The organism is Burkholderia sp. L-4 (genome assembly GCF_056856535.1).
On sequence record NZ_JBXEOX010000003.1, the window covers coordinates 113,854 to 169,605 of the forward strand.

Below are 55,752 nucleotides of genomic sequence, written 5' to 3' on the forward strand. Positions count from 1 at the left end.
GCCAGAAGTAGCCCTGCGCATCGCGCCGCGCGAGATCCCCGGTGTTGAGCCACTGCCGGCCGTCGTCGAGATCGAGCCACAAGCTCTTGTTCTGATCTTCCTGAAGATAGCCCGCGAAAACGTTCGGCCCGGAAATCGTCAGCACACCGACTTCGTTCTCGACGCAATCGCGCACGTAGCGGCCGGCGTCGTCGAGTATCACCGCCTTCATCATCTGGCCAGGGATGCGCAAACCGATCGAACCGAGACGCCGTTCGCCGCCTGGCGGATTGACGCTGCTTACGCATGCGCCCTCGGTGAGCCCGTAACCTTCGAGGATCCGGACCCCGGTGCGATCCTGGAACGTGCGGAATACTTCCACGGGCATCGGCGCGGCACCGCAGAGCCCATACTCGAGCGAGTCGATATTCCAGCCGTCGACGGGCACGTCGAGCAATGCCGAATACAAGGTCGGTACCGCGCTGAAGAAATTGATCCGGTGTTGCTCGACGATTTCCCAGAATCGTTTGACGACTCCGTCGCCGCGATAGCCCTGTGGCGTACCGAGCACCACATGTGCGCCGCGCGAGAACGGCACCAGGCCGGTTGCCAGCACGGCATTGACATGGAACAGCGGTAGTCCGCAGAAAACGGTTTTCCCCGGGCCCATCCCGGTACCGACGACCTGCCCGACGCTCCAGGCATTGGCCACCTCGTTGCCGTGCCGGCGAATCGCGATTTTCGGCAATCCCGTCGTGCCTCCCGTGCAGAAGTAGGACGATATGTCGTCGGCTTCGAAACGCCGTGAGGCCAGCAGCGCATCACCGGATTCGCGCGCCATCGCAGCGTCGAAATCGTGGATCGCGATGTGGCGCGGAACGGCGCCGCGCAGACCCGCGCGCCCGTGCAGCCGTTTGCATTCGCGGCGCCCCATCACGCGCGCCGCCATTCGGCGCCAACCCTGCACGCGCTCGGCCAGATCGATCAGGACGAGGCTTTGCAGCGACGGCACCTGGCTGAGGATGGGCTGGATCTTCGACCAGATATCCGTTCCCGGAAAGGGCGTCAGCGTCACCAGCACTTTTGCGTGTGCGGCCTTGAGCAGCGATGCGATTGCCGGCCCCTCCAGCAAAGGATTGATGGCGCATACGATCCCGGCCGCTTCGCCTCCCCAGATGACGAAATGCGTCTGCGGCAAGTTCGGCAGCACGTAGGCAACCACCGAGTGGCGATCGATGCCCAGGCGCGAAAACATGTTCGCGGTCCGGGTGATATCCCGCATAAGCTCCGAATAAGTCCAGCGCGATGGCTTGCGATGATCGTCGGCGCGCAGGAAAAACGACAAGGCCGGCGCGGTCGGGTCGATCGCCGCACCACGGCCGATCATCTCGTAGGTGCTGGCCGGGAGGTCGGCGGGCGGCCCCTGGTTTTCGATCCGCAGCACGTCCGCTTCGGTTGCGATGGCGTTCATGCGAGCTGGTCCACGATTCGGTTGCGTTGCACACCGAGGTCAATCGCCCCGTCCCTGCTCCGGATCCGTGATTCGACCAGATCCCCGGCCTTCAGATACTGCGGACGCGCGGCCTGAACCTTCGTGAAAATCCGCCACTTCACGTGCTCGGGCAGCAACGCGGCAATTCGTTGCTTCGCCGGCGACGGAATGCTGAGCGCGCATCCGGAAGGCGTGCCCGTTGCAAGCAAGTCACCGGCGTTCAGATCCTGAACACCCGAAAGCTCGGTGAGTGTTTCGGCTGGACCGTATACGAGGTTCCCGGTCGAATCGCTCTGCCGGACTTCCCCGTTCACGGTCAGTGTCAGCGTCAGCGTGCGCAGCCGTGCGATATCGCTTGCCTCCAGCAGGCACAGATACGGCCCCACCGGCCCGAACGTTCGATAGCTTTTCCCTTTGTAAAACTGCATCTGGGGAATCTGGATATCGCGTGCGGAATAGTCGTTGACGATCACGAGGCCGGCCACGTACTCGTGCAGGTTCTGTTCCGTGATGGCTTGCCGGGACGTGATATCGCGGCGAAGCACGAGCCCCAGTTCGATCTCGTAATCCAGAAACTGCACATGTTGCGGCCGGATGACGTCGGAATCGGCGGCGACGATGCAGCCGGTCGCCTTCGTGAAGATCATGTTGAATGACTTCGCGTCCGGATTCATGCCAGACTCGATCATGTGCTGGCGATAGTTGGCGCCCTGACAAACGAACTGTTGATTGTGCGTGACCGGCGACAGCCACTCCACGTCCGACTCGGGAATCGTTTCTCCGCCGAGCGCGGCGAGTTCATCGATCCGATGTGCCCGCACGAATTCGCCGGTCGTCGGGTAGTCGCCCGGTATCGGTGTGATCCGGTGATTCGTCACCACGCCCCATTGGGCGCGCCCCTGATGCCGATAGTGCAAGACGTGCAATGCCATGAAGATGCCTCGAACAGGTCTGAGTGAAGATGAAAGTCACGCAAACAGTTTCGCGAGCGTGCGCAGCTTCGCGAAGGTGACGTCCGGACTGGTCCGGAGGTTTCGGATGAGCGATGCGATGCTTGCGGCAGTGATCTTCGGTTTGGTGAAGCTGCGCGGCATCCGGGGGCCCCACTGCGACATCGCTTCGCGGCTGACTTCGTGGATGCCCGTGGCCACGTCCGCCGTGAACATGTCCCCATCGCAATAGTGTTCGTGCTTGTCGCCCCACGGATCCTGCCAATAGTCGAAGACCTGACTACCGAGAATGTGGCGCCCCATCCCCCATGCGTGCGTCCATCCTTTTTCGCTCAGCAGACGCTGCCCGATCCCCACCGCGTCCGCGTCAACCAGCTCGAATGCCGAGTGGCTGTAGAGCGCTGCGAATCCCTGTGCCAACGCGAGGGTATGGTGATCCGCGGGTATCGCCCCGCGATCGAGTCGCAGGAACGCGACGGCGGGCGATCCATCAGGCAACACCTGAACGTCGCTCGGGATGAAGCCGAAGTGAGACGTGTACCACGCACAGGTCGCCTGGAAGTCGGCGAGTTCGAGCACGACATGACCGAGGCGAATCACTTCCGGCACCTCCGGCGGCGGACGCTGGGTATCGTTCACACGAACGATGGAATCGGGCGAGTTGAACGGTAACGCCGACCGGTGCGGCAGGGCGCCGGCCCGCGCTTGTCCCGCGACTGCGTCAACACGAAAACCCGATGGATCGACGAGCGTGACTCGATGCCCGCCGCCGGGCCACGGTGACGGCTCCACGTCCGATGCGCCCGGCACGTGGGCAAGCTTTCGCAGTGCGTCGATGTCGTCAACTTCAAGCCCGAAGCCGACGAAGCGGTTTTTTTCAGTGCGCCGGACGACGTAGCAGAACGGCGTGGCGGCGGTGCCCCGGAGGAACAGATATTCGCCGTCACGGGATACGGTCCGCAGGCCGAAATCGTTGAGAAATCGTTCGGCCCGTTCGAGATCGGGACGCTCGAACATCAAATAGGACAGTGCCCGAGCCTTCGTCGTTGGTCGGGGGTTCCGTGCGGGTTGTGCAGTCGTGAGCTTCATGGGGGCCTCAGGAAGTCGGCTGGGCAATGTGACCGGATAGCGACGACAAGGAGGTGCGCGCACCCAGCAATTGCAGGGATTCGAGAACGAGGCGGGTCGAGTCGGCCACCGGGCCTTCGTGCAGGACCGTTTTGTCCGGCCGAATCACGGCCGCCCAGCCAAACCGCACGACACCCGGCAAGAACGTACCGTCCAGGTCCTCCCAGCCGTCGTTCTCGATGCGATGAAGGCGCTGCCCGCGGTGCACGACTTGCACCACGACACCACCCGCCGCAATCAACGCGGCTCGCGCGCCGGCGTCGAGTTCGACGTCTGGATCCCGTCCGAATCCGATCAACGCAAGACCGCTGCCGAACACGTCGTCGCTCAGGCGGATCGCCCCATCGTGCTTGCGCAGCCATCCCTGCGGAAGCACGGCGCCGCGCACGAGCCGCGTGGTCGAGCAGCCGGGGACGAACAAGCCTCTGCGGAACGCATTCTTCGGCTTGATCCCGAGCTCGTCGAAGTGATTCCGTAGCGGCGGAACGAGCCGCGTCAATCGCATCAGACCGTGCGTGAACAACGCGATCCCGGCATTTCGCGGCATCACGAGCTTCCCCATGAATTTCGCGACGCCGATCATTGCCTTGGCGTGAGGTCGGCGTTCCTGATCATAGGAGTCCAGAATTTTAGGGGTTGCGTGGCCTTTGACGACCCACGCCAGTTTCCAGCCGAGATTCGCGGCATCGCGCAGGCCGGCGACGAGCCCCTGGCCGACGAACGGCGGAGTGATGTGGGCGGCGTCGCCCGCTAGGAAAACGCGTCCTTTGCTGAAGGTCCTGACGGTTCGGGCATGAAAACGGTACACGGCCTTGCGTTCGATCACCATGTCCTGGATGCCGCCCCACGGTGCGAGCAGTTCGCGGATGCGTTCGTCGGATTCCATCTCCTCTCGCGTCTCGTCGGGATGGAGCATGAACTCCCAACGCTCGCGCCCGCCGGGAGCGGTCATATGTGGCGTCGGCCGCCGGTGGTCGCAGAGGAACTCGACATGGTCGATCGGTCGGCGCACGTTTCGCGCGTCGACGATCAACCAGTCTTCCGCGAACGTCTTGCCCTTGAACTCCTGTCCGATCAACTGGCGCACGATCGAGCTGGCACCGTCGGCACCGACGACGTAGCGGGCGCGCACGACGTGCCGCACGCCCTGCGCGCTGTCGAGCGTGGCGGCGACGTGATCGGCGTTCTCGTCGAGCGAGACGAGCGTCACACCGAGCGCCATTCGGGCGGTGCGGTGTGCGGTCAGTCGGGCACGCAAGCATCGCTCGAGGTCCGGTTGATAGAACGTCACAAGCTTCGGATGGCCATCGATGCTCCCGAGCGTATTGATGCGCCCGAACTCGCCGAACCACGGCGAGCGCATCCGGACGTACGGAATCGCCACCGTATCGAGGTCGGCTTCGTTCACCCCGACGTACTGCAGGATGCGAAGCGCATCGTTGTCGAGCGCGATCGCACGCGGCGCCATGAAGATCTCCGCCGCCCTGTCGACGACAAGCACGCGCACGTCGTCCCGGCCAAGCAACGCGCCGATCGTCGCGCCGACGGGACCGCAGCCCACGACCAGCACGTCGACGTCCGACGGCAAGTCGCGCCCGCCGGCACGGCTCGCGGTGTCGTTGCCTTCATGGACGCCCGACTCGCACGTCAGTTTTGTCTCCGCCACCGTTCTGTCTCCCATTCTTCAGGCAGGCCGCTGCAGGCTGCCTTGATGACATTAAAATCATAACTGATGATTTTGTCAATTTTGATGTTCGAACGTATACTCGAAACATCGAACCTACGCGCACGCCGATGCCCAGCACTTCTTCCCGTCGCACCAAAACACCGTCGCCGGCCGTCTCGAACGGGCAAGCGCCGTCAGGCCCCGAGGTTCGCGAGCCTCGAGGCGCGCGTCGAAAGCGCGAGACGCGGGCGCGCCTGCTGGATGCCGCCTTCGTACTCATGGCGCAAAAGGGGATGGAAGGCGTCGCGATCAATGAAATTACGGAAGCCGCGGACGTGGGGTTCGGCTCGTTCTATAACCACTTCGAATCGAAAGAAGCGATTCATGCCGCGGTTCTGGAAATCGTGTTCGAGGAGTTCGCGGATACCCTGGACCGCATCGCCGCCAACCTCACCGACCCTGCCGAGATCATTTCGGTGTCGTTGCGTCATACTTTGCTGCGAGCCAGAGGTGAACCGGTTTGGGGACAATTTCTCCTCCGCGAAGGGCTGTCGATGCGAGCACTCAGCCGCGGCCTCGGACCTCGGTTGTTGAGGGATATCCAGAAAGGGATCCTCGCCGGGAGATTCTCGGCAAATGACCCGTTGATGAGCGTTGTCACGGTCGGCGGCGCGGTACTGACCGCCATTGCAATCGAATTACGATTCGATGCAGACGAGAAGCCCGTCACCGACATGTTGAACATGATCGGGTACAGTCAGAACGGCTTTGCCGAGCGCGCAGCGTCATCCCTTTTGCAGACGCTCGGTGTGCCGCGAACTGAAGCGATGGAGATTGCGAATCGTCCCTTGCCGCCCGCTGTGACGTCAGCGCCCCAGGCATCGCCAGCGCGTGAGCTGTGAGCGTGAAGGGGGTGTTTCTCGACGCAGGAGGTCTGGCCGTCGGCACAACGCTGCCGATGGGGGCGAGTGATTTCGTGAAGTTGGTGGAGCGGGTTGGGGAGCGGTAGGGACGCGGTGCTGACTTTTCGGGGCCGATCGCGATGAACGAGCGCCACCGGGGTGATCCCGGTATCGGTGGCGCTCATTGAATAAGCCTCGTCAACCGAAGACCCCGCCGGTTGAGCTACCGGCCATTCCCGCTGAACTGCCCGAGCAATTCGGCAGCGACCCGATGACGGCCGAAGCCCTCCATGCCGCGACGCTGGCGCTGAAGAACGCGGCGGCTGTGCACCGCCGCCTCAATCGGCGCCGATCTTGTCTTCGGCGTACACGAGTTGCTGCAGGCGCGCGGCGGCTTCATCGCGCATCTCGATCGAAACCTGCGGCGGCACGCCGGAAACATCCGCTGGCGCGTAAAGCGCGCCGATCAGCGGCGGCTGGGCGGCGATGAACGCGCGCCATTTCTGCGACGACGCGCGCATCGCTTCGCGCGATGCACGCGGCAGGCGGCGTTCGATCGCGGCCGTCACGTCGTCGATATCCTGCAGGTACAGCGGCGCGGCCTGCGCCGCGCAGCGGCCCTTTGCGTCGAGATCGGCGAGCGCCGCGCAGTGCGCCCGTTCGAAGCGTGCGCCGCGTCGCGGTACGGCGTCGACGCGTTCGGGACGGTCGTCCGTCGCGGGCGGCAGGCGTGTGGCCAGGCTGAAGCCGTGCGCCGCGCGATCCGCTTCGAACCGTTGCAGCGACAGCGCGCGCTGCCGTGTCAGTTCCATCACGTCGTTTGCATTCATCGGCGCGTAGATCGTGCCGCGTGTCGTCGCGTAGACGGCGCCGATCAGCTTCAGGTCGGCATCCCGGCGCGCGAGCCACGCGCGTTGGGCGCGCAGCAGCGCGGGTCGGTCCGCCGCCGGCAGCGATGCCTGCAGCGCGCGATAGCTCGCGTTGAGCCGTGCGTCCCATGCGCGACCCGCATCGACGACGCATTCGTCCTGGCCTGCCGTCGACGCATGTTCGGGATCGTTCAGGCACTGCGTCATCGTCCGGTCGATCGGATTGATGCCGGTCGCGGCGTCGGGTTGCGCGGCAATGGCGGCAGGCGCGGTGACGACCGCGCAAAGCGCGAGGGCCGCGAGACGTTCGAGCATGGGCAGCGTCCTTTGTCGTGGTGAGCGTGATGACGCCCTTCAGCGTGAATCGGGTGCGTCGAACGTCAGCTGCCGGCGGGCCCCGGCCGGCTGAACCGTTGCTCGACGACCTCGGTGCCCCAGTGCGTGCCCGCGGACTCGTGGGTCAGCGTGAAGCCGAACGCGTCGTACAGGTGGCGTGCCGAATCCAGTCCCTTGAAGGTCCACAGGTAGGTCTCGCGAAACCGGTGCTCGTCGACGAAGCGCATCGCCAGCGTCATCATCTGGCGCCCGATGCCGGACCCGCGCAGCGCGTCGTTCACGATGAACCAGCGCAGGTGCGCGACGCCGGTCGCCGGATCGCCGTCGATCGCGAGCGACGCGAGCGTCCGCCCGTCTTCCTGGCAGAGCCACAGCGCCTTGCCGTCGGCCGGCAACGTGCCCGCGAACTCGGCCAGCTCGGTCGCCACCCGCTTTTCGAAAAAGACGCCGAACCCCCAGTGCTCCGCATAGAAGCGTGCATGCAGGCTCGCGATGTCGCCGATACAACCCGGTTGGTAGCCTTCGCGGATCGGCGGCGCATCGAGGGTCGTCGCGGGCGCCCTGGCGGCGTTGTCTTGCGCGAGGGCATCGGCATACAGCGCGAGGGCGCGCAGCAACGCCTGCTGGTCGGCGGGAATCATGCGACGCAACGCATTCGACACCTGGTCGGTCGCGAACGTGTCGATTCGTTTCTGCAGCTTTTTCCCCTCGGCGGTCAGGTACAGCTCGATCGCCCGCGCATCCTCGCTCGATACGCGGCGCTCCACGACACCGGCCGCCTCGAGCCGCGCGAGTTGCCGGCTCGTGTTCGATTTGTCGAGCCGCAGGATGTTGCCGAGATCCTTCGCGTTGATGCCGGGCGCCATCCCGATCTCGAGGATCGCGTGAACGGCCGACGGCGCCCAGTCGCTGTCGGCGAGCGTCGCGCGCATGAAGCCGAGCTCGCGCACCAGCTTGCGGGAGAAGTCGCGCAATTCGAGGATGGTCGCGTCGCGAGGCTTCGCGGGCGCGTCGATGAGGTCCATGGTTTGCCCCAAATGGTTGCGTATCGCAATCGATAATAGTTGCGGATCGCAACTTGTCAAGGCGAATGTGTGGCGCGCAGAAGTGGTATTGGCGCGGATGGCGGTGTGCCGGCACGTGGACGCATACTGCGCGTATCGAGCGACGGGCGAGCGCGTGCCCGGGCATCGATCCAGGTTCGCGGACCACGGAGGCCACCATGAACAAGCTGTTGCCGATGACGATCGGGTTGCTTGCCGGATGCGGCATCAGTACCGGGCCGCTCCATGCCGCCGGCGGCATGGATGCGCCGCCGTGCAGTGCCGCGCATGCGGCGGACCCGGGCGGGAACGCGGCGATGCCGGGCGCGTCGGTCCGCAGCTTCTCCACCGCCGGGTGTTCGGGCGCGGTGCTGCAGGGCGACCGCGCCACCGCGACGGTCAACGGCGACCGGATCGAACTGCGCGACGGCATCGTCTATGTGAACGGACGGTCGTACGGCGCCGTCACGCCCGCGCAGACGGTCGAATACGAGGCCGCGCGCGACAGGCGCACGTTGAAGGTCGACGGCAAGGTCCGTACGCCGCTGCGCTGAGTGCTGCTTCCAGCGCGCCGCAGCGGCGACGCGTCAAGTCACGTCGCTTTCGGGTAACTGACTTCCATGCCCGCGCGCACGTCCTGCTGGATGCCGTACTGCGCGAACGGATAGCGCAGCCCGTTGCGCGACAGCGCCTCCATTCCGGCAACGGCCTGTTCCAGCGCGTCGGGCGCCAGCGCCATCAGCATCTCGTCGTCGAGCACGCCGCCGTAGCGGCGTTCCGCGTAGCACGGAATCGACAGGCTCGGCTGCCCGGTCGACAGCGCGCGGCCCCACGAATCCGCGCATGCCGATTCGCCGACCACGCTCCAGTCGAAGCGCTTGTATCCGGACCATTGCAGCCCGTTGATGAAGTACATCATCGCGCCCGGCGTCGCGTAGAACAGCGCGATGTCGGGCGCGATGCGGCCGGCCGCGAGCGGCGACACGACGAGCGCTTCGTACTGGCCGTCGGCCACGCAGTGCATCGCGGCCTGGTGCGCGCGCGAATCTTCCTGCGTCGCGTACCAGACGCCGGCCATCTGCTGGCCGGATGCCCACTCCGCGTCCTTCGCGTGACCGAGCCCGACGACCGACCGGCACTGCGCGCCGACGAGGTCGTCGGCCGTGATGCCGACCGTGAAGCCGAGCCGCGCCGTCTGCCCGACGATCTGGTCCAGCGAGTGAATCGCCTTCGGGCGGCGAATGCGCGGGACGGCTTCCATGTCCTCGCGCCGTTCGAACAGCTTCATCCCGAACGGGATGCTGCGCAGCTTGAGCAGCCGCTCGAGGTCCGCCGACAGTCCGGCAAGCGTTTCTTTCATGTGAGGTCTCCGGGATTCGCCGGACCAGTGTAGCGATCCGGGGTACCCCCTTCAACACGCCGCCGGCCGCTCAGTCGGCCAGCGTCAGCCGGCCGTCGCTGAGCCGCACTTCGCGTCCGATCCACGCCGCATCGACGCGCGGCAGCACGGCCGACGGCTTGCGCAGTTCGCGCAGCAGCGTTGCGCCGTGCGACAGCCGGCCGCCCATGCGTGCGATCACCGCGCGGGCGGCCTGGTACTGCGCATGCCGGCCCGGGTCGAGCGCGTCTTCGAGCAGGATGTCGCGGCCGAGCACGCCCTGCGCGTGGCCCGGATAGATCATGAAGCCGGCTGCCTCGTCGGTGCCTTCGCCGCCGTCCTGCCAGAAGCTGCCGTTGCGGTCGCGGCGTTCGGGATGCGGCGCGAACCAGGTGTCGCGGTCGGCGGCCGGCATCGCGTGATGCAGGCGGAAGAACACGCGCATCAGGTTGTCGCGATACCACTCGCGTACCTGCAGATACCAGCCGCGCATGCCGGGCGCGCCGAGCGCATGCAGCACGCGGACCGGCAGCGGCCAGGCGGGGAAGGGCTGCAGCGGCAGGTCGGCGGCCGCGGGCCGCGCGGTGCCCGGATCGGTTTCCCACGGCAAGCGGTGCGGGCTGTCGTCGAGCTGGCCATAGGCGGTCGGCGGACGTCCCCACAGTGTGCCGCCGCTGCTGGCGAGCGATGACGCGATGCACAGGTTGCCCTGCACGACGAATACGTAGAAGCGCGTGAACCAGTCGGCCAGTTGCTGGCCGTCCGCGCGCCGTTCGACGAGCGTCGCGAGTTCCCGGTCGAAGCGCTGCAAGCCGCGCGCGAGCGTCGGCAGGTGCCCGCGCGCGACGCGCAGCATGCGCCAGAACACCGGCAGTGCGCGCAGCAGGCGCAGCGGACGCCAGCGCAGCGGCGGCGTCGCGCCGCCGATCTCGCCGCTGTAGTTCGCGGCGGACACGCCCCAGTCCGCGAGACGCGCGAGGAACAGGTCGTTGTTGATGTACGACGCGCCGCCGTACAGCGCGGTGAACGGCTCGTTGTCGCGCAGCACGCGCGCATCCCAGCGCGCCATGATGGCCGGGATGCTGCCGGCCGCGCGCCGTTGCGCATATTCGACGAGCCGGCTCGGCTGCGGCGGCAGGATCTCGGCGATGTTGGCCGAGGTCAGGTGCCGGTGCCAGCCGTAGCTGCTGATCGGGCGGTATTGCAGGAGCCACAGCTGCGTGCCGTCCCATGCCCATTCGACATCGCCGGGTACGTAGTGGAACGCGCGCAGCACGCGTTGCAGGAACGCCCACAGCCGTTGCGAAGTCAGGCCGTGCGCGGCCGCGAACGTGCCGCGCCGCCACGGCTCGCCAAGCCGCGACAGGATCGCGCGCCGCGGGCTTGCCTGTCCGTCGGCGAGCGATTCGAGGTGGCCTTCCACCCATTCGACTTCCACCGACAGATGGCGCACGAACGCGATGCCGGACAGCACGGGCGCGACGAAGCGCTGCACGACCGCTTCCTCGAGGCCGCCGTCGAGCAGTTCAGCCACGCGTGTGGCGGCATCCGATGCCGGCACGCGCAGGAACGTCGTGTGCAGGCCGGCGTTGGCTGCGTCGGCCTGGTCCTCGCCGTGGCTCGACGAGCGGACCGCCCACTCGGCGCCGGGCTGGCTCGCGAGAAAGGCGGGCAGGCGCGGATCGTCGGCGCGGGTCAGTGACAAGGCGGGCGGTACCGGCAGGCCGGCCATCGCGGCGAGTGCCAGACGTCCGCCCTTCGTGTGCGCGACGAAACCCGTGTCGCCGGCTTCGAGCCACTGCGCGAACGCGGCCGGCGCATCGATCCACGGATAGTGTCCCCAGCCGCGCTGCAGCGTGACGGTGAGGTCGGCGCGCGCGAGGATCGCCGACCACGCGGCGGCCTGGCGCACGCCGAGCACGGCATCCTGGTCGCCCCATACGAGCTCGATGCGGTCGGTGACCCACTCGAGCAGCGGCAGCGCGGTATCGGCGCGCACGAGATCCCAGTGCGGCAGGAACGCACGGCAGCGCGCGTAGCCGGCGCCCATGCGGCGATATTGCGCGGGCGTCCAGGTCTGGTTCGAGAACTGGCGGGCGAACAGCGTCGGATGGTGCGCGAGCAGCCAGTGGATCGTCTTGCGCAGCGGTTTCGGCGCCATCAGTTTCGGCAGCCGACGTTCCCACAGGAATGCGCCGACGGGCGCGAGCAGCACGCTGCGGCCGAAGTGGCCGGGGCGCCGTTGCAACGCGTGCAGCACCAGCAGCGCGTTCACGCCGACCGCCATGATCGCGTGGCCCGGTTCGGTGACGTCCAGCAGCGCCTGCGCGTACGCGGCGAGATCCTCGCACGGCGGCGCGGGATGATCGCCGAAGCCCGGCAGTTCCAGCGGCACCGGCCGGTAGCGCCGGAAGTGGGGCAGCGCATCGTCCCACCAGTCGGCAGCGCTGCCGTTGCCGGCGAGAAGGTACAGGATCGGTTTGCTCATCGATGCTTCGCCGGTCGACGATCGTCGCGGTCGCGGTCGCCCCGATCGGGGCGGCGACGTCGGCGGATGCCACGGCTCTCGTTGGTATGGGTGTTATGCCGATGCGAGTGGAGTGGAAGGGCGGCCCGCTCGGATGGATGGTTGCGGGCATTTTACGCGAGTCGATTCCGTGCGATTCGCGCTTGATTGCCGGGGCCGGATTTTTCGCTGCGCGTTTGTCGGGCGAGCACGGAACGCAGGATCAAGCCACTGGAATCCGCCAGGCAGGATTCAACGGAAGACAGTGACAGGGAGCCGGGGTGCGGCGGGATCGATTGCGCTCGTCGCCCACGGTGTGTTGGTCAAGAACGGCGTCACGCCGATCGCGCACCGGCGTGACGAGGACGACGCATCAATGCGGCGCGGCCGCCTCAACCCGATCGACCGGGCTGCCCGGCGGCTGCCCCGTTTGCCGGCGCGATCGGCCCGAACTCAGGTACGCGGCGATCGAGTCCTGCGTGACCTCGCCGAGCCACACGCCGTCCGGGTCGAGCACGGGCATCCACGACACGCTGTACTGGTACATCTTCGACAGCACGATGCGCAGGTTGTCGTCGGCCGAGACACCGGCCGGGAACGGCGTCACGCGTTCGCCGCATGTGCCGCCGTCGCCGCGCGCCGCGCGGCGCGTCACGTAGCCGAGCGCGCGGCCCGCGTCGTCGAGCACGGTCAGGTAGCGGCAGTCGGCTTCGTCCATCACCGCGAGTGCGTGCGCGAGCGGCGTATCGACGCGCGCGGTGTCGGGTTGCGTGGCCGCGTCGCCGGCCTTCACGAGCAGCAGGCGCTTGAGCGTGCTGTCCTGGCCGACGAACTGCGCGACGAATTCGTCGCGCGGGCGTGCGAGCAGCGTGTCGGGGTGATCGTACTGAACGAGCTGGCCGCGCCGGAACACCGCGATGCGGTCACCCAGCTTGATCGCTTCGTCGATATCGTGGCTCACCATGATCACGGTCTTGTTCAGTTGCCGCTGCATCTGGAAGAACTCGTTCTGGATCGACTCGCGATTGATCGGATCGACCGCGCCGAACGGTTCGTCCATCAGCAGCACGGGCGGATCGGCGGCCAGCGCGCGAATCACGCCGATACGCTGCTGCTGCCCGCCCGACAGCTCGCGCGGATAGCGTTTCAGGTACAGCTTCGGGTCGAGCGCGACCATCGACATCAGCTCGCGTGCGCGTTCGGCGCAGCGCTTCTTGTCCCAGCCGAGCAGGCGCGGCACGACGGTGATGTTCTCTTCGATCGTCATGTTCGGGAACAGCCCGATCTGCTGGATCACGTAGCCGATGTGGCGCCGCAGGTCGACTTCGTCGAGCTGCGCCGTATCTTCACCGTTGATGAGCACGCGGCCCGATGTCGCGGCGATCAGCCGGTTGATCATCTTGAGCGTGGTCGTCTTGCCGCAGCCCGACGGGCCGAGGAACACGCAGATTTCCCCCTCGGGCACCGACAGGCTCACGGAGTCGACCGCGCGTACGGTCTGGCCGTCCTTGCGCGTGAAGGTCTTGGTCAGTTGGTCGAGTTCGATCATGTCTTCTGCACTCCCTTCGGTGTCAATGCCCGCTGCAGCCTCTGCAGCAGCCGGTCGGCGACGATCGCGAGCAGGCTCACGAGCACCGCGCCCCCCAGCAGTTTCATCATGCTGCTCTGTCCGATGGCGCGCAGGATCAGCGTGCCGAGCCCGCCCGCGCCCACCACGGCGGCGATCGTCATCACGCCGATGTTCATCACGACCGCGGTGCGCACGCCCGCGAGAATCACGGGCACCGCCAGCGGCAGCTCGACGAGACGCAGGCGCTGCCACGCGGTCATGCCGATGCCGGTGCCGGCTTCCTTGATGCCCGCATCCACGTTGCGCAGCGCGAGGTAGGTGTTGCGCATGATCGGCAGCAGCGAATAGAGGAACACGGCCGTGATCGCGGGCGCGGCGCCGATGCCCTGGCCGAAGCGCGAGAAGAACGGGATCATCAGGCCGAACAGCGCGATGGACGGCAGCGTGAGCACGATCGTGGCGATGCCGAGCAGCGGCCCGGCGAGCCATTCGTGGCGATTGATGAGGATGCCGAGCGGTACGCCCGCGACGATCGCGCAGCCCACGGCGATCGCGACGAGCCACATGTGTTGCAGCGTGAGCTGCAACAGCTCGGGCCAGCTCGAAGCGAGATAGTCGAATACGCTCATCGGGTCTCCTTCAAGGTAGCGGATGCGTGCGCAGGAACGCGTCGGCGACGTCGCGCGGCGATTTGCCGTCGAGGTCGACGGCCTTGGCCATGGCCTGCATCGCGTCGTTGTCGAGCGCGGCGGACAGCGCGTTGAGCTGCGTCGCGAGTCCCGGATTGCGCTCGAGCGTGTCCTTGCGCACCACGGGCGTCGCGTTGTACGGCGGGAAGAAATGCCTGTCGTCCTCGAGCGGCACGATGCCGAAGCCCTTCACGCGGCCGTCGGTCGTGTAGACGAGGCCGATCTTCAGCTGGTTGTTGTGCAGCGCCGTGTAGACGAGCCCCGGATCCATCTGCTTCAACTGCGCGCGGCTGAACTGCATGCCGTACGCGGCGAGCAGCGGCTTCAGGCCGTCCGGACGGTTCGCGAATTCCGCATCCATGCCGAACACGTAGTGCTTCGCGGCCGGATCGGTCTTCAGGTGCTCGGCGAGCTGCGACACGGTGCGGATGCCGGTGGCCTGCGCGAGCTGGCTCGGCAGGCCGATCGCGTAGGTGTCGTTGAGCGGCGACGCGTCGAGCCACACGAGCCCGCGCGGTACGTCGAGCGCCTTGACCCGCCGGTACATCTCCTCGGGCGACAGCTTGTCCTGGATCTTGTTGTAGACGAGCGCGGCGGTGCCCGTGTAATCCCACATCAGGTCGAACTGGCCGTTTTCCAGCGCGCTGCGCGTGAGCGTGCTGCCGAGCCCCGCGCGGACTTCCACGTCGTAGCCGCGCGAGCGCAGGTATTGCGACGTGATTTCCGCGAGGACATATTGCTCGGTGAAGTTCTTCGCGCCGAGCACGAGCTTGGCGGCGAATGCCGGTGTGCCGGCGGCCATGCACACGGCCAGGGCGGCGCACAGGCGGGCGATCGATCGAAGCGGGCGCATCATGCGGCACCTCCGTGGCGCGCGAGCCAGCGGCGGCTGCCGGTTGCGACGATGCCGTCCAGCACGAGCGCGAGGATCGCGGTGAGCGACGCGCCGAGCAGCAGCAGCGGCTGGTTGTCGAGATAGATGCCGGGGAAGATCAGCGAGCCGAGGCTGTCCGCGCCGATCAGGTACGCGAGCGGCGCCGTGCCGACGTTGATCGCGAGCGCGGTGCGCACGCCGCCGACGATGATCGGCACCGCATGGGGCAGTTCGACGCGGGCGAGCGATTGCCAGCCCGTCATGCCGATGCCCTTGGCCGCTTCGCGCAGCGCGGCCGGCACGTTCTTCATGCCTTCATAGGCATTGCGCGTGATGGGCAGCAGCGATGCGAGGAATAGCGCGATGATCGCAGGTACGTCGCCGATGCCGAAGATGCCGAGCGCGATGGCCAGCACCGCGAGCGACGGGACCGTGTTGCCGATGTTGAAGACCTGCATGAAGCGCTCGGCCCGGTGCTGAAACCGCGGCCGGCTCAGCAGCACGCCGGCCGGTACGCCGACGACGATCGCGAGCGTCATCGAGTAGACGACCAGCAGCATGTGCTGGCCCGCGTAGTACGCGAGATCGTCCGCGCGCTGGCGGAACGTGTCGGCGCCGATGCCGCGCGCCAGCGCCCATCCGACCGCGATGATGGCTACCAGGCTGCCCACCAGCTGGACAGTGCGTCGAGTCATGAAGATACCCCTCCTCGATCCCGATGCGGCACGCGCGCAGGCACGCGCCGCGATGACGCCGGATGGCGTCGCGATGGAAGTTCGTGATCCCGGCATGGCCGCGATTGAACTGACGGAAACAGTGCTGCCGGCTGCACCGAAGTGCGGCTGGCGGTCGGGTGAACGCGATGTTGCGTTCGTCTGATTGTCAGGTTCAGCCCGGCGGCGCCGTAACGGCAAGGCGCGTTCGAGCAGGGCACCGTCCTGCGAAGACGGCATGGATGCGGGCGGCTTGGCGCCGACCGCTGGGGCCGGTGGCCCCTTTGACGTGGCGAAACGGATGCATGCGCAACAAAGTGCGAAATGGCATCACGTTGCGCACGAGATCATGCGTTTTGTGATGAAGTTGGAGCGAGTATAGAGCAATCGAATGAGCGCGTCCAGCTTGGGCACGGCACGCGGTCGTGCGGCGGCGTCGAGCCGGACGCCGCCGGCGGCTTTCGTGGAAATGATTCGAATTCCAAACTAACAGGCGGGGGCGCCGTTCGGAATCGGCATGCGCGATCGACGTTACATGTCGATACCGACGTCCGCGCGCGGCGTCTTGCCGGTCCAGCGCCGGTACGCGTGACGGAAGCTGCGCGGCTCGCTGTAGCCGAGCCGTTCGGCGATCACCGCGACCGTCAGCGTGTGGTCGTCGAGCATCCGCACGGCTTCGTCGTGACGGACTTCATCGAGCAGCGACTGGAACGTGATGCCGTCCTTGTCGAGCCGCCGGCGCAGCGTGCGCTCCGTCAGGTGCAGCGCATTCGCGAGCGCCGTCATCGACTTGAAACGCACGAGGTCGCGCGCCATCAGCTCCTTCGCCCGATCGGCGAAGCGCGTGCCGACCGACGCGGCCCACTGCCGTTCGAGCACCTCGCACTGGCCGTGCAGCGCATTGAAGCTGACTTCGTTCGCGAGACGCGGCGTTTCCGTGCCGTTCACCGACGTGAACACGAGACGGTTGTCGGCCGCATTGAACGCGACCGGGCAGCCGAAGTGGCGTGCGTAGTCGGCTGCATTGCGCGGCGTGCGGCGCGCGAGCTGCAACTGTTCCGGCCATACCGGCTTGCCGACGAGATCGGACACGATCAGCCGCAGGCTCGACAGGCACATGTCGACCTGGAATACCTCGAGATCGGATTCGCCGTTGTAGCGGCTGATGGTCACGCTCATGCCGCCGGCGTGCGCGTCGACGCGCACGTCGAAATACAGCCCCATGAACAGCGGGAACTGGCCCATGCAGCGGAACGCCTGCGTCACGGAGCCGCTGATCAGCATCGCGTAGCCGGCGAGACCGAGCGTCGACACGTGCAGCCGCGCGCCGATCGACAGCCCGATCGACGGTACGCCGCTGCAGCGCAGCAGGTTGCGGAAGCAGCGCTGCTCCTGGCCGCGATTCACGTGCAGGTTCGGCGACGCGACCTCGTCCGCGCCGAGCCCCGTGCCTTCGAGCAGCGCGGCGCCGTCGATGTGCCGCACGCGGCACTCGTCCAGCGCGACCGCGATCGCGTGAACGGTGGCCGGAATATCTTCCTGGCGTCCGGCCGGGCGGGCGAGGCCGAGCGATGTGCGCAGGCTGCGCTCGGCCCGGCTCTGGTTGCGTTGGGAGCGGCTGTCCATGGTGCCGATACGGTGACGGGCGTGCACGGAACATAGCCGGAATGTCCGAAAAATGCCAGTGCGGCACAGCAGCATGCATGGCCGGACGATGCGATGCGTGACGCCGTGTCCTGAAATATCCCCCTATTACGTCCGTATTTCTCATTCGTCCGGGATTTTTTGGCGCACCACACTTTCTTCCGATCGCGCGCCGCCGGCGGCGCCGGGCGATCGAGAGTTGAAGTCATGAACGCCACCCACCCACGTGAGGACAGCATGGACAACGACAGGCCAGGCCGAACCGTATCGGCCGCCGCGACGCACGACGTCGGCGCGAGCGCGCATCGAGGCGACCCGGACGAGCGCCGCACGCCGCGTCTGCTCGGCCTCTCGACGCTGGTGATCTTCGGCCTCGCGTACATGCTGCCGATGACGGTGTTCACGACCTACGGCCTCGTCACGAGCGAGACGAACGGGCATCTGACGGCCGCCTATGCGGTCACGCTGGTCGCGATGCTGTTCACCGCGCGCAGCTACGGCCACATGGCGCGGCTGATGCCGAGCGCCGGTTCCGCGTACACGTTCGCGAGCCGCAACTTCGGCACCTCGGCCGGCTTCATGGTCGGCTGGGCGTTGCTGATGGACTACCTGTTCATCCCGATGATCAGCTACCTCGCGATCGGCATCTACATGAAGCAGATTTTCCCCGGCGTGCCGGCCAGCGTATGGATCGTCGGCAGCATCGCGCTGGTCACCGGGCTGAATATCGTCGGGATCCGGCTCGTCAACCGCGTGAACCTGATCCTGATCGCGAGCCAGTTCGTGTTCATCGCGATCTTCGTCGTCGCATCGGCGCGCGTCGCGGCCGGCGAAGGGCTGTCGATGACCGTCGCGTTGCCGTCGTCGGGCGATGCGCGCGCGATCTTCGCGGGCGCCGCGATCCTGTGCCTGTCGTTTCTCGGTTTCGATGCGGTCACCACGCTGTCGGAAGAGACGCGCGAGCCGCGGCGCACGGTGCCGCGCGCGATCCTGCTCTGCACGCTCGCGAGCGGCCTGCTGTTCATGCTGATCGCGTATGCCGGGCAAGTGGTGTTTCCCGACTGGCACGCGTTCAAGGATCTCGATTCGGCCAGCTTCGAATTGATGCGGCGCATTGGCGGCGGCACGCTGTCGGCGTTCTTCGTCGCGGTGTACGTGGCGGGCTGCTTCGCGAGCGCGATGGCCGGGCAGGCGAGCGTGACGCGCGTGCTGTTCGCGATGGGCCGCGATCGCGTGCTGCCCGAATGCGTGTTCGGCCACCTGCATGCGCGGCTGCGTACGCCGGTGCGCGCGACGCTCGCGGTCGGCGTCGTGTCGCTGTCCGCGCTGTTCGTCACGCTCGACCTCGCGTCGACGATGATCAGTTTCGGTGCGCTCGTCGCGTTCGCGGTCGTGAACCTGTGCGTGATGCGCAGCTACCTGGGCCAGCCCCGGCACCGTCATGTCGCGGGCTGGATCACGTTCGGCGCGATGCCGGCGATCGGCTTCGCGATGAACGTGTGGCTCTGGTCGGGACTGTCGCGCCAGACGTTCTACGTCGGCTTCGGCTGGCTCGTGCTCGGCCTCTGCCAGCTCGTGTGGCTCACGCGCGGCTTCACGCGCCCGGCGCCGACGCTGTCGATGCATTGAATGACCGGCGGCATGTCGCCGGTTCTGAAATCCTGAAGGAGGAGTGACCCATGAACGCTGTTGACGTCAATCCCGGTGCGGACCTGCAGGCGCTCGGCAAGCGCCACCTGCTGATGCATTTCACGCATGCCGATGCGTACCGCGAGAACGCGCTCACCGTGTTCGACCGCGGCGAAGGCTGCTGGCTCGTCGATCGCCACGGCAAGCGTTATTTCGACGGGCTGGCCGGGCTGTACTGCGTGCAGGTCGGCTACAGCCACGGTGCGGAGATCGGCGATGCGATCCGCGAGCAGATGGTCCGGCTGCCGTTCGCGACCAACTGGGGTTATGGCCACGAACCGGCGATCCGGCTCGCGCACCAGCTCGCGGCGCTCGCGCCCGAGGGCCTGAACCGCGTGTTCTTCACGTCGAGCGGCTCGGAGTCGAACGAATCGGCGATCAAGCTGGTGCGCCAGTATCACCAGTCGCGCGGCGAGCCGCAGCGGCGCAAGTTCATCGCGCGGCGCGTCGCGTATCACGGCACGTCGTTCGGCGCGCTCGCGCTGAACGGGATGACGAATTTCCGCAAGCACTTCGAACCGTTGATGTCGGGCGTGCGGCACGTGAGCAACACGAAGCGCTACGGCCGCCCGGCGGGCGAGACGGAAGCGCAGTTCACACGCCATCTGCTCGACGAGATCGAATCGCTGATCGTGCAGGAGGGGCCGGATACCGTCGCCGCGCTCGTCGTCGAGCCGCTGCAGAACGCGGGCGGCAGCCTGACGCCGCCGGCCGGCTATGCGGCCGGGCTGCGCGACATCTGCGACCGGCACGGCGTGCTGCTCGTCGCGGACGAGGTGATCTGCGGGTTCGGCCGGCTCGGCGAATACTTCGGGTCGGCGCGCTACGGGCTGAAGCCGGACATCATCACGTTCGCGAAAGGCATCGCGTCGGGCTACGTGCCGCTCGGCGGCGTGATCGCGAGCGACGCCGTGGTCGACACGGTGCTCGACGGGCCGCAGCAGATGTTCCTGCACGGCGCGACGTACGGCGGCCATCCGGTCGCCTGCACGGCCGCGCTCGCGAACCTCGCGATCATGGCGCGTGAAGGGGTGCTCGAGAACGTCCGCGACAACGAAGCCGTATTCCGCCAGACGCTCGACGGGCTGCTCGAACTGCCGTGCGTCGGCGACGTGCGCGGCGACGGCTACCACTACTCGCTCGAACTCGTGACGGACAAGGCCGCGCGCCGCTGGGCGGCCGGTATCAGCGCGCAGGCGTTCGTGTCGACGATGCTCGCGCCCGCGATCTTCGACGCGGGGCTGCTGTGCCGCGCGGGCGTCGATCACGAAGGCACGCCGATCGTGCAGTTCTCGCCGCCGCTCGTGATGTCGCGCGACGAGATCGTGTGGTTCGTCGCGCAGATCCGCGACATCCTCGCCGACACCCATGCCCGGGCGATGCGCTGAGCGCGGCGTCGTTCATTTCAGAAGGAGCAACCGATGCGAACGTCACAACAGTCCTATATCGACGGCCAGTGGCTCGATCCGGCCGACGCCCGGTCGATCGACGTGATCGATCCGGCCACCGCGCGGCCCTATGCGCAGCTCAGGATCGGCGCCGCGGCCGACGTCGATCGCGCGGTCGGCGCGGCGAAACGGGCCTTCGACACGTATTCGCGCTGGCCGGTGGACGAGCGTGTCGCGCTGTTGCGGCGCGTGCTCGAGATCTACCAGCGCCGCTACGAAGAGGTCGCACGGACGATCAGCCGGGAAATGGGCGCGCCGATCGCGTTTGCGCGCGCAGCGCAGGCCGCGGTCGGCACCGCGCACCTGGAACAGACGATCCGCGCGCTGCAGTCGTTCCGCTTCAGCACGCAGACCGGTTCGCTGCTGGTGTCGCACGAGCCGATCGGCGTGTGCGCGCTGATCACGCCGTGGAACTGGCCGATCAACCAGATCGTGTGCAAGGTCGCACCGGCGCTCGCCGCCGGCTGCACGATGGTGCTCAAGCCGAGCGAGGTCGCGCCGTTCAGCGCGATCCTGTTCGCGGAAATCCTGCACGAGGCAGGCGTGCCGCCCGGCGTGTTCAACCTCGTGCACGGCTACGGGCATGAAGTGGGCGATGCGTTGTCGCGACACCCGGATGTCGACATGGTGTCGTTCACGGGCTCGACGCGCGCGGGTGTCGAGGTCGCGAAGGCGGCCGCCGATACCGTGAAGCGCGTGCACCAGGAGCTCGGCAGCAAGAGCCCGAACCTGATCCTGCCGGATGCCGACATCGAGGATGCCGTCACGCGCGGCGCGCGCAGCTGCTTCAGCAACAGCGGCCAGTCGTGCAATGCGCCGACGCGCATGCTCGTGCATGCGGATCACCTGGCGCTGGCCGAGCAGGCGGCGCGGCGCGAAGCGGAGCGTACCATCGTCGGCGATCCGCGTTCGACGGAAACGGGCATCGGGCCGGTCGTCAGCCGCACGCAGTTCGACCGCATCCAGCACTTCATCCGGCTCGGGATCGACGAAGGCGCGACGCTCGTCGCCGGTGGTCCCGGCCGGCCGGAAGGGTTAGGCGACGGCTTCTACGTGCGGCCGACGGTATTCTCGAACGTCACGCCGGACATGACGATCGCGACCGAGGAAATCTTCGGGCCGGTGCTGTCGATCATGACCTACCGGACCGAGGAAGAAGCGATCGCGCTTGCGAACGATTCGGTGTACGGGCTCGCGGCCTACGTGCAGTCGAAGGATCTCGATCGCGCACGTCGCGTCGCGGCGAGGTTGCGGGTCGGCAACGTTCACATCAACTATCCGGCGTGGAACCCGGCCGCGCCGTTCGGCGGTTACAAGCGTTCGGGCAACGGGCGCGAGTATGCGGAGTTCGGCCTCGTCGAGTATCTGGAAACGAAGGGGACGACGGGGTACACGGACGGCAGCGCGTGATGATGCCCTGATCGCCCTGGGGACCGGGGCGGCGAACCGGTTCCCGCCGATGGCGGCGCCTCGCGTGGCGTTCGATCGGAACGGCACGTGGCCGCCCGCCGCGGGTGCGGCAGCAGTCCCCGGGCCGCCACGAAGCGGTCGGCCTTGATTCCACGCCGCGTGTGCCGCCGCTCAGCGGTCTTCGGGATCGGCCACGGCCGCATCGGCGCCCGCAACGGGAGCGGCGGCGCGCCGGCGAATCTCGGAATCGAGGATCAACCGCCCGCGCAGCTTGCCCTTCATCCGCTTCACATGCTTGGGCGCCTCGGTCATGTGCTCGACCATCAGCGCGCGGACGCGCTCGACGTCGCGCTCGCGCGCGGCCTGCAGGATCGCCTTGTGAATCGACACGTTCGCCTCGCCGAAGCGCTTGTGCTCGACGAGCGGCGTATCGTTCCGGAACTCGATCAACTGCCGGATCATCTCGTTGATCAGTTCGCAGCTGAAGCGCAGGAACGGATTCGGATTCGCGGCCGCAAGGATGTCGTGGAACGTCGTGTCCTCTTGCCGCTGGCGCAGCATGTGGCCGCGATCGTGCACGCCCGAGCCGCCGTCGCAGCACGCGATGTTCGCTTCCAGCGCCGCGAAGTCGCGCTCCGTCAGGTGCGGTACGGCGCCGGCGGCCAGCTCGGGTTCGAGCAGCTTGCGCACCGTATAGATGTCGTCGATCGACACGTCCTTGAAGAACAGGTAGTTCTGCAGGAGCTGCAGCGTGCGGTCGAGCGGCACCTCGACGACCATCCCGCCGCCCGACGGCCCCGTCGTGACCTTGATGAGCCCCTGCACCTCGAGCGACTTCAGCGCCTCGCGGATCGTGCTCTTGCTCACCGCATAGAGCTGCTGCAGCTCGGCCTCGCGCGGCAGGCGGTCACCGGGCTTCAGGTCCTTCTCGGTGATCAGCCGCTTGATCTCCTCGGCGACGAGATCGGCCCGCTTCGGCTGCTTGATTTCGACCGCGAGGCCCGCCCTGGCTCGGTCCATGACCATCTTCACGACTCCTTTGTCTGACTGCGCGCCGCGTCATCGTCGACGATCGGTCCCGGCGCGGGTACGGAATTTTGCCTGATTGACACCAATTTTGATCAACTCTAGCATCAGGTTCATTCTATTTATCATGATAAATAGGATCAACCGGCGACGCGCATCCTGCAGGGCGTGGGTACGGTTTGGCAGTCGGTCGCATCGTGTGTCCCCCTTTATCAGGAGCGTCAACTTGAATCGCCGAGAACTGTTGAAACTGGCCGCGCTGTCGGCCGTGCCGGGCGCGCTCGGCAGCATGTCGTCCCGTGTCGCGTTCGCGCAGGGCTCGCCCATCCAGCTTGCGTGCCCGGTGCCGATGTCCGGCCCGTTCGCGGCCAACGGCAAGTACGCCGATCTCGGCATGCAACTGGCCGTCAAGCAATACGGCAAGGTGCTCGGCGCGCCGCTCGCCTATACGTCGCTCGACACCGAGGGCAAGCCCGCGACCGCCGTGCGGCGCGTGCAGGAGATCGCGCAGCAGAAGGGCGTGCGTTTCTTCGCGGGCGGCATCCTGTCGTCCGAATCGCTGGCGATGGGCAAGGAAGTCCAGAAGGCGGGCGGCGTGTTCATCACGACGGCCGGCGCGGACGAGATCACCGGCAAGGATTGCAACGCGGCGACCTTCCGCTGGTCGGTGCCGACCTTCGGCGCGATCGAGCAGACGGTGCGCCCGCTGGTCCAGATGCTGCCGAAGGCGAAGCGCTGGTACACGATCACGCCGCAATACGTGTTCGGCGACGGCCTGCTGTCGGCCGCGAAGGCGATCTTCAAGGAGAAAGGCATCGAGCACGTCGGCAACAGCTACCACTCGCTCGCCGAAAAGGAGTTCAGCGGTTATCTGACGAATGCGGCGGCCGCGCAGCCCGACGTGCTGCTGATCCTGAACTTCGGCTCGCAATCGTCGGACACGCTGCGCCAGGCCGTCAGCTTCGGGATGAAGCGCAACTGCACGATCCTGCTTGCGTGGGCATCGGGCCTCGAGCAGTTCGAGGCGCTCGGTCCGGACATCTGCGACGGCGTGTATTTCGGCGCGCAGTACTGGCACGGCATCGATGCGCCGCTGAACCGCGATCTCGTGAAGCGCGCGAATGACGCGTTCAAGGCGAACCCGAACTACAGCCTCGCGGGTTCGTACATTTGCACGAAGATCCTGATCGACGCGATGGTGAAGGCCGGCAGCGCCGATCCGAAGAAGGTCGTCGCGGCGATGGAAGGGATGAAGTACGACGGCCTCACGGGGCCGGAGGAAATCCGCAAAGGCGATCACCAGGTCCTGAAGAACTACTACCTGCTGAAAGGCAAGCCGAAGAGCCGGATGAAGAACGCGGACGACTATGCCGACATCGTCAGCTCGGGCCAGTCGTTCCTACCGGTCGACAAGACGGGCTGCAAGCTCGCGTGACGCAGTGCATGCGTTCGCGGCGCCTCGTGTGCCGCGGGCGTCCGTTACCTTCCTTTCCGACACGGAAGCCATGAACGTCTATCTGCTGCAGATCGTCAACGGCATCGGCGTGGGCATGCTGTATTTCCTGCTCGCCGTCGGCCTGTCGATCGTGTTCGGCCTGCTGCGCTTCGTGAATTTCGCTCACGGCGCGTTCTACCTGCTCGGTGCGTATCTCTGCTACCAGGCGCTGCAATGGTCGGCGAATTTCTGGGTCGCGCTCGCGATCGTGCCGCTCGTCGTCGGCGCGTTCGCGTGGGGCGTCGAAAAACTCGTGCTGCGCCATGTGTACGCGCAGCAGCACGAATTCCACATCCTCGCGACCGTCGGGCTCGCGCTCGTGCTGCAGGAGTGCGCGATCCTCGCGTGGGGGCCGCTCGGCGACAACGTGCCGCCGCCCGACGCGCTGAACGGCGTCGTGATCTGGGGCGGCTTCGTCTACCCGAAGTACCGGCTGTTCGTGATCGGGTTCACGGCCGTGCTCGCCGCGTTGCTGTGGTGGGTGCTCGAAGGCACGCGGCTCGGCAGCACGGTGCGCGCGGGCAGCGAGTCGACGGAGATGGTGTCGCTGCTCGGCATCAACGTGACGCGCGTGTTCAGCCTCGTGTTCGCGCTCGGTGCGGCGACGGCCGCGCTGGCCGGCGTGCTCGCCGCACCGATCCGCGGCGTCGATCCGTTCATGGGTATCGAGGCGCTCGGCGTCGCGTTCGTCGTGGTCGTCGTCGGCGGGATGGGGAATTTTATCGGCGCGCTGGTCGGCGGGCTGCTGGTCGGCATCGTGCAGAGCCTGATGAGCACGCTGTGGCCGGAAGGCGCGCGGTTGATGATTTATGTCGCGATGGCGGCCGTGCTGCTGTTGCGTCCGAACGGTTTGCTGGGGAGGGCCGCATGATCCAGTCGTCGAAACCGCTGCCGCCGGGCGCGGCGGCGTCGCAACGCCCGCAGCCGTGGCGCGGCATGCTGCAGCGGCCGGAAGGCTGGCTGGCGGTGATCGCCGCGTGCGTGCTGCCGCTCGTGTTGAGTTCGGGGTCGCTCGCGACCGAAGTGCTGGTGTTCGCGCTTGCCGCGCTCGGCTGCAACCTGCTGCTCGGCTATACGGGGCTGTTGTCGTTCGGGCAGGGCATCTTCTTCGGGCTCGGCAGTTACACGGCGGGGCTGGTGCTGACGCGCGGCGTCGAGTCGGTGACGGCCGCGCTGGCCGCGGCCGCGGTGCTCGGCGCCGTCGCGGCCGCGCTGGTCGGCTGGTTCTCGATCCGGCAGCGCGGCACCTATTTCGTGATGCTGACGCTTGCGTTCGGACAGTTGTTCTACTTCCTCGCGTATACGACGCCGGATGTGACGGGCGGCGACAACGGGCTGCTCGACATCCCGCGCCCCGCGCTGTCGGCGTTCGGGCATCCGCTCGTCGTGCTCGATTCGCCGTGGCGCTACTACGGTTTCGTCGCGGTGCTGTTCGTCGCGGTGTTCTGGCTGCTGCTGCGCGTGTCGCGCTCGGTGTTCGGCCGGACGCTGCTCGCGATTCGCGACAACGAGGCGCGCGCGGCGGCGGCCGGCTACGACGTGAAGCGCTTCAAGCTCGCGGCGTTCGTGATCTCGGGCGCGGTCACGGGCCTCGCGGGGGCGCTGCATGCATTGATGACGGGCATCGCGCCGCTGTCGAACATCGACTACCACACGAGCGAGGTGATCCTCGTGATGACGGTGATCGGCGGCACGGGCAACCTGTTCGCGTCGGTGCTCGGCGCGGCGTTCTACGTGTTGTTCGCGGACTGGCTGTCGACGTTGTGGCCGCGCTGGCTGCTGCTGCTCGGCCTCGTGCTGATCGCGGTCAGCCTGTTCATGCAGCGCGGGTTGTGGGGGCTCGGCGAACGCGTCATCGCATCGCTGCGGCGTAACGATCGCACTGCGGCCACGGTCAAGGAGCAGCCATGAGCGAAGCGATTCTCGAAGCGCGCGGCGTCGTCAAGCGCTACGGCAAGTTCACCGCGCTGGGCGGGGTCGACCTGCGGATCATGCCGCGCACCGTGCATTCGGTGATCGGCCCGAACGGGGCAGGCAAGACGACGCTGTTCCATACGCTGACGGGCACGCTGCCGATCACGTCGGGCTCGATCCTGTTCGACGGTCACGACGTGTCGCGCGAACCCGATCACAAGCGCGTGCGGCGCGGGATTGCACGCTCGTTCCAGGTGACGAGCCTGTTTCCGAACCTGAGCGTGCGCGAGAACCTGCGGGTTGCCGCGCAGGGCGTCGATTCGCGTCGCGCGCTGAATCCGTGGGCGCCGCCGCGCGGTGCGCTCGCGCACGAAGGCATCGTCGACGAGGTGCTCGAGCGGCTCGGCCTGCAGCGGTTCGCCGACACCGCGTCCGGCGTGCTGTCGCATGGCCAGCAGCGCAGGCTCGAGGTCGGCATGGCGCTGGCGGCGCGGCCGCGTGCGATTTTCCTCGACGAGCCGACGTCGGGCATGGGGATCGACGATCTCGACGACATGAAGGCACTGATCCGCGGCCTGCGCGACGACTACACGGTCGTGCTGATCGAACACAACATGGGCATCGTGATGGACATCTCGGACACGATCACGGTGATGCAGCAGGGGCGCGTCCTGGTCGAAGGCAAGCCCGATGCGATTCGCGGCGACGCGCGCGTGCGCAGCGCCTATCTCGGCAACATGATCACGGGAGGCCGCGCATGATGCTCGACGTGAAGGACGTGCACGCCTGCTACGGCAAGAGCCACGTGCTGCAGGGTATTTCGCTGAACGTCAATGAAGGCGAGACGGTGACGCTGCTCGGCCGCAACGGCGCGGGCAAGTCGACGACGCTCAAGACGATCGCGGGCGTCGTCGTGCCGACCGCCGGCACGGTGACGTTCGACGGCCGGCCGGTGTCCGGGCAGCCGGCGCACCGGATCGCCGCGCGCGGCCTGTGCTTCGTGCCCGAGCATCGCGGCATTTTCCGGCTGCTGTCGGTCGAGGAAAACCTGCGGCTCGGCGCGCGCCGCGATTCGCCGTGGCAGCTCGACGACATCTACCGGATCTTTCCGCGCCTGAAGGAGCGCCGCCGCAACGGCGGCGGGCAGTTGTCGGGCGGCGAGCAGCAGATGCTCGCGATCGGCCGCGCGCTGATGAATCATCCGCGGCTGCTGATGCTCGACGAGCCGGTCGAGGGGCTCGCCCCGGTGATCGTCGAGGAGATCGTCGAGCAGTTGAAGCAGATCAAGGCCGCCGGCGTCGCGATCCTGCTCGTCGAGCAGAACCTCGAAGTGTGCACGCAGCTCGCGGACCGCCACTTCGTGATCGAGCAGGGCGTGATCGTTTACGAAGGCAGCAATGCCGCGTTCGCGGCCGATCATGACGTGAAGGACCGGTACCTGGGCGTCGGCGTCGCATGAACGCCGTACCCTTTCAATGCGAGGAATGGCAACGATGCAAGTAGAGCATTTGACTCCGGGCGTCGCGGCGTCCGGCTTGCGCGTCGATGGCGCACGGCTGTGGGACAGCCTGATGCGGCTCGCGCGGATCGGCGCGACCGACAAGGGCGGCGTGTGCCGTCTCGCGCTCACCGAACTCGATCGCGACGCACGCGACCTGTTCGTCGCGTGGGCGAAGGAAATCGGCTGCACGGTGCGTGTCGACGCGATCGGCAATATCTTTGCGCGGCGGGCGGGCGAACGCGACGACCTGCCGCCCGTGGCCACGGGCAGTCATATCGACACGCAGCCGACGGGCGGCAAGTTCGACGGCAACTACGGCGTGCTTGCCGGCCTCGAGGTGCTGCGTACGCTCGATGACGCCGGCGTGCGTACGCGCGCGCCGCTCGAGGTGGCCGTCTGGACCAACGAGGAAGGTTCCCGTTTCGTTCCGGTGATGATGGGATCCGGCGTGTTCTCGGGCGCATTCACGCTCGATCATGCACTCGTGCAATGCGACCGCGATGGCGTGTCGGTGCGCGACGCGCTGGCCGCGATCGGCTATGCGGGCGATGCGACCGGCGCGCATCCGGTCGGCGCGTATTTCGAAGCGCATATCGAGCAGGGGCCGGTGCTGGAGGCGCACGACACGACGATCGGCGTGGTCGAGGGCGCGCTCGGACAGCGCTGGTACGACGTGACCGTACACGGCATGGAAGCGCATGCGGGCCCGACGCCGATGGAGCTGCGGCGCGACGCGCTGCTGGTGGCGGCCGATCTCGTGCGTGCGGTGAACGGCATCGCGCGCGCACATCCGCCGCACGGCCGCGGCACGGTCGGCTGGGTCGACGTGCATCCGAATTCGCGCAACGTGATTCCCGGCCGGGTGACGCTGACCGTCGACCTGCGCGCGGCCGACGACGCGACGCTGGCGGCGATGGATGCGGAACTGCGTGCGACATGCGCGGACCTGTACGCATCAACCGGCATGCGGATCGACGTCGAGCAGGTCGTGTACTTTCCGCCGCAGCCGTTCGATGCGGCGCTGGTCGAGCAGGTTCGCGCCGGTGCGAGCGCGCTCGGGCTGTCGTCGATGAACGTGATCAGCGGCGCGGGCCACGACGCCGTGTATCTCGCGCGTGTTGCGCCGACCGCGATGATCTTCGTGCCGTGCAAGGACGGGATCAGCCACAACGAGATCGAGGACGCCGATCCGGCGCATCTGGAAGCCGGCTGCAACGTGCTGCTGCAGGCGATGCTGGGCGCTGCCGGGATCGCGGAGGGCGCTGCGCGATGAAGATCCTGATCGCCCGGATGAACCACGAGACCAACACGTTCTCGCCGGTGCCGACGCCGCTCGCCGCATTCGGCCGCAACGGCCCCGACTGGGGCGACGACGCGTATCGTGCGAACCGCGGGATGCGCACCGCGATGGCCGCGTTCATCGACGCGGCCGCGCGCGAAGGCGCCGACATCGTGACGCCCGTGTCGGCGGCCGCGAACCCGAGCGGGCCGGTCGCGGCCGACGCGTATGCGGCGATCTGCGATGCGATCGTCGCGGCCGCGCCCGGTTGCGACGCGGTGATGCTCGACCTGCACGGTGCGATGGTCGCCGAGCAGAGCGCGGACGGCGAGGGCCACCTGCTCGCGCGCGTGCGCGCGGCGCTGCCCGATGCGCCGATCGCGGTCGCGCTCGACCTGCATGCGAACGTCACGCAGAAGATGGTCGATCACGCGGACGTGATCGTCAGTTTCAAGACCTATCCGCACGTCGACATGTACGAGACCGGCGAGCATGCGGCACGGTTGCTGTTCGACCGGCTTCACGGCCGCGCGCGGCCCGTGCTCGCATGGCGGCAGCCGCCGCTGATGACGTCGACGCTGCGCAGCGCGAGCGCGGACGGCGCGATGCGGCGCGCGGTGGAGGCCGCGCGTGCGGCCGAAGCCGACGGGATGCTGGCGGTATCGGTGCTGCCCGGCTTTTCGCTCGCGGATATTCCCGCACCGTGCATCAGCGTCGTGGTGGTGGCCGACGGCGACCGTGCCGCGGCCGACGCGGTTGCCGAGCGCATCGCGCGGCAGATCTGGGACGCGCGCGACGAATTCGTCTATCGCAGCGCACCGCTTGCCGACTCGGTCGCGCAGGCCGCGGCGCTCGCGCGCGGCGCGGACCGCCCCGTGCTGTTGCTCGATCACGGCGACAACTGCATGTCGGGCGGCCCGTGCGACACGATGGACCTGCTCGAGGCCGCGCTCGCGCAGGGGCTCGACGGCATCGTCAGCGGGCCGTTGTGCGACCCCGAAGCCGTGGCGGCGCTGATCGACGCGGGCGTCGGCGCGACCGTCACGGTGCCGGTCGGCAACCGGCTGCCGTCGCACGGCGGCGTGCGGCGCGAGCCGTTCCGTGCGACGGGTGTCGTGCGCGCGATCACCGACGGCGAATACGTGATCACGGGGCCGACGTACACGGGGCAGCGCGCATACATGGGGCGGGCTGCCGTGCTCGACATCGGCGCGGCCACGCTCGTCGTCACCGAGCGTACGCAGGAGCCGTGGGATCTCGGCGTGTTCGAGAGCGTCGGCGTCGATCCGCGCCGGGCCCGCTTCCTGCTGCTGAAGTCGCGGATGTATTGCCGGCCGGTATTCGTGCCGATCGCGGCCGCGCTGGTCGAATGCGACAGCCGCGGCGTGACGGGCTCGGACTACGGGCTGTTCCGCTACGAGCGGCTCGCGCGGCCGGTGTATCCGCTCGACGACGTGGCACGGTGGGAGTCGGGCGCGCGATCGGCTGCGTGACGGGCCGGCGCGCGAGACGCCGGATTCGCGCGCTTTCGGGCATCATGCGATGGCTCCGGCCCGTCGAGCAGCAGGGCCGGGCAATCCATTGCGTCCGCAACCGATCCGGAGAACCGACCGCCATGCATTCGAATCCCTTCCGCCTGCGCAGCGCGCGCCTGCTCGCCGCGCTGACCTTCGCCACGACGGCCGTTGCCGCGCACGCCGCCGACTGGATCGTGTCCGGCAACGACGGCAAGTACCAGCGTGTCGAGGGCCGCGACACCTATCTGCCGTCTCCGCCGGCCGACACGCTGACGCTGCTCGATGCGAGCACGTTCCCGCCGAAGGTCGCGCTGCAGGTCGACGTCGAGAACGGCATCCAGGGGCCGCCGCAGGCCGTCGCGATCACGCCCGACGCGAAGCTCGCGCTCGTCGGCGCACCGACGCGCTACGACACGGCCGCGAAGCAGCTCGTGTTCGACACGTTCCTGCAGGTCGTGAATCTCGGCGCCGCACCGCCCGCGATCACGCGCATCGAGCTCGGCACGCATCCGCAAGGGATCGCGATCGACCGCTCGGGCCGGCTCGCGCTCGTCGCCAATGTCGACGGCAGCGTGTCGATCCTGCGCATCGACGGCACGCAGGTGACGCTCGACGGCAGCCTGAAGATCGGCAAGAAGCGGCTGGCCGGGATCAGCTTCACGCACGACGGCAAGCATGCACTCGTGTCGCTGCGCGACGAGCAGGGCGTCGCGGTGCTGAACGTCGACGACGGCAAGGTGACCGACAGCGGCACGCGTTTGAGCACGGGCGTCGCGCCTTACACGATCGACGTGTCGAGCGACAATCGCTGGGCCGTCGTCAGCAACGTGGGGCTGGCGGGGCTGCCGGGTTATACGGGCACGCTCGCGGGCGACGCCGATTCGGTCGCACTGGTCGACGTGTCGCGCGTGCCGTTCCGCACGGTCCAGTACCTGACGGTGCCGTCGCTGCCGGAAGGCGTCGCGATCTCGCCGGACGGCAAATGGATCGCCGTGCAGGCGATGGACGGCTCGAACCTGACACCGGACAACCCGGGCCGCCACGCGCACGGCAAGGTGCTGCTGTTCGCGATCCGCGACGGCCAGGCCGTGAAGGTGAACGAGGTGCCCGGCGGCGAAGCCGCGCAGGGCATCGTGTTTACCGCCGACAGCCGGCACGTGATCGTGCAGTTCAACGTCGAACGGCAGCTTGCGCTGTATGCGGTCGAAGGCGGCAAGCTGCGCGACACGGGCAAGCGGATCGCGCTGACGGGCGGGCCGTCGTCGTTGAGGACGCTGCCGCGCTGACGCGCGCGGCATGCCCGCTCGTTCTTCTCCGCGAGTTCATGCGGCGCCCGGCTTCGCCGGGCGCCCGTCGCCCACACTCGTTCACGCCGCCGTCGCAATGCAACAAATGGCGGAAATTCATGCCCGAAGCACTTGGCTTCAGATTGTTTAGTTAAACAAACTGAAAATTCGGGAAACTTCCTGTAGTGCATAAACAGTCGTTGCGGCACTGTAAGCCCTCGGGAAGCGGGTGGCATTCCCGGAAATTGGAGGGCGAGACGGTTGCGACAGCAACGATCTCCATCGCCGGATTAATCGTTTTAATCAACGGTACTAATCAAAAAAATGAAAAATTCGCGACTCATGCTTGTCGCTGCACTGGCCTGTGCAGCGCTTGCCGCATGTGGCGGCGACGACGTGAACGGTGTTTCGACGGCCACGAACACTGCCGGCGATACGCTGTCGATGGTGCCGCCGGCGACTTCGGTGCCGTCCCCGCAGCCGCAGCCCGGTCGATCGACCGCGCCCAAGCGTACCGACATGCAGCTGACCGGGTTCGTCAACCCGCTCATCGGCACGCAGGTCAACCCGGATTCGGGTTATGCGGGCAACGTGAGCCCGGGCGCGATGGTGCCGTTCGGCATGGTGAACTTCGGGCCGAACACGCCGCGCCGCGACTTCAACGGCTCGGGCGGCTATCTGTCGTCGGGCGGCTCGGGCGGCACGATCGACTTCTTCAGCGTGACGCATCTGAGCGGCGTCGGCTGCCCGGGGCAGGGCGCGGTCGCGATGCTGCCGACCGATGCGGCGACGGCGGTGGCATCGGGCGGCCGGCCGATCGGTATCGGGTACAGGTATGCCGATGAAACGGCCCAGCCCGGCTACTACAAGGTGCGCCTCGCGAACGGCATCGTGACGGAGCTGAGCGCGACGGCGCGCGCCGGCATCGCGCGTTTCACGTACACGAACAAGGACAAGGGCTTTTTCTCGATCGATGCGAAGCTGAACGGCAACAGCGATTCGGGCAGCACGAAGGTCACCGCGAACAACGTCGCGCTGGCGCTCGCGAGCGACGGCAAGTCGCTGAGCGGACAGGCCGTGGCGCCGGCATTCTGCACGCCGTACGGTACGGTCTGGAATGCGCCCGTGTATTTCTACGCGACCTTCGACAAGCCGCTGCGCAGGCAGACCGGCACGTCGTCGGTGAACACGGCCAGCAACGGCGCGGCGACGCTGCAGTTCGACCTGACCGACGCGGACCGGACGGTGACCGTGAAGATCGGGATCTCGTCCGTCAGCCTCCGGAATGCGCGGGCGAACCTGAAAGGCGAGGGTGACAAGCTCACGTTCGACGACGCGCGGGCGAACGCGTCCGGCCTGTGGAACGACCGGCTCAACACGATCCAGATCGACCAGGCCGCGAATCCGTCCTCGCTCGATGCGACACAGAAGGCCAACCTCACGAAGTTCTACACCGCGCTCTACCGCGTGTTCGGCACACCGACGCTCTACAGCGACGCGAACGGCGAATTCCGCAGCATGCGTCAGCCGAGGAACGCGGACGGCAGCTATCCGAAATCGGTCGACCAGACCGGCACGATTCCGCCGCGCGCGACGGCGAAGGTCGGCGACTACGCGTTCCGGCGCGCCGACGGCTCACAGGGCGGCGCAGGCGCACACTACACCGGCTTCTCGCTGTGGGATACCTACCGGTCGCAGGTGCAGCTGCTGGCGATGCTCGCGCCGAAGGAATCGAGCGACATGATGCAGTCGCTCGTCGTCGACGCATTGCAGTGCGGCGCCTTTCCGCACTGGGTCGACGGCAGCGACGACTCGACGCCGATGGCCGGCGACAACGCACTGAACGTGATTGCCGGCGCGTACAAGTTCGGCGCGACCGATTTCGACCTGGTGTCGGCCGCGCGGCTGACGAAGCAGTCGGTATTCGATCCTTCGAGCGCATGCAACGACCGCACGAGCGCGGTGGGGCTCGCCAATTTCCTGGCCGCCCATTACCTGTCGCAAAGCGACGACGGCCATTCGTCGTCCGCGACCATCGAGCGCGTGCTGAGCGATCGTTCGGCCGCCGCGTTCCTGCAGGCGCTACCGGCGAGCGTGCTGAACGCGCCGTCGGTCGGCGTGACGCCCGACAACATCGGCGCGCTGTACACGCGAGCCGGATGGTGGCGCAACCTCTTCGACTACACGGACAAGGTGATCGCCGCGCGCAACGCACCGCCGTCCGGTTCGGCGCCCGGCACGCTGGGCACGCTCGTGCCGGGCGCGTTCCATGAGTCGACGGAGCCGAACTACTTCTGGACCTTCGCGCAGGACTGGACCGCGCTGATCAACGCGATCGGCGGCAAGCAGGCGGCCGTCGCGCGCCTGAACAACCTGTTTGCGATCACGACGCCGTTCTCGACCGTGCCGGGCTCCGCCGACCTGAACGGCGGCGAAGCGTCCACCCGCCTGTACATCGGCAACGAACCGTCGTTCCAGTCGCCGTGGGGATACAACTGGGCCGGCCAGCCGAGCGGCGCGCAGTACATCCTGCCGATCATCATGTCGAAGGCGTTCACGACCGCGCGCGACGGCCTGCCGGGCAACGACGACATGGGCGCGACGTCGAGCTGGTACGTGTGGGCGGCGCTCGGCATGTTCCCGGTCATTCCGTCGGAAGCCGGGCTCGCGTTGTCCACGCCGCAATTCAGCGGGATCACCGTCTGGCTCGGCAACGGCAAGACGCTGCGGCTCGACAGCGACAAGCAGGTCGCGATGGACGCGTCGGGTCGTCCGTCGTTCGCGTACATCCAGTCGCTGAAGGTCAACGGTGCGGACTATGCCGGGTCGTGGCTGCCGCTCGGCACGATCGCCAACGGCGGGACGATGCGCTACACGCTGTCCGCGACGCCGACGCAATGGGCGACTGCCGACAACCTGACGCCGCCGTCCGGGCCGAACGCGGACTACACGCGCATGACGGCTGGCGCGCACTGACGGCGGCGCCATCACGGAGGGCGCGTGGCGGCTCGACCGTCCCGACCGCGGATCGGGGCTCGGCGGTGTGCCGCCGGCATGCCGACGGGCGTTACGGACGCAGCAGATCGAACCCGCCGAACACGACGACACCGCTGAGCGCGATCATCGCGACGGAGTGCTGGCCGAAGTAGAGAATCGCGGCGGCAAGCCACGTCGTGATGCAGAAGGCGCCGATGCGGGCCATCGTGTGTTCCTCGAATACATGATGAATGAAGCGCGCGCCGCACGGCGCTCGCCGCTCGAACCGGCGAGCGGGTCACGGAGGCAGGCGGAACAGGCGACCCGCTGCGCCGCGATGGCGGCGTCGGCACGCGTGGCATGCCGCGCCCGACAGGGCGGGAGTCGATACCGGCGCGGTAGCACGCGAACGCCCGAAGGCGGTCGCCGCGCGGTTCCGGCCGGCGAAGCCGCGATTTTACCAGCGCCGCGGTGGTGCCATTCTGGCCCTTTCGCGACTGAAACGGCGATCGGTCGGCGCATCCGTCCGACCCCGATACTCAAGTTTCGTGTGACGAATGCCGTAAACGAGTTGGAAGGCATTTCCCGCCCCGTCACGATTCGTTTACCGACACAGGGACCGACACGATGCAGATCGATTTCTCCACGACCGCGCGCGCCTCGCTGACGGACAGCGGCGTGAGCGCGAACCCATCGGCCGCCGCGGCCGCGACCTCGTCCGCCGACGGCACGACGGCTGCCCCGGGCAGCACCGGCACGACGGGGACGAGCAGTACCACCGGCGCGAAGGCGGCCGGCGATACCGGCGAAACGCTCGGCGCATCGGGTGCGTCGTCGGCGGAGGACCCGGCCGTCACGCAGTTGAAGGCATTGATCGAGCGGCTGCAGAAGCAGCTCGCGACGCTGGAACGGCAGATGGCGGACGCGGCCCGGCGCGCGAAGGACGATCCGTCCGCCGTCATCGAGCAGCAGACGCTGGGCGCGCAAGCCAGCTCGATCTCGGCGGCGCTGTCGACGGCGATCTCGCAGCTCGCGGCGGCGCTCCAGAAGTCGGGCAACGCGTCGTCGGGCGGCCTGGTGTCGACCCAAGCCTGACGGCTTCGGCCCGCGCGGCCCGCACGCATTACAATCGCAAGCGCGTCTCCCTCGAAAGGACGGCAAAACGATGCATGCGGAACCCGACGACGACGAACTCGTCCGCTTCGACGCCCACGGCGGCACGCCGCTGCCGGCGGCCGAGGTCGAAGGCTGGCTGGAACACGACGGCGCGCGCATCTGGCACGCGTCGTTCGGCCATGGGCCGCCGGTCGTGCTGCTGCACGGCGGCCTCGGTCACGGCGGCAACTGGGGCAACCAGGTGCCGGCGCTGCTCGCGGCCGGCTACCGCGCGATCCTGATCGACAGCCGCGGCCACGGCCGCAGCACGCGCGACGCGCAACCCTATTCCTACGAACGCATGGCGTCGGACGTGCTGGCGGTGCTCGACGCGCTGCATGTCGACCGCGCGCGCTTCGTCGGCTGGAGCGACGGTGCGTGCGTCGCGCTCGTGCTGGCGGCCCGTGCACCGGCCCGCGCGGCCGGCGTGTTCTTCTTCGCGTGCAACATGGACCCGAGCGGCACGAAGGAGGTGGTGCCGGGCCCGCTGATCGACCGCTGTTTCGCGCGGCACCGCAAGGACTACGCGCAACTGTCCGCGACACCCGATCAGTTCGACGCATTCGTCGCGGCCGTCAGTGAAATGATGCGCACGCAACCGAATTACACGGCGGGGGATCTCGCGGCGATTGCCGTGCCGGTCGCGATCGTGCAGGGCGAGCACGACGAATTCATCCGCCCCGAGCATGCCGCGTATCTGGCGGACACGATTCCGGGCGCGACGCTGACGATCCTGCCCGGCGTCAGCCATTTCGCGCCGCTGCAGCGCCCCGCGCGATTCAACGCGGCGATGCTGGCGTTTCTCGACCGGCTGCCGCGGTGATCGTACGCGCCCGCCGGGCCGCGTGCGTCGTCCGGCCGATGCGGATTCTTCTCGCCGGCCGTCGTACTCCGTCGTTCCAGAAAAACAATCGTTCGGGACTCAGATCATGCGCGTCATCCTGATTTGCCTAGCATTCCTGATTGGCGATGCCCACGCCGGGCCGTTTGCATCCGACCTGCACGAATCGGTGGATACGGTCGACGTCAAGGTGAAGGATTTTTACGGCAAGGAAGATACCGGCACGGTCGCGATCACGCGGTTCATGCCGAGCGGGAGCGGCCCATTCCCGATCCTGCTTCTCAATCACGGGCGCAATGCGCAGGATCGTGTCTCACCGGCGCGATTTCGTTATACGCAACAGGCCAGGTTCTTCGTCAGCAAAGGATTTGCCGTATTCGAACCGACGCGGATCGGATACGGGCGATTCGGCACGCAGTTCGATCCGGAATACAGCGGCGCATGTCGCCACAAGGATTATCACCCGCTGGTCGACGCGGCACGCGCCGAGGAGCGCGCGGTACTGGACTACGCGAAACACCAACCGAACGTCGACCCGAATCGCATCGTCATCGTCGGTCAATCGGTAGGTGGCCTCATCACGACGGCGATGGCGGCGGACAATCCGGACGGCGTGGTCGCGGCGATCAATTTCGCCGGCGGCGCCGGCGGCGATCCCGTTCAGCACCCCGGGGCACCGTGTCAGGGCGAACTGATGGAAGCGATGTTTTCAAGCTTCGGGACCACGGCGCGTGTCCCGATGCTGTGGATCTATACGGAGAACGACCGGTACTTCGATCCGACCTACAGCGGCGCGTGGTACAAGGCCTTCGTCCGTGCGGGCGGCGACGCGGATTATCGGCTGCTGCCGCCGTTTTCCGACAACGGACACCTGCTGTTCTCGCGTGGCATCGACCTCTGGCAACCCGTCGTGTCCGAATTTCTCGAGCATCACGGCTTTCCTTCCGCACACCAGCCTTGACCCGCATCGCGGTCGAGCCTCGATCGCGGCAGGCGCGGCGGCACCCGTGACGATGCGTGATGCCGCGGGTCTCATAAGAATTTCTTTAGGCTCGCGCAACATATCGTCGATTGTTGGCGGCCGGCCGGCGGCGGATAGTCCTGCATCGACAGGCCGGCCAGAACGATCGCCGTGCGGCGCGTAGCGGCCTGTTGCTCATGCAACCATCCGATACCAAAGGAACCGCAACGATGCGATTCACCATGACCCGCTTCGCCGCGACGCTGCTCGTCGCCGCCTGCACCACCACCGCGGCCGCCGCCGTGCAGGACGACATCCGCGACACCGTGACCCGCCACGTCGCCCCGCTGATGAAGCAGTACGCGATTCCCGGCATGGCGATCGGCATCGTCGCCGACGGCAAGCCTTACGTGTTCGACTACGGCGTGATGTCGAAGCAGACCGGCAAGCCCGTCACCGGCGGCACGCTGTTCGAGATCGGCTCGGTCAGCAAGACGCTGACCGCGACGCTCGCATCGGACGCGCAGGAGGACGGCGAGCTGTCGCTCGCGGACCCGGTCGCCAAGTATCTGCCCGAACTGCAGGGCAAGCCGTTCGGCGTCGTCACGCTGCTCCAGCTCGGCACGCACACGCCCGGCGGGACGCCGCTGCAGGTGCCCGACAGCATTCGCGACGACGCCGGCCTGATCCGCTATCTCGACGCGTGGCGGCCCGAGTATGCGCCGGGCACGCACCGCAAGTATTCGAACGTCGCGATCGGCATGCTCGGGTGGCTCACCGCGAAGGCCATGCACAAGGACTTCGCGGCGCTGATGGAGCAGCGGCTCTTTCCCGCGCTCGGCATGACGCACACGTACATCAACGTGCCCGACGCACGCATGGCCGATTACGCGCAGGGCTATACGAAGGACGGCAGGCCGGTCCGGATGACGCAAGGCATGCTGTGGCAGCCGGCCTACGGCGTGCGGACCACGGCGGCGGACCTGTTGCGCTTCGTGCAGGCGAACATGGGGATGATCCAGACGGCGCCGCGCCTGCAGCGCGCGATCGACCGCACGCACGCCGGTTATTTCCGCGCGGGGCCGCTGACGCAGGACCTGATCTGGGAACAGTATCCGTACCCGGTCGCGCTGCCGACGCTGCTCGAAGGCAACGCACCGAAGATGCTGTACGACGCGGTACCGGCCAGCGCGATCAAGCCGCCGCTGGCGCCGAACCCCGATACGTGGATCAACAAGACCGGCTCGACCGGCGGCTTCAGCACGTATGTCGCATTCGTGCCGTCGAAGCGGATCGCGATCGTGATGCTCGCGAACGGCAGCGTGCCCATCGAGGACCGCGTGAAGGCCGCGTACGGGATTCTCGGGTCCCTTGGCGCCGGGCGGTAACGCTGCCGCGAGCGGCGGCGACAGGGGGGCGCGATGGCGCGGGCGAGCCGTGTCGCCGTTGCTTACCCGGCCGGTTGCTCGTCGTAGGCGACGAAGATCTTCCGCGTGCGTTCGACGACTTCCCAGGTGCCGCGAAAGCCGGGGGGAATCACGAAGCGGTGGCCCGCGCGCACGGTCTTCCGGTTGCCCTCGGTGTCGGTGATCACGGACGTGCCCTCCAGGATCTCGCAGTACTCCGCTTCCGTATAGGCGACATGCCAGCATCCGGGCGTGCTTTCCCAGATGCCGGTCGAGAACCGCCCGCACGGACTCGCGAAGCCCGGCGTGAGCGTCTGCAGCGGATCGCCGGAGATCAGCTTCTCGGGCGACACGCGGTACTGCGTGGGCGCGCCGCTCGGGCGGAGCGCGTCGGTAATCAATGAAACGTCGATCATGATGGTCAGGTTGCGTCGAATTGAAATGAACGCGCCGTCGGCGCGTTCGCATGATTTCATACTTGCGGGCGGTTGCGTCAGTTGCCGGTTTTCAGTTGCTGCCACAGGCGGTTCTCGAGGCGCGCGATGTCGGCCGAACGCGGCTTCGAGAGCGTCATCCTGTCGAGCACGTCGGCGGACAGGTACACGTTCGGGTCGTGCGCGACGGCCGGCGTCACGTACTGACGGGCCGCCCGGTTGGCGCTCGGGTAGTAGATCTCGTTGGTGATGTCCGCGTTGACCTTCGGGTCCTGGATGTAGTTGATCCATTGCAGCGCGGCCTCCGGATGCGGCGCATCCTTCGGAATCGCCATCACGTCGAACCACAGGATGCCGCCTTCCTTCGGGTTCGCGTAGCGGATCTCGTAGCCGCGTTTCGCCGCGGCCGCTTCGCGGCGCGCGACGCTGACGTCGCCCGACCAGCCGAGCACGACGCAGACGTCGTTGTTCGCGAGGTCGTTGTTGTAGCCCGACGAGTTGAACTGCGTGATGTAGGGGCGCACCTTCTTCAGCATGTCGAACGCCGCGTGATAGTCGGCCGGGTTCTTGCTGTTCGGGTCCTTGCCGAGATACTGGAGCGCGGCCGCAAACACGTCGTCCGGCGCATCGAGGAACGACACGCCGCAGCTTTTCAGCTTCGACACGTTGGCCGGATCGAACACCAGCGCCCAGCTGTCGAGCGGCGCACCGTCGCCGAGTGCCTTCCTGACCGCCTGCACGTTGTAGCCGACGCCGTCGGTGCCGTAGGCCCACGGCACGCCGTACTGGTTGCCCGGGTCCGATTCGGCGATCTTCTTCATCAGCGCGGGATCGAGGTTCGCGAGATTCGGCAGCTTCGTCTTGTCGAGCTTCTGGTACACGCCGGCCTGGATCTGCTTGGCCATGTAGTTCGACGTCGGCACGACGATGTCGTAGCCCGAACTGCCGGCCAGCAGCTTCGACTGCAGCGTGTCGTCGCTGTCGTAGACGTCGTAGCGCACGTGCACGCCCGTTTGTTTCTGGAAGTCCGGGATCGTCGTCTTCGCAATGTACTCGGACCAGTTGTAGACGTTCAGTTCGGCGTCGGCCGCGCGGGCCGGCGACACCGACAGCGGCGCAAAGCACGCAACGGTCGCGATTGCAACGGGGAAGGCGAGACGAAAAACGCGGACGATCATGGTCACTCCCTTTCGGAACGAGGGCGGCGCACTGCGTGGCGCATGCGCGCCGCGGGACGGTCGGCGAGGCGCGCGCCGGTTCGCTTCGAACCGCGAACGCGCCGACGGGCCTCGCCGGATATCGGAGATGACTGTAGGGGGCGGCCGGCCGGATGTCTGTCCATGAAATCCGTACAGCCGGGCGGCCGCGTGCACCGGAACCCGGCGCGAGGGAATTGGCAACGCACTTTTGGCGTGGTAACGGTGGTCGTCTCCTTCTCCCGTGCATCGTATGACCGACCATGACACCGCCGCGGCGACCGATATCCAGTTGAACCAGCTCGTGTTCCTGTCCGACGCGCTGTCGGCCGTGGCCGGCGCGATCGGATCGCCGGATTTCGTCGCGGTCGTGTTCGATAACCTCACGCGCATCGTCGATTGCGATTCCATTCATCTGGATTACGAGGACGAGTCGCTGCTCGAGCGGCGCGTCGGCTGGATCGGCAGCTACGGCACGTATCCGGACCAGATCGAGCGCACGATGACGCGCTATTACCGCGATTTCGCGCGGATCGACACGACCTTCGACTGCATCCGCGGCGAGCGCGATACGCAGTTGCTGCAGTTGTCGACGCTGCGGCTGAACCCGGAGATCCGGCGCGCGTTTTACGATACCGAGGACATTCACGACGAATGCGTGGTCACGTATCGCGTGGACGAGCTGACCTACGCGCTGTCGATATGCCGCGCGCGCCGGCTGCCGCCGTTTTCGCTGAAGGAGCTGAGCATCGTCCGGCATGTCGCGCTGATCGTGTTGCCGCTGGCGGTCGCGCATCGACGCATCGTCGGCGACCGGCCGGCCGATGCAGGCGCGGCGCGTGCGCGCGAGGGCGTCGTCACGCAGCGACTGCACGACGTGTTCGAGAAGCTGACGTCGCGCGAGTCGGAAGTGTGTGCCCGCCTCATTCGCGGCCGGAAGACGCAGGACATCGCGCACGAACTCGGCATTCGTCCGTCGTCGATCGACACCTACGCGCGGCGCGCGTTCGCGAAGCTCGGCATCGAATCGCGGCGCCAGCTGCTGAACCTGCTGGTCGATCACGATGCGCTCGACGCGTCGTCGGCGGCGCGCAGGAGCGACGTGTGACGGCGCCGCCGTGACGCACCCGCGATACGCAAGGAGCGCCCGTTGAGCATGGTCTGGGATGGAATCACGGGCGCCGATGTGCTCGGTGACGCGCAGGTCGAAAGCCGGCACGCATTGGCCGACGCGGCGCGCAGCGGCGAATGGGCGACGGTGCTCGACTTCGTGGCACGCCAGCCCGACCTCGTCAATGCGACGCGGCTCGGCGGCACGTCGTTTTACACGCCGCTGCATCAGGCCGCTTTCGGCGGCGCGCCGCGAACGGTCGTTGCCGAGCTGCTGCGCCTCGGTGCATCGCGCATGCTGCGCGATGCACGACGCGAGCGTGCGGTCGACATCGCCACGCGGTTCGGGCATCGGCACCTGGTCGAGTTGCTGACGCCGCAGCCGCAGCGCTTCGTGCCCGACGATACGCTGCGCGCCATCCAGCGCCGTTTCCACGAGATGATTCTCGGCCGCATCGCTCACCTGCGCGTCGACGCACTGCGCCTGCCCGAACTCGAACCGCTGCTCGAACTCGACGCGCAGGCCGGAAGCACGTGGTTCGCCGTGCCGGGCATGTACGGCGGCTTCGGTTATGCGTTGCGCACGGACGGCGAGACGACCGTGCTCGTGTCGGAGAGCTGGAGCCGCGTGGTCGGCGGGTCGGGCCAGCGACACGAGATCACCGCGCATGGCTGCACGCTGGTCGAAGAAGGGTTCGTCTGACGCGGCCGATCGTCCCGTCGCGTTCGAAACCCGAATGACGGGCGGCCCGAATGCCTGTTCGGGCGATTCGGGCCGGCAATGCGCAGGGGAGGGGCGAACCGTTGCGCGTGTCGGGAGGCGTGCTCTCCTGCGCGCCGCCGCGGCTCAATGTCCGCGATAGATCGAGTGGCGGCTGTCGATCGTCGTCGCGCGGCCGGATTCGCCGGTGGTGCGGGCTTCGCTGCCGTAGCCCGCTTGGTCGGCTTCCGGTGCGACGGTATTTTCACGCACGCGCTTTTCGGCGGCGAGGATCGCGACCGGATACCGGTTGTGGTCCAGCGCCGGGGTGTAGCCGACGGCCGCGAGGCGGGCCATTTCGGTCTTCACGTCGGCGCGGGTCAGCGGGCGGTCGGCCTGTTGCGCGAACGACAGCACGGGTGCGGAAAGGATCAGTGCGGCAAGCGTGGAGGAAATCAGCGTTTTCATCATGGGTCCCTGTCAGGTTGGGTGAACCGCAACCACGTCGATGTCGTTGCGAGTGCAGCCAATATAGGTATCGCCACGCCCGGGAAAAACGGCCTCCGGCCCAATTGATTTTTGATCTGGAATCACGAATCGGGAGCGAATTCGGTCGACGGCCTTGCCGGTCAGGCGTTTCGCCGGAACGGGGGCGGGGAGGGACATCGGTACGCGCATCAAACAGGTCGATCAGACCTCGTGGGACTCAAGTGTGTCAAATTCCGTCTTGGACAGACTTAACCGGCGTCCCTAGACTGAACTCGCTTTCCCATACTCCCTGGAGAAAATCATGAGTCTCGAAGACAAGCTGCCCGGCAACAAGATCCTTGGTTTCGGTACTGCCCCGCTCGGCAACATGTTCCGCAACATTCCCGACGCGGAAGCCGCGGCCACCGTCGAAGCGGCATGGCAACACGGCATCCGATATTTCGATTCGGCACCGTTCTACGGCGCCGGTCTCGCGGAAATCCGCCTCGGCGACGCGCTGGCGAACCATGCGCGTGACGAATACGTACTGAGCACGAAGGTCGGCCGCGTGATCCTCGATGAAATCGAAGACGTGTCGGCGCGCGATCTCGGCGAAAAGGGCGGCCTGTTCGAACACGGCCGGCCGAACCGCATCGTCAACGACTACACGGCCGACGCGACGCTGCGTTCGATCGAGGACAGCCTGAAGCGCCTGCGTACCGACCGCCTCGACATCGTCTGGGTGCACGACATCGCCCAGGACTTCCACGGCGATGAATGGCTCGCGCAATTCGAGGTCGCGCGCAAGGGCGCATTCCGCGTGCTGAGCAAGCTGCGCGAAGAAGGCGTGATCGACGCATGGGGCCTCGGCGTGAACCGCGTCGAACCGATCGAGCTGGTGCTCGACCTCGCCGAACCGCAACCGGACGGCATGCTGCTGGCCGGCCGCTACACGCTGCTCGATCACGAACGTGCGCTGCAACGCGTGATGCCGGCGGCTGTCGCGCAGAACGTCGGGATCGTCGTCGGCGGCCCGTACAGCTCGGGCGTGCTCGCAGGCGGCACGCACTTCGAATACCAGAAGGCTTCGCCGGCAATCCTCGCGAAGGTCGAGCGGATCAAGGCGATCGCCGCGCGCCACGACGTGCCGATCAAGGCCGCCGCGCTGCAGTTCTCGATGTCGCATCCGGCCACCGTCGCGGTGATCCCGGGCGCGAGCCGTCCGGAGCGGATCGCGGAAGACCAGGCTGCGCTGAACGTGGCGATTCCGGCCGATTTCTGGCGTGACATGCGTGAACAAGGCCTGATCGCGGCCAATGCGCCGCTACCGACCGGTCGTTGATCCTGACGGGTGATGACGTGGCACAGGCAAATGCAAGCATCGAACTCCCGGCTTCGGCCGGAACCGTCTGGCAACTGATCGGCGGCTTCGGGTCGCTGCCCGACTGGCTGTCGTACATTCCTGCCAGCGAGCTGGGCGAAGGCGGGCGCGTGAGGCGTCTCGCGAACCCGGGCGGCGAGACGATCGTCGAGCGGCTGGTCGCGTTCGACGAAGCGGCACGCAGCTACACGTACGCGATCCTCGAAGCGCCGTTCCCGGTCGTGAACTATCGCGCCACACTGCGCGTGCGCGAAAACGGATCGAACGCGTCGACCGTCGAGTGGTCGGGCACGTTTACGCCACGCGGCGCGACCGACGACGAGACCATCCGGCTGTTTCGCGGGATCTACGAAGACGGCCTCGCGGAACTGGCGAAGCGGTTCGCGGCGGACTGACGGCAGTGCGTCGCATCGTGTGTGAAGGCGGGGGCGCGTCCATGCCGTTCGGTATGCGAAGCAGGTGCGCGCCCGCCACCTGCGCGCGGGGTGCCGGTCTTATTTCTCAACCGCCGCGACGACGTCCTCGCCGGTCAGGATCTCGCGGAAGATGCCGACCAGCGGCCGCAGGTTGACCTTGTGCCACGCGGCCCACAGCGGCGTGCGGTAGCTGAACCACGGCAGCTCGCGCAACACGACGCCTTCCGGTACCTGGTGTCGCAGGCTCTGCTGGATCATCGTCACGCCGAGCCCGGCGGCAACCAGGCCGAGCGCCGCGAGCGGCTCGGTCGCTTCCACCGAAATGTCCGGCGAGAAGCCGGCCTTTGCACAGGCCGCGACGAACGCGCCGTGACGCGGCGCGCTTTCCTGCTGCGTCACGCCGATCCACGCCTGGGCGGCGAGATCGCCGGCGACGAGCGCCTTCTTCTTCACGAGTGGGTGCCCGTCGGGCATCGCGAGCAGCATCGGATCGTTCAGCACCATCGCCGAATCGAGTTCGGGATCGTCGGGCGCGGGCGGCTCGGTGACGAGCGCGATGTCGAGGCTGCGCTCGCGCAAGCCTTCGAGCTGCGCGGCGGACTGATAGTTGTACAAGGCGATATGAACGGCGGGACGATCGGCGCGCAGCGTCTTCAGCGCGCGCGGCAGCACGCCCGAGTGCGTGGCCGTTTCGAGGTAACCGATGCACAGGCCGCCTTCGTCGCCGCGGCCGAGCCGGCGCGCGAGCGATTCGAGCCGGTTCGCATGGCGCAGGAACGCATGCGTTTCGCTGAGGAACGTGCGCCCGTCGCGCGTCAGACGAATGCGCTGCTGGCTGCGTTCGAACAGCGTCAGGCCGAGCTTTTCCTCGAGCTGCGCGATCTGGCGGCTGAGCGGCGATTGCGAAATGTGCAGGCGCTCGGCCGCGCGGCCGACGTGTTCTTCTTCCGCGACCGCGATGAAATACTGAAGCTGGCGGATGTCGAGCATATAAGACCTTCGGGGACTCAAGTTTTTGTAATTATGTCCCTGGTGGACTTATTCGTGCAACCTGGCCAGATGCAATTTCCTTCAAACCCGGGGAGGCGTGCGAGCCTCGACGACATGCCGCCGATCGCGCGTCAGGCGTCGCATGCGCGGCGCCGCCGGCGCGCCTCGTCAATTTCCGTACAGGTCGAAATCGAAATACTTCGACTGGATCGTGTTGTAGGTGCCGTCGCTGCGGATCTGCGCGATCGCGCGATTGAGTGCGTCGCGCAGGTCGCCGTCGGCCTTGCGCACGCCGGCCGCGTCGCCGTTGCCCATGATCTTCGGGTCGTACACGACGCCGCCGGCGAACGAGAAGCCCTTGCCGCGCGGCGTCGACAGGAACCCGAGCTGGCCTTGCACGGCATCCATCAGCACGCCGTCGACGCGCCCGGTGACGAGGTCCGCATACGCCTGGTCGTAGCTCGGATACGGGACGACCTCGACCTTCGCGGCCGCCCACTTCTCTCGCGCATAGGTTTCCTGGATCGTGCCCTGTTCGACCGCGACGCGCTTGCCGGCGAGCTTCGCCGCGTCCGGCAACAGCCCCGAGCCGGTGCGCGCGATCAGCCGCGTCTGGTTGCGGTACAGGCGGTCGGTGAAGTCGATCTGCTGGCGCCGCTGTTCGGTCGCGGCCATCGACGACAGGATCACGTCGAACTTGCGCGCCTGCAGCCCCGGAATCAGCCCGTCGAAACTGCTCGACACCCACACGCATTTCGCCTTCAGCTTCGCGCACAGCGCGTTGCCGAGATCGATGTCGAAGCCTTGCACGCTGCCGTCGGTCGCGGTCGATTCGAACGGCGGGTAGGTCGGGTCGACACCGATGCGGATGGTCGTCCATTCCTTCGCCGACGCCAGCGACGCGAAGGCCATCGCGGCGGCGGAAAGGAGAATCGTGAGGCGCGTCTTCATGGTCAGGCTCCGTTCGTGTGAGGAAGAGTAGGCATGCGCATCAGCTCGGGAAATCGCCGCGCTGGAAATCGTTCGACAGTTCGAGGGCGTCGGCCATCTCGCCGACGGTGACGGGCTTGATCGGTGCGCGGATCCGGTAGTAACCGACGTCGCCGACGCTGCGCCGCTGCACCTCGGCGATCAGCTCGCCGACCGTCGTGCCGCACCAGCGGCCCTGGCATGGGCCCATGCCGCAGCGCGTGAATGCCTTCATCTGGTTCGGTCCCTGGCAACCAAGCGCGGCGAGCTGGCGGATCTCGCCGGCCGTGATCTCCTCGCAGCGGCACACGATCGTGTCGTCGTCGGGGCGGCGCAGCGCGGCGGGCGGCGTGTACAGCGCATCGAGCAGCGGGCGCACCGCGAGATGACGATGCAGCGCACGCAGTACCGGGCGCTCGCGTGCGGCCTGCCGCTGCGCGTCGAGCGTGCCGAGTTCCGCGGCGATGTCGAGCGCCGCCACTTCGCCGGCGAGTGCCGCCGCTCGCGCGCCGCCGATGCCCGCGCCGTCGCCCGCGATCCAGACGTGCGGCACGCTGCTGCGGCCGCGCGCGTCGCATTGCGGCCGCCAGCATGCCGACCGTTCGTCCCATTCGTGTGCGCACCCGAGCGCGCGCGCGAGCTGCGTCGACGGAACGACGCCCTGATGCAGCAGCACGAGCGACGTGTCGAGCATGTGCACGACGCCTCGAGCATCGCGAAAGCGAATGCGTTCGGCGCGCTCGTCGCCGTCGATGCCGATATCGGTCGCACCGCGATAGACGGGAATCCCTGCGTGGCGTACCGCGCGCAGCATGCGCCAGCCCTTGAGCAGATAGTCGGCGCCGCGCAGCGCCGGCAGCGCATGCGGGAGCGCACGACGCCAGGCGTCGCGCGGTGTCGTGTCGATCAGCGCACGCACGCGCCGCCCCGCATTCAGCAATTGCGCGGCGAACAGCCACAGCAGCGGGCCGCTGCCCGCGAGCACGGCGTCGGCCGACGGCGCGAGGCCCGACGATTTCAGCAGCGTCTGCGCGGCGCCGACGCCCATCACGCCGGGCAGCGTCCAGCCGCGCACCGGCCACGGGCGCTCCTGCGCGCCGGTCGCGATCAGCACGGCGCGCGCGCCGACTTCGAGCGTGCCGCCGGACGGGCCGCCTTGCGTGAGCATCGCGACGGGTTCAGGTTCGAACGCGACCTGCCAGACGACGCTGCGCGGCAGGTAATGCGCGCCGCTCGCGAGCAGGTCGTCGACGAGCGGCCGGCCGGCCGTGTAGTCGGTGCCGAGCCATTGCGCGAGCGGCGCCGGCGCATCGGCCACGTTGCGGTAGATCTGGCCGCCGGGCGCGCGGCCTTCGTCCGCGACGACGACCGACAGTCCGGCCGAGCGCGCGGCGGCAGCCGCCGCCATCCCGGCCGGCCCGGCGCCGACGATCAGCAGGTCGCACTGGCGGCGCGTCATGCGAGCCTCGCCTTGCCGTGCATCGCGCGCACCTGCATGCCGTCGGACACGGGTGTCATGCAGCCTTGCACGTTGGGTACGCCATCGACTTCGACGAGACAGTCGAAGCACACGCCCATCATGCAGAACGGGCCGCGCGGCGCGCCGCTCACGGCGCTCGCGCGGCACGCGGCCGGACCGGTGGCGAGCAGCGCGGCCGCGACGCTGTAGTGCGCAGGCACCTCGTGCGGCGTGCCGTCGATATGGATGCGCACGCGTTCGACCGTCGCGGCGGCGGGAATGAGGGATTCAAACATGCCGGACTTCCGTGGGCGCGGCGAAGCGCGCGGTGGTAAAGGCGGACAGGTCGGCCGGCGCGGCGCCGCCCGCGATCCACGGCGCGACGAGATCGGCGTGGGCCGCCGCGAGCGTTACGCCGCTGTGGCAGATCGCGATGAACGCGCCGGGATGCGTGGCCGACGCCTCGTAGACGGGCAGCCCGTCGGGCGTCATGATGCGCAGCGCGCCCCACGCGCGCACGATGCGCGCATGCACGAGCGCCGGGAACGCGGTGCGCGCGCGGCGTGCGATGTCGACCATCGCGGGGCGCGTCTGGCCGTCGTCGAAGCCGACGTCTTCGGCCGAGTCACCGAGCAGCACCGTGCCTTCCGGCGTTTGACGGACGACGAGCGTCGGGTAGTCGAGAAACGGGGCGAGGCGCTCGGTGACCATGATCTGGCCGCGCAACGGCGCGATCGGCGCGAGCAGGTCGACCATCGGCGCGAGCCGTGCATTGTCGAGGCCGGCCGCGAGCACCACGCGCCCGGCGTCGAGCCGCGCGTCGCGCGTGTCGATCTCGAAACGCCCGGCGCGCGGGCGGATCTCGGTGACTTCGCTGCGCGGCAGATAGACGCCGCCGCACTGCTGGAATGCCTGCAGCATCGCGCGCAGCGTGTAGAGCGGATTCGCGTGGCCGTCGTTCGGCGACCACAGCGCGCCGGCCAGCGCTCGCGATGCCGATGGGATGCGCCGGCGCAGCGCCGCCGGATCGAGCACTTCGTACGACAGCGCCGCTTCCTGCCGGTGCAGCGATTCGAGCAGAGTCGTTGCGCTGTCGAGCTCGGCGCGATGCTCGAACAGCTCGATGCCGCCAGGGCGTTCGAAACCGCAGTTCACGCCCGTTGCGCGCTGCAACTGCGCGGCGAACGCGTGCCAGCGCTCGGACGATTCGCGCGACCAGCGCGCATACGGCAGGCAACGGCCGCCTTTGCCCTGTACCCACACGAGCCCGAAATTGCCGCGCGACGCGCGAAACGCGATGTCGTCGCCGTCGCAGACCGCGACGCGCTTGCCGAGACGCGCGACGCCCCACGCGATGGCCATGCCGACGAGGCCGCCGCCGGCCACCACGACGTCGAAGCGGCGCACGGTCATGCGCGGCTCCGGTGTCGTGGGCAAGACGGTTCCGTGTTATATCCCATGACGGTGCGGCTCCCTACGTTCAATACGTTGTGGAACCGATGTTCGGGCAGGCAAAATGCACTGTCCAATACAGCTTGATCAATGCTCCATAATCCAGTGTTATGACCATGCCATCGCTGAGAATCCGTCAGATCGAAGCGTTCCGTGCGGTGATGCAGCGCCATACCGTCACGCGCGCCGCACGCGATCTCCATATCTCGCAGCCGGCCGTGAGCCGGCTGATCGCCGATCTCGAGGACCGGATCGGCTTCGTGTTGTTCGAGCGGCAGCAGGGGCGGTTCACGCCGACCGCGCAGGCGCGCGTGCTGTACGAGGAGGTCGAGCGCGCGTTCGTCGGGCTCGATCGCGTCGCGCAGGCCGCCGAACAGATCCGCGCGATGCGGCGCGGCACGCTGCGCGTGGCGGGCTCGCCGGCCGTCGCGCTCGACCTGCTGCCGGCGCTCGTCACGCGTTTCTCGCATGCGCATCCGGGCGTCGACATCACGCTGCTCGCGCACAGCGCATCCACCGTCGTCGACAAGGTCGCGTCAGGGCAGTGCGATGTCGGGCTGATCGCCGAACCCGTCCCGCATCCGGCCGTGCGCGGCGAGCGGCTCGCGGAAAGCGCGATGTGCTGCATCGTGCCGCGCGGGCACCGGCTCGCGCGCAAGCGCATCGTGCAGCCGGCCGACCTGCGCGACGAATCGTTCATCTCGTTTCCGCCGAGCTTCGAGGCGCGCAGCGCGATCGACCGCGTGTTCGTCGAGGCCGGCGTGCCGCGCGTGCTGTCGATCGAGGCGCAACTGTCGCAGACGATCGTCGCGTTCGTCGCGAACGGCGCGGGCGTCGCGCTGATCGATCCGGTGACGGCCGCGTACGCGGGCCGGCGCGTGGCGGTCAAGCCGTTCGAGCCGGCCGTGCCCGATCACTTCTATCTGGTGACGTCTGCGTCGCAGCCGCTGTCGATGGTCGGCGACGCGTTCTGCGCGGATCTGCGCGACGCGTTCGTCAGGATGCGGGAGCAGGGCGGAGGATGATCCGTCACGACCGCGCCGGGTACCCCGGGGCACCGCGGCGCGTGATCGTTCAAGCGATTGCCGTGTCGGTGGCTTCCGCCGCGGCGCGAGCCGGGGCGGCGGCGCCCGCCAGCCGCCGGTAACGCGCGAGGGCCCACAGCGGGAAGTACGCGGTATAGCCGTGATACTTCAGGTAGAAGATGCGCGGGAAACCCGGCGCATTGTGCGAGCGGTGCCACCAGAAGCCGTCGTCCTGTTGCACCGACAGCAGGTACGCGATGCCGCGTTTCACCGAATCGGATTCGTGGTCGCCGAACGCCATCTGCGCGAGCAGCGCCCACGCGGTGAAGTTCGACGTGCTTTCGCCGCCGTTCGTGCCGCCCAGCTTCGGGTCGAGATAGCTGTCGTTGGTCTCGCCCCAGCCGCCGTCCGCATGCTGCCGGGCGCGCAGCCAGTCGATCGCGCGTGCGATATACGGCTGCGACTTGTCCTCGCCGGCGAGCGCGAGGCCGGCCAGCACGCTCCACGTGCCGTAGATGTAGTTCGTGCCCCAGCGGCCCCACCAGCTGCCGTCGGGTTGCTGCGTGCGCTTCACGTAGTCGATGCAGCGCGCGCGCGACGCGCGTTCTTCCGGGCGGTTCGTCACGCCGAAGCACAGCAGCACGCGGCCCGACACGTCCTCGGTCGGCGGATCGAGCAGCGCGCCGTGATCGGCGAACGGGATCGCGTTCAGGTACATGCGGTCGCAGTCGGCGTCGAATGCCGCGAAGCCGCCGTTGCGCGATTGCAGCCCGCGCATCCAGTCGAGCGCACGTGCGACGCGCGGCGCGTGCGGGTTCGTGCCGTCCGCGTTGCGGTGCGTGCGGCCGCGGCGATCGAGCATCGCGGTGACGACCGCCGTGTCGTCGATGTCGGGGTAGTACGGGTTCGCGTACTGGAATGCCCAGCCGCCCGGTTCGACATCGGCCGGCGCGTTCTCGATCCAGTCGCCGCGCAGGTCGTCGACCTGACGCTCGGCCAGCCAGTCGTACGCGCGTGCGATGCGTGCGTCGAGTTCGCGCAGCGCGCCCGACGCCGTCTCGCCGGCGTCCGGCACGGCGACGCCGCGTGCCTGTTCGAGCGCCATCGTGCTCCACGCGGTGTCCCACACCGGCGACAGGCACGGCTGGCAATACATGCTGCCGTCCGGCCGCGTGACCAGCAGCTTTTCCAGCGCGTGTTCGCAATCGCGCCGCAGCGGATGGTCGTCCGGGTAGCCGAGCACCTGCATCATCTGGTAGCTGTACACGATCGGCGGGAAGATGCCGCCGAGCCCGTCCTCGCCGTTCATCCGTTCCGCGCACCAGGCTTCCGCGTGCCGGATCGCGCGCTGCCGCAGGCGCTTCGGCATCAGCGGCTCGACATGGCGGACCGTGCGGTCGAGCGCGAGGAATACCTTGCGCATGCCGCTCGCGGGCGGGAAGTACCGGCGCTCCTCGTCCGGCGGCGTGACGAACAGCTCGCGGATCGAGATGTTGCGCGGATTGCGCGCGCGGGCCTTCAGCGAGCACAGCACGAGCAGCGGCACCATCGTCGTGCGCGCCCAGTACGCGACCTTGTACATCGAGATCGGCACCCACTTCGGGAACAGCACGAATTCGATCGGCATGAACGGCGCCGCGCGCCACGGCACCTGGCCGAACGTCGCGAGCAGGATGCGCGTGAACACGTTCGCGCGCGCCGCGCCGCCGAGCGTCAGGATCGCCTCGCGCGCACGGATCATGTGCGGTGCGTGTTCGCTGTCGCCGGCCGCCTTCAGCGCGAAATACGCCTTCACGCTGCACGACACGTCCGGCGCGCCGTCGACGTACAACGCCCAGGCGCCATGCGTGTCGAGCCGCTGGTTCGCGCGCAGGTAACGCGCCATCCTCTCCTGGCGGTCGTCGTCGATCTTGTCCATGAAATGCATCATCAGGATGTATTCCGCGGTGATCGTCGCGTCGGATTCGAGTTCGAAACACCAGCTGCCGTCGGGCTGCTGAAGGCGCGCGAGCGCATCGCGTCCACGGGCGATCGCGGTGTCGAGCGCGGACCAGGAAGAGGGGGCGGTTTTGTTCATGCGGCGGATCATACCATCCAGCCGGAATGTTTATATCGAGACACCCGGGTGCTACCATCCGCACCATGAAAAAACGTCTCGAACCCGCGCCGCACGATGTGTCCGCGCCCGTCGAACCGGCTGGAACGGCCGGTGCGCGGGCGTCTGAAGGATCGTCAGCGCCCGCCGCCGTCGCCGCCGGCGTGCGGCGAAAAAAAGCGCCGGATCAGGTGCGCGCGCAATTGCTGGCGGCCGCATCGGAAATCGCGACACATCACGGCGTGGCCGCGTTGACGCTCGATGCGGTGGCCGAGCGTGCCGGCGTGACGAAAGGCGCGTTGCAATATCACTTCGCGAACAAGCAGGGGCTGCTCGATGCGTTGTTCGGCCAGGCGACCGCGCGGTTCGGCGCGCAGATGGACGCGCGCATGGCGGCGGATCCGAGCGGCGACGGCGCGGCGGCGCGCGCTTATCTGCATGCGGTGCTCGATGCGGCCAATCCGGCCGCGAGTACCGACGTGCTGCGCGTGCTGGTCGCGTCGATGATTACCGAGCAGGACACGCGCGAACGATGGTCGGTGCCGATGCGCGAATGGACGCGGCCCGATCCGGTGCCGCTCGAGCAGGCTGCGACGCTGATGATCTGCCGGCTCGCGGCCGACGGGCTGTGGATTTCGGAATTGCTGGACAGTGTCGAGGTATCGGCCGAACTGCGCGCGGAGATCGTGCGCCAGCTCGATGCGATGAGCAGGGGCGTGTTTCCCAACGGCGGTTGAAGCAACCTGTATCACACCGGCTTGCCCGCGCCCGGACATGCCGCTCCAACGGCAAGCGGGCGCGGCCTGCGTTGCCGCGCAAGCGGGCGCGCGTCGCCCGTTCTTGCCGCCGCTGGAAAAACGAAAGCCCGGCGCGAAGCCGGGGTGACCGGCACGCGCCGATGCAATCGCTGTCAGGCCGACGATGCCGCCGACGCGTTGCCGTCCGCGCGGCGACGGTACAGCCCGAGCGTCGCGCACAAGCCGCAGAGCGCGGCGAAGCTCAGCCAGTAGCCGGGTGCGGCCTTGTCGTGCAGGACCTGAATCAGATACGTCGATACCGCCGGCGTAAAGCCGCCGAACAGCGCCGTCGCGAGACTGAACGCCAGCGAGAAACCCGCGACGCGCACTTCGACCGGCATCACTTCGGTGAGCGCGGCGACCATCGCGCCGTTATACATGCCGAAGAAGAACGAGAACCACAGCAGCACGATCAGCATGCGCGCAAAGCTCGGCGCATCGGCAAGCCAGGACAACGCCGGATAAGCCGTGAGGATCGCCAGCACGGAAATGGCGAGCAGCACCGGCTTGCGGCCGATGCGGTCGGAGATCGTGCCGCCGATCGGAAGCCAGATGAAATTCGATGCAGCCACGAGCAGCGTCACCATCAAGCTGTCGGAGGTGGACAGCTTCAGTACCGACTTGCCGAAGGTCGGCGTATAGACCGTGATGAGATAGAAGGTGGTGGTGGTCATGGCGGTCAGCAGCATGCCGCCGATCACGGTGCGCCAGTTGGCGAGCAGCATCGCGAAAATGTCGCGTGCCTGCGGATGATGCCGCCGCGCTTCGAATGCCGCGGTCTCCTGCAGCGAGCGGCGCAACACGAACAGGAACGGCACGATCGCGCAACCGATAAAGAACGGCACGCGCCAGCCCCATGCGGCGATCTGCTGTGCGGACAACCACGCGTTCAGGCTGTAACCGATGGCCGCCGCCACGACGATGGCCACCTGCTGGCTCGCCGACTGCCAGCTCGTGTAGAACCCTTTGTTGCCGGGCGTCGCCATTTCCGCGAGATAGACGGATACGCCGCCGAGTTCGGCGCCTGCCGAAAAGCCCTGCAACAGACGCCCGAGCAGCACGAGCGCCGGCGCGAGCAGGCCGATGGTCGCGTACCCGGGCACGCAGGCGATCAGAATGGTGCCGCTCGCCATGATCGACAGCGTAACGATCAGCCCGGTGCGCCGTCCGACCTTGTCGATGTAAGTGCCGAGAAAGATCGCACCGAGCGGACGCATCAGAAAGCCCGCGCCGAACACCGCGAAGGTGAGCATCAGCGACGCGAACTCGCTGGTGGACGGGAAGAAGATCTTCGAGATCGACGTCGCGTAGAAGCCGAACAGAAAGAAATCGAACTGTTCGATGAAATTGCCGCTCGTCACACGCAACACGGCGGCGGCCCTTGTCGTGGGCGAAACGCCGGGTGTCGCGGCGATCGGTTCGGTACGGTTCATTGCGTCTCCTGCTTCTTGTCTGTAGTGATGGGCGTCCAACGTGCGCCCGGGTGACTGGCTAATCCGAACCGAGGCTCAGTGTGCTGCGTTGACGCTTCTCGATCGACGATTTGAGCAGCGCCGCCGAGCGGAAGATGCCGTGCGCGAACTTGCCGTAAGGCAGCGTGGCGAACAGCGCCATCAC

The 55,752-nt window shown here is 67.5% G+C and carries 51 protein-coding genes and 1 pseudogene (2 of these 52 cut by a window edge); 26 read left to right on the top strand and 26 right to left on the bottom strand.

Annotated elements, in window-relative coordinates:
- The 4 genes in view from AC1VVG_RS31045 to AC1VVG_RS31060 are tightly spaced (at most 36 nt apart) and all read right to left on the bottom strand, a layout consistent with a single transcriptional unit that may run on beyond the window.
- A protein-coding gene (locus tag AC1VVG_RS31045; RefSeq protein ID WP_226229248.1) for an acyl-CoA synthetase crosses the window boundary here: on the bottom strand, positions 1-1,450 show its 5' portion. It extends 512 nt beyond the left edge of the window; 1,450 of the gene's 1,962 nt are visible here — the first part of the coding sequence; the start codon lies at positions 1,448-1,450; the stop codon falls past the left edge of the window.
- Positions 1,447-2,403 carry a fumarylacetoacetate hydrolase family protein gene (locus tag AC1VVG_RS31050; RefSeq protein ID WP_034191941.1) on the bottom strand — a complete coding sequence of 319 codons (957 nt, stop codon included), beginning with the start codon at positions 2,401-2,403 and terminating at the stop codon, positions 1,447-1,449. The genes AC1VVG_RS31045 and AC1VVG_RS31050 overlap by 4 nt, the downstream gene beginning before the upstream one ends.
- A 36-nt stretch (positions 2,404-2,439) precedes the next feature.
- Positions 2,440-3,510, bottom strand: a complete 1,071-nt coding sequence (locus AC1VVG_RS31055) for a VOC family protein (protein ID WP_175026854.1) — start codon at positions 3,508-3,510, stop codon at positions 2,440-2,442.
- Positions 3,511-3,517: 7 nt separating this feature from the next.
- The gene (locus tag AC1VVG_RS31060; RefSeq protein WP_226252542.1) at positions 3,518-5,230 is read right to left on the bottom strand and encodes a bifunctional 3-(3-hydroxy-phenyl)propionate/3-hydroxycinnamic acid hydroxylase; all 1,713 of its coding nucleotides are present in this window, start codon (positions 5,228-5,230) and stop codon (positions 3,518-3,520) included.
- Positions 5,231-5,343: 113 nt separating this feature from the next.
- Here AC1VVG_RS31060 and AC1VVG_RS31065 point away from each other — a divergent pair, with 113 nt between their 5' ends.
- The gene (locus tag AC1VVG_RS31065; protein ID WP_482837364.1) at positions 5,344-6,117 is read left to right on the top strand and encodes a TetR/AcrR family transcriptional regulator; all 774 of its coding nucleotides are present in this window, start codon (positions 5,344-5,346) and stop codon (positions 6,115-6,117) included.
- A gap of 184 nt (positions 6,118-6,301) precedes the next feature.
- Positions 6,302-6,436: pseudogene (locus tag AC1VVG_RS31070) on the top strand (IS256 family transposase); the annotation flags it as partial.
- Positions 6,437-6,455: 19 nt separating this feature from the next.
- On the opposite strand, the gene AC1VVG_RS31075 reads toward AC1VVG_RS31070, so the two are convergent.
- Both AC1VVG_RS31075 and AC1VVG_RS31080 read right to left on the bottom strand, forming a co-directional pair.
- A complete protein-coding gene (locus AC1VVG_RS31075) occupies positions 6,456-7,301 on the bottom strand; it encodes a lysozyme inhibitor LprI family protein (protein WP_482837366.1) in 846 nt (281 codons plus the stop codon).
- 65 nt (positions 7,302-7,366) lie between these two features.
- On the bottom strand, positions 7,367-8,347 hold the full coding sequence (locus AC1VVG_RS31080; RefSeq protein ID WP_200086768.1) for a bifunctional helix-turn-helix transcriptional regulator/GNAT family N-acetyltransferase: 981 nt from the start codon (positions 8,345-8,347) through the stop codon (positions 7,367-7,369).
- 197 nt (positions 8,348-8,544) lie between these two features.
- On the opposite strand from AC1VVG_RS31080, the gene AC1VVG_RS31085 reads away from it, so the two are divergent.
- Entirely contained in the window at positions 8,545-8,919 is a 375-nt protein-coding gene (locus AC1VVG_RS31085; protein ID WP_059562355.1) for a hypothetical protein, read from the top strand.
- Positions 8,920-8,957: 38 nt separating this feature from the next.
- Here AC1VVG_RS31085 and AC1VVG_RS31090 read toward each other — a convergent pair whose 3' ends face one another.
- From AC1VVG_RS31090 to AC1VVG_RS31115, 6 genes are all read right to left on the bottom strand, one after another.
- Positions 8,958-9,725, bottom strand: coding sequence for a DUF169 domain-containing protein (locus AC1VVG_RS31090; RefSeq protein ID WP_034191935.1), 768 nt, complete (start codon positions 9,723-9,725; stop codon positions 8,958-8,960).
- A 70-nt stretch (positions 9,726-9,795) separates the two neighbouring features.
- Entirely contained in the window at positions 9,796-12,231 is a 2,436-nt protein-coding gene (locus AC1VVG_RS31095; RefSeq protein WP_482837369.1) for a PEP-utilizing enzyme, read from the bottom strand.
- Between the two features lie 391 nt (positions 12,232-12,622).
- Complete coding sequence (locus AC1VVG_RS31100) at positions 12,623-13,798, bottom strand: osmoprotectant ABC transporter ATP-binding protein OsmV (protein ID WP_059562369.1); 1,176 nt, start codon at positions 13,796-13,798, stop codon at positions 12,623-12,625.
- Positions 13,795-14,448 (bottom strand): ABC transporter permease, encoded by a 654-nt coding sequence (locus AC1VVG_RS31105; protein ID WP_482837371.1) that lies wholly within the window; start codon positions 14,446-14,448, stop codon positions 13,795-13,797. The genes AC1VVG_RS31100 and AC1VVG_RS31105 overlap by 4 nt, the downstream gene beginning before the upstream one ends.
- A gap of 10 nt (positions 14,449-14,458) precedes the next feature.
- Positions 14,459-15,364: a glycine betaine ABC transporter substrate-binding protein gene (locus AC1VVG_RS31110; RefSeq protein WP_034191930.1), complete on the bottom strand. Its 906-nt coding sequence runs from the start codon at positions 15,362-15,364 to the stop codon at positions 14,459-14,461.
- Positions 15,361-16,077: an ABC transporter permease gene (locus tag AC1VVG_RS31115; protein WP_034191929.1), complete on the bottom strand. Its 717-nt coding sequence runs from the start codon at positions 16,075-16,077 to the stop codon at positions 15,361-15,363. Before AC1VVG_RS31115 ends, AC1VVG_RS31110 begins: the two co-directional genes overlap by 4 nt.
- On the opposite strand from AC1VVG_RS31115, the gene AC1VVG_RS31120 reads away from it, so the two are divergent.
- The gene (locus AC1VVG_RS31120; protein ID WP_034191928.1) at positions 16,076-16,261 is read left to right on the top strand and encodes a hypothetical protein; all 186 of its coding nucleotides are present in this window, start codon (positions 16,076-16,078) and stop codon (positions 16,259-16,261) included. The genes AC1VVG_RS31115 and AC1VVG_RS31120 overlap by 2 nt on opposite strands.
- A 365-nt stretch (positions 16,262-16,626) precedes the next feature.
- Here AC1VVG_RS31120 and AC1VVG_RS31125 read toward each other — a convergent pair whose 3' ends face one another.
- Positions 16,627-17,721 carry an AraC family transcriptional regulator gene (locus tag AC1VVG_RS31125; protein WP_482837375.1) on the bottom strand — a complete coding sequence of 365 codons (1,095 nt, stop codon included), beginning with the start codon at positions 17,719-17,721 and terminating at the stop codon, positions 16,627-16,629.
- Between the two features lie 255 nt (positions 17,722-17,976).
- Between AC1VVG_RS31125 and AC1VVG_RS31130 the strand changes: the two genes are divergently transcribed.
- The 3 genes from AC1VVG_RS31130 to AC1VVG_RS31140 are packed head-to-tail and all read left to right on the top strand — an operon-like array spanning position 17,977 to position 22,286.
- Positions 17,977-19,368 carry an APC family permease gene (locus AC1VVG_RS31130; protein ID WP_482837637.1) on the top strand — a complete coding sequence of 464 codons (1,392 nt, stop codon included), beginning with the start codon at positions 17,977-17,979 and terminating at the stop codon, positions 19,366-19,368.
- Positions 19,369-19,418: 50 nt separating this feature from the next.
- The gene (locus AC1VVG_RS31135) at positions 19,419-20,816 is read left to right on the top strand and encodes an aspartate aminotransferase family protein (RefSeq protein WP_482837377.1); all 1,398 of its coding nucleotides are present in this window, start codon (positions 19,419-19,421) and stop codon (positions 20,814-20,816) included.
- A gap of 33 nt (positions 20,817-20,849) precedes the next feature.
- On the top strand, positions 20,850-22,286 hold the full coding sequence (locus tag AC1VVG_RS31140) for an aldehyde dehydrogenase family protein (RefSeq protein ID WP_482837379.1): 1,437 nt from the start codon (positions 20,850-20,852) through the stop codon (positions 22,284-22,286).
- Between the two features lie 171 nt (positions 22,287-22,457).
- Here AC1VVG_RS31140 and AC1VVG_RS31145 read toward each other — a convergent pair whose 3' ends face one another.
- Positions 22,458-23,312, bottom strand: a complete 855-nt coding sequence (locus AC1VVG_RS31145) for a FadR/GntR family transcriptional regulator (RefSeq protein WP_034192037.1) — start codon at positions 23,310-23,312, stop codon at positions 22,458-22,460.
- Between the two features lie 226 nt (positions 23,313-23,538).
- On the opposite strand from AC1VVG_RS31145, the gene AC1VVG_RS31150 reads away from it, so the two are divergent.
- The 9 genes from AC1VVG_RS31150 to AC1VVG_RS31190 all read left to right on the top strand — a co-directional run bounded on the left by AC1VVG_RS31150 (position 23,539) and on the right by AC1VVG_RS31190 (position 35,280).
- Positions 23,539-24,747 (top strand): ABC transporter substrate-binding protein, encoded by a 1,209-nt coding sequence (locus tag AC1VVG_RS31150; RefSeq protein WP_034191923.1) that lies wholly within the window; start codon positions 23,539-23,541, stop codon positions 24,745-24,747.
- Positions 24,748-24,817: 70 nt separating this feature from the next.
- A complete protein-coding gene (locus AC1VVG_RS31155) occupies positions 24,818-25,678 on the top strand; it encodes a branched-chain amino acid ABC transporter permease (RefSeq protein ID WP_482837381.1) in 861 nt (286 codons plus the stop codon).
- Positions 25,675-26,718, top strand: coding sequence for a branched-chain amino acid ABC transporter permease (locus tag AC1VVG_RS31160; RefSeq protein WP_059562380.1), 1,044 nt, complete (start codon positions 25,675-25,677; stop codon positions 26,716-26,718). The genes AC1VVG_RS31155 and AC1VVG_RS31160 overlap by 4 nt, the downstream gene beginning before the upstream one ends.
- The gene (locus tag AC1VVG_RS31165; RefSeq protein WP_301741813.1) at positions 26,715-27,482 is read left to right on the top strand and encodes an ABC transporter ATP-binding protein; all 768 of its coding nucleotides are present in this window, start codon (positions 26,715-26,717) and stop codon (positions 27,480-27,482) included. The genes AC1VVG_RS31160 and AC1VVG_RS31165 overlap by 4 nt, the downstream gene beginning before the upstream one ends.
- Positions 27,479-28,180 (top strand): ABC transporter ATP-binding protein, encoded by a 702-nt coding sequence (locus tag AC1VVG_RS31170; protein WP_059562383.1) that lies wholly within the window; start codon positions 27,479-27,481, stop codon positions 28,178-28,180. Before AC1VVG_RS31165 ends, AC1VVG_RS31170 begins: the two co-directional genes overlap by 4 nt.
- Before the next feature lie 34 nt (positions 28,181-28,214).
- Positions 28,215-29,495 carry a Zn-dependent hydrolase gene (locus tag AC1VVG_RS31175; RefSeq protein ID WP_034192036.1) on the top strand — a complete coding sequence of 427 codons (1,281 nt, stop codon included), beginning with the start codon at positions 28,215-28,217 and terminating at the stop codon, positions 29,493-29,495.
- Complete coding sequence (locus AC1VVG_RS31180) at positions 29,492-30,994, top strand: M81 family metallopeptidase (protein ID WP_034191918.1); 1,503 nt, start codon at positions 29,492-29,494, stop codon at positions 30,992-30,994. Before AC1VVG_RS31175 ends, AC1VVG_RS31180 begins: the two co-directional genes overlap by 4 nt.
- A 122-nt stretch (positions 30,995-31,116) precedes the next feature.
- Positions 31,117-32,304, top strand: a complete 1,188-nt coding sequence (locus AC1VVG_RS31185) for a beta-propeller fold lactonase family protein (RefSeq protein WP_034191917.1) — start codon at positions 31,117-31,119, stop codon at positions 32,302-32,304.
- 324 nt (positions 32,305-32,628) lie between these two features.
- Positions 32,629-35,280, top strand: a complete 2,652-nt coding sequence (locus tag AC1VVG_RS31190) for a GH92 family glycosyl hydrolase (RefSeq protein ID WP_482837383.1) — start codon at positions 32,629-32,631, stop codon at positions 35,278-35,280.
- Positions 35,281-35,371: 91 nt separating this feature from the next.
- Here AC1VVG_RS31190 and AC1VVG_RS31195 read toward each other — a convergent pair whose 3' ends face one another.
- On the bottom strand, positions 35,372-35,506 hold the full coding sequence (locus AC1VVG_RS31195; protein ID WP_006405345.1) for a hypothetical protein: 135 nt from the start codon (positions 35,504-35,506) through the stop codon (positions 35,372-35,374).
- 401 nt (positions 35,507-35,907) lie between these two features.
- Between AC1VVG_RS31195 and AC1VVG_RS31200 the strand changes: the two genes are divergently transcribed.
- The 4 genes from AC1VVG_RS31200 to ampC all read left to right on the top strand — a co-directional run bounded on the left by AC1VVG_RS31200 (position 35,908) and on the right by ampC (position 39,625).
- Positions 35,908-36,375 (top strand): hypothetical protein, encoded by a 468-nt coding sequence (locus AC1VVG_RS31200; protein ID WP_482837384.1) that lies wholly within the window; start codon positions 35,908-35,910, stop codon positions 36,373-36,375.
- A gap of 70 nt (positions 36,376-36,445) precedes the next feature.
- Positions 36,446-37,258, top strand: coding sequence for an alpha/beta fold hydrolase (locus AC1VVG_RS31205; RefSeq protein ID WP_059562392.1), 813 nt, complete (start codon positions 36,446-36,448; stop codon positions 37,256-37,258).
- 106 nt (positions 37,259-37,364) lie between these two features.
- Positions 37,365-38,237 (top strand): alpha/beta hydrolase family protein, encoded by an 873-nt coding sequence (locus AC1VVG_RS31210; protein ID WP_226229217.1) that lies wholly within the window; start codon positions 37,365-37,367, stop codon positions 38,235-38,237.
- Between the two features lie 230 nt (positions 38,238-38,467).
- Positions 38,468-39,625, top strand: a complete 1,158-nt coding sequence (ampC, locus tag AC1VVG_RS31215) for a class C beta-lactamase (protein ID WP_049031938.1) — start codon at positions 38,468-38,470, stop codon at positions 39,623-39,625.
- A gap of 62 nt (positions 39,626-39,687) precedes the next feature.
- Here the strand turns inward: ampC and AC1VVG_RS31220 are convergent, their stop codons facing one another.
- Both AC1VVG_RS31220 and AC1VVG_RS31225 read right to left on the bottom strand, forming a co-directional pair.
- Positions 39,688-40,059 (bottom strand): cupin domain-containing protein, encoded by a 372-nt coding sequence (locus tag AC1VVG_RS31220; RefSeq protein ID WP_082744791.1) that lies wholly within the window; start codon positions 40,057-40,059, stop codon positions 39,688-39,690.
- Positions 40,060-40,136: 77 nt separating this feature from the next.
- Positions 40,137-41,255: a polyamine ABC transporter substrate-binding protein gene (locus AC1VVG_RS31225; RefSeq protein WP_059562400.1), complete on the bottom strand. Its 1,119-nt coding sequence runs from the start codon at positions 41,253-41,255 to the stop codon at positions 40,137-40,139.
- Between the two features lie 271 nt (positions 41,256-41,526).
- Here AC1VVG_RS31225 and AC1VVG_RS31230 point away from each other — a divergent pair, with 271 nt between their 5' ends.
- Complete coding sequence (locus AC1VVG_RS31230; protein WP_482837385.1) at positions 41,527-42,381, top strand: helix-turn-helix transcriptional regulator; 855 nt, start codon at positions 41,527-41,529, stop codon at positions 42,379-42,381.
- Between the two features lie 48 nt (positions 42,382-42,429).
- A complete protein-coding gene (locus AC1VVG_RS31235; RefSeq protein ID WP_482837638.1) occupies positions 42,430-43,086 on the top strand; it encodes an ankyrin repeat domain-containing protein in 657 nt (218 codons plus the stop codon).
- Positions 43,087-43,230: 144 nt separating this feature from the next.
- Here AC1VVG_RS31235 and AC1VVG_RS31240 read toward each other — a convergent pair whose 3' ends face one another.
- The gene (locus AC1VVG_RS31240) at positions 43,231-43,554 is read right to left on the bottom strand and encodes a DUF4148 domain-containing protein (RefSeq protein WP_482837386.1); all 324 of its coding nucleotides are present in this window, start codon (positions 43,552-43,554) and stop codon (positions 43,231-43,233) included.
- Positions 43,555-43,873: 319 nt separating this feature from the next.
- Here AC1VVG_RS31240 and AC1VVG_RS31245 point away from each other — a divergent pair, with 319 nt between their 5' ends.
- Together AC1VVG_RS31245 and AC1VVG_RS31250 are read left to right on the top strand one after the other, a co-directional pair.
- Positions 43,874-44,893, top strand: coding sequence for an aldo/keto reductase (locus AC1VVG_RS31245; RefSeq protein WP_482837387.1), 1,020 nt, complete (start codon positions 43,874-43,876; stop codon positions 44,891-44,893).
- A 17-nt stretch (positions 44,894-44,910) separates the two neighbouring features.
- Complete coding sequence (locus tag AC1VVG_RS31250) at positions 44,911-45,327, top strand: SRPBCC family protein (RefSeq protein ID WP_059562677.1); 417 nt, start codon at positions 44,911-44,913, stop codon at positions 45,325-45,327.
- A gap of 99 nt (positions 45,328-45,426) precedes the next feature.
- On the opposite strand, the gene AC1VVG_RS31255 is transcribed toward AC1VVG_RS31250, so the two are convergent.
- The 5 genes from AC1VVG_RS31255 to AC1VVG_RS31275 all read right to left on the bottom strand — a co-directional run bounded on the left by AC1VVG_RS31255 (position 45,427) and on the right by AC1VVG_RS31275 (position 50,179).
- On the bottom strand, positions 45,427-46,338 hold the full coding sequence (locus tag AC1VVG_RS31255) for a LysR family transcriptional regulator (protein WP_482837388.1): 912 nt from the start codon (positions 46,336-46,338) through the stop codon (positions 45,427-45,429).
- 168 nt (positions 46,339-46,506) lie between these two features.
- Positions 46,507-47,289 carry an ABC transporter substrate-binding protein gene (locus AC1VVG_RS31260; RefSeq protein WP_034191906.1) on the bottom strand — a complete coding sequence of 261 codons (783 nt, stop codon included), beginning with the start codon at positions 47,287-47,289 and terminating at the stop codon, positions 46,507-46,509.
- A gap of 40 nt (positions 47,290-47,329) precedes the next feature.
- Positions 47,330-48,766, bottom strand: coding sequence for an FAD/NAD(P)-dependent oxidoreductase (locus AC1VVG_RS31265; protein WP_367190498.1), 1,437 nt, complete (start codon positions 48,764-48,766; stop codon positions 47,330-47,332).
- Positions 48,763-49,062, bottom strand: coding sequence for a (2Fe-2S)-binding protein (locus tag AC1VVG_RS31270; RefSeq protein WP_034191904.1), 300 nt, complete (start codon positions 49,060-49,062; stop codon positions 48,763-48,765). The genes AC1VVG_RS31265 and AC1VVG_RS31270 overlap by 4 nt, the downstream gene beginning before the upstream one ends.
- A complete protein-coding gene (locus AC1VVG_RS31275) occupies positions 49,055-50,179 on the bottom strand; it encodes an NAD(P)/FAD-dependent oxidoreductase (RefSeq protein ID WP_124670042.1) in 1,125 nt (374 codons plus the stop codon). The genes AC1VVG_RS31270 and AC1VVG_RS31275 overlap by 8 nt, the downstream gene beginning before the upstream one ends.
- A 149-nt stretch (positions 50,180-50,328) precedes the next feature.
- On the opposite strand from AC1VVG_RS31275, the gene AC1VVG_RS31280 reads away from it, so the two are divergent.
- Complete coding sequence (locus tag AC1VVG_RS31280; RefSeq protein WP_059562424.1) at positions 50,329-51,243, top strand: LysR substrate-binding domain-containing protein; 915 nt, start codon at positions 50,329-50,331, stop codon at positions 51,241-51,243.
- Positions 51,244-51,292: 49 nt separating this feature from the next.
- On the opposite strand, the gene shc is transcribed toward AC1VVG_RS31280, so the two are convergent.
- Complete coding sequence (gene shc, locus AC1VVG_RS31285; protein WP_059562426.1) at positions 51,293-53,332, bottom strand: squalene--hopene cyclase; 2,040 nt, start codon at positions 53,330-53,332, stop codon at positions 51,293-51,295.
- 53 nt (positions 53,333-53,385) lie between these two features.
- Here shc and AC1VVG_RS31290 point away from each other — a divergent pair, with 53 nt between their 5' ends.
- The gene (locus AC1VVG_RS31290; RefSeq protein WP_059562429.1) at positions 53,386-54,075 is read left to right on the top strand and encodes a TetR/AcrR family transcriptional regulator; all 690 of its coding nucleotides are present in this window, start codon (positions 53,386-53,388) and stop codon (positions 54,073-54,075) included.
- A gap of 173 nt (positions 54,076-54,248) precedes the next feature.
- On the opposite strand, the gene tcuC is transcribed toward AC1VVG_RS31290, so the two are convergent.
- The gene (tcuC, locus tag AC1VVG_RS31295; RefSeq protein WP_482837389.1) at positions 54,249-55,568 is read right to left on the bottom strand and encodes a tricarballylate/proton symporter TcuC; all 1,320 of its coding nucleotides are present in this window, start codon (positions 55,566-55,568) and stop codon (positions 54,249-54,251) included.
- A gap of 58 nt (positions 55,569-55,626) precedes the next feature.
- Positions 55,627-55,752, bottom strand: partial view of a tricarballylate utilization 4Fe-4S protein TcuB gene (gene tcuB / locus AC1VVG_RS31300; RefSeq protein ID WP_124608756.1) — the final stretch only. The gene runs 1,089 nt beyond the window's last position; the window shows 126 of its 1,215 coding nt (coding positions 1,090-1,215); the start codon falls outside the window, past its right edge — the gene reads right to left on this strand; it ends in the stop codon at positions 55,627-55,629.

Excerpts from the sequence above, each read along its gene's own strand:
- AC1VVG_RS31050 (WP_034191941.1), bottom strand. The coding sequence starts at position 2,403 with ATGGCATTGCACGTCTTGCACTATCGGCATCAGGGGCGCGCCCAATGG.
- AC1VVG_RS31055 (WP_175026854.1), bottom strand. The coding sequence starts at position 3,510 with ATGAAGCTCACGACTGCACAACCCGCACGGAACCCCCGACCAACGACG.
- AC1VVG_RS31060 (WP_226252542.1), bottom strand. The coding sequence starts at position 5,230 with ATGGGAGACAGAACGGTGGCGGAGACAAAACTGACGTGCGAGTCGGGC.
- AC1VVG_RS31065 (WP_482837364.1), top strand. The coding sequence starts at position 5,344 with ATGCCCAGCACTTCTTCCCGTCGCACCAAAACACCGTCGCCGGCCGTC.
- AC1VVG_RS31075 (WP_482837366.1), bottom strand. The coding sequence starts at position 7,301 with ATGCTCGAACGTCTCGCGGCCCTCGCGCTTTGCGCGGTCGTCACCGCG.
- AC1VVG_RS31080 (WP_200086768.1), bottom strand. The coding sequence starts at position 8,347 with ATGGACCTCATCGACGCGCCCGCGAAGCCTCGCGACGCGACCATCCTC.
- AC1VVG_RS31085 (WP_059562355.1), top strand. The coding sequence starts at position 8,545 with ATGAACAAGCTGTTGCCGATGACGATCGGGTTGCTTGCCGGATGCGGC.
- AC1VVG_RS31090 (WP_034191935.1), bottom strand. The coding sequence starts at position 9,725 with ATGAAAGAAACGCTTGCCGGACTGTCGGCGGACCTCGAGCGGCTGCTC.
- AC1VVG_RS31095 (WP_482837369.1), bottom strand. The coding sequence starts at position 12,231 with ATGAGCAAACCGATCCTGTACCTTCTCGCCGGCAACGGCAGCGCTGCC.
- AC1VVG_RS31100 (WP_059562369.1), bottom strand. The coding sequence starts at position 13,798 with ATGATCGAACTCGACCAACTGACCAAGACCTTCACGCGCAAGGACGGC.
- AC1VVG_RS31105 (WP_482837371.1), bottom strand. The coding sequence starts at position 14,448 with ATGAGCGTATTCGACTATCTCGCTTCGAGCTGGCCCGAGCTGTTGCAG.
- AC1VVG_RS31110 (WP_034191930.1), bottom strand. The coding sequence starts at position 15,364 with ATGATGCGCCCGCTTCGATCGATCGCCCGCCTGTGCGCCGCCCTGGCC.
- AC1VVG_RS31120 (WP_034191928.1), top strand. The coding sequence starts at position 16,076 with ATGAAGATACCCCTCCTCGATCCCGATGCGGCACGCGCGCAGGCACGC.
- AC1VVG_RS31115 (WP_034191929.1), bottom strand. The coding sequence starts at position 16,077 with ATGACTCGACGCACTGTCCAGCTGGTGGGCAGCCTGGTAGCCATCATC.
- AC1VVG_RS31125 (WP_482837375.1), bottom strand. The coding sequence starts at position 17,721 with ATGGACAGCCGCTCCCAACGCAACCAGAGCCGGGCCGAGCGCAGCCTG.
- AC1VVG_RS31130 (WP_482837637.1), top strand. The coding sequence starts at position 17,977 with ATGGACAACGACAGGCCAGGCCGAACCGTATCGGCCGCCGCGACGCAC.
- AC1VVG_RS31135 (WP_482837377.1), top strand. The coding sequence starts at position 19,419 with ATGAACGCTGTTGACGTCAATCCCGGTGCGGACCTGCAGGCGCTCGGC.
- AC1VVG_RS31140 (WP_482837379.1), top strand. The coding sequence starts at position 20,850 with ATGCGAACGTCACAACAGTCCTATATCGACGGCCAGTGGCTCGATCCG.
- AC1VVG_RS31145 (WP_034192037.1), bottom strand. The coding sequence starts at position 23,312 with ATGGTCATGGACCGAGCCAGGGCGGGCCTCGCGGTCGAAATCAAGCAG.
- AC1VVG_RS31155 (WP_482837381.1), top strand. The coding sequence starts at position 24,818 with ATGAACGTCTATCTGCTGCAGATCGTCAACGGCATCGGCGTGGGCATG.
- AC1VVG_RS31160 (WP_059562380.1), top strand. The coding sequence starts at position 25,675 with ATGATCCAGTCGTCGAAACCGCTGCCGCCGGGCGCGGCGGCGTCGCAA.
- AC1VVG_RS31165 (WP_301741813.1), top strand. The coding sequence starts at position 26,715 with ATGAGCGAAGCGATTCTCGAAGCGCGCGGCGTCGTCAAGCGCTACGGC.
- AC1VVG_RS31170 (WP_059562383.1), top strand. The coding sequence starts at position 27,479 with ATGATGCTCGACGTGAAGGACGTGCACGCCTGCTACGGCAAGAGCCAC.
- AC1VVG_RS31175 (WP_034192036.1), top strand. The coding sequence starts at position 28,215 with ATGCAAGTAGAGCATTTGACTCCGGGCGTCGCGGCGTCCGGCTTGCGC.
- AC1VVG_RS31180 (WP_034191918.1), top strand. The coding sequence starts at position 29,492 with ATGAAGATCCTGATCGCCCGGATGAACCACGAGACCAACACGTTCTCG.
- AC1VVG_RS31185 (WP_034191917.1), top strand. The coding sequence starts at position 31,117 with ATGCATTCGAATCCCTTCCGCCTGCGCAGCGCGCGCCTGCTCGCCGCG.
- AC1VVG_RS31190 (WP_482837383.1), top strand. The coding sequence starts at position 32,629 with ATGAAAAATTCGCGACTCATGCTTGTCGCTGCACTGGCCTGTGCAGCG.
- AC1VVG_RS31195 (WP_006405345.1), bottom strand. The coding sequence starts at position 35,506 with ATGGCCCGCATCGGCGCCTTCTGCATCACGACGTGGCTTGCCGCCGCG.
- AC1VVG_RS31200 (WP_482837384.1), top strand. The coding sequence starts at position 35,908 with ATGCAGATCGATTTCTCCACGACCGCGCGCGCCTCGCTGACGGACAGC.
- AC1VVG_RS31205 (WP_059562392.1), top strand. The coding sequence starts at position 36,446 with ATGCATGCGGAACCCGACGACGACGAACTCGTCCGCTTCGACGCCCAC.
- AC1VVG_RS31210 (WP_226229217.1), top strand. The coding sequence starts at position 37,365 with ATGCGCGTCATCCTGATTTGCCTAGCATTCCTGATTGGCGATGCCCAC.
- ampC (WP_049031938.1), top strand. The coding sequence starts at position 38,468 with ATGCGATTCACCATGACCCGCTTCGCCGCGACGCTGCTCGTCGCCGCC.
- AC1VVG_RS31220 (WP_082744791.1), bottom strand. The coding sequence starts at position 40,059 with ATGATCGACGTTTCATTGATTACCGACGCGCTCCGCCCGAGCGGCGCG.
- AC1VVG_RS31225 (WP_059562400.1), bottom strand. The coding sequence starts at position 41,255 with ATGATCGTCCGCGTTTTTCGTCTCGCCTTCCCCGTTGCAATCGCGACC.
- AC1VVG_RS31230 (WP_482837385.1), top strand. The coding sequence starts at position 41,527 with ATGACCGACCATGACACCGCCGCGGCGACCGATATCCAGTTGAACCAG.
- AC1VVG_RS31235 (WP_482837638.1), top strand. The coding sequence starts at position 42,430 with ATGGTCTGGGATGGAATCACGGGCGCCGATGTGCTCGGTGACGCGCAG.
- AC1VVG_RS31240 (WP_482837386.1), bottom strand. The coding sequence starts at position 43,554 with ATGATGAAAACGCTGATTTCCTCCACGCTTGCCGCACTGATCCTTTCC.
- AC1VVG_RS31245 (WP_482837387.1), top strand. The coding sequence starts at position 43,874 with ATGAGTCTCGAAGACAAGCTGCCCGGCAACAAGATCCTTGGTTTCGGT.
- AC1VVG_RS31255 (WP_482837388.1), bottom strand. The coding sequence starts at position 46,338 with ATGCTCGACATCCGCCAGCTTCAGTATTTCATCGCGGTCGCGGAAGAA.
- AC1VVG_RS31260 (WP_034191906.1), bottom strand. The coding sequence starts at position 47,289 with ATGAAGACGCGCCTCACGATTCTCCTTTCCGCCGCCGCGATGGCCTTC.
- AC1VVG_RS31265 (WP_367190498.1), bottom strand. The coding sequence starts at position 48,766 with ATGACGCGCCGCCAGTGCGACCTGCTGATCGTCGGCGCCGGGCCGGCC.
- AC1VVG_RS31270 (WP_034191904.1), bottom strand. The coding sequence starts at position 49,062 with ATGTTTGAATCCCTCATTCCCGCCGCCGCGACGGTCGAACGCGTGCGC.
- AC1VVG_RS31275 (WP_124670042.1), bottom strand. The coding sequence starts at position 50,179 with ATGACCGTGCGCCGCTTCGACGTCGTGGTGGCCGGCGGCGGCCTCGTC.
- AC1VVG_RS31280 (WP_059562424.1), top strand. The coding sequence starts at position 50,329 with ATGACCATGCCATCGCTGAGAATCCGTCAGATCGAAGCGTTCCGTGCG.
- shc (WP_059562426.1), bottom strand. The coding sequence starts at position 53,332 with ATGATCCGCCGCATGAACAAAACCGCCCCCTCTTCCTGGTCCGCGCTC.
- AC1VVG_RS31290 (WP_059562429.1), top strand. The coding sequence starts at position 53,386 with ATGAAAAAACGTCTCGAACCCGCGCCGCACGATGTGTCCGCGCCCGTC.
- tcuC (WP_482837389.1), bottom strand. The coding sequence starts at position 55,568 with ATGAACCGTACCGAACCGATCGCCGCGACACCCGGCGTTTCGCCCACG.